This window comes from Paenibacillus sp. EB106-04-04-XG159, from assembly GCF_058791835.1.
In genome coordinates this window covers 381,811-438,732 of record NZ_JBYTDY010000002.1, presented here as the reverse complement: position 1 = coordinate 438,732, position 56,922 = coordinate 381,811, and the positions used below count along the sequence as shown (strand labels likewise).

At 48.6% G+C, this 56,922-nt stretch carries 62 protein-coding genes and 3 pseudogenes (2 of these 65 cut by a window edge); 8 read left to right on the top strand and 57 right to left on the bottom strand.

Annotated features, from left to right (window positions below; translation table 11 throughout):
* The 25 genes and pseudogenes from AC3WTP_RS04245 to AC3WTP_RS04125 all read right to left on the bottom strand — a co-directional run.
* A protein-coding gene (locus AC3WTP_RS04245; RefSeq protein WP_492393313.1) for a sensor histidine kinase crosses the window boundary here: on the bottom strand, window positions 1-818 show its 5' portion. The gene continues 214 nt to the left of window position 1, outside the view; 818 of the gene's 1,032 nt are visible here — the first part of the coding sequence; the start codon lies at window positions 816-818; the stop codon falls past the left edge of the window.
* Window positions 819-828: 10 nt separating this feature from the next.
* Window positions 829-1,515, bottom strand: coding sequence for a response regulator transcription factor (locus tag AC3WTP_RS04240; protein WP_492393312.1), 687 nt, complete (start codon window positions 1,513-1,515; stop codon window positions 829-831).
* A gap of 169 nt (window positions 1,516-1,684) precedes the next feature.
* The gene (locus AC3WTP_RS04235) at window positions 1,685-2,299 is read right to left on the bottom strand and encodes a YitT family protein (RefSeq protein ID WP_492393345.1); all 615 of its coding nucleotides are present in this window, start codon (window positions 2,297-2,299) and stop codon (window positions 1,685-1,687) included.
* Between the two features lie 469 nt (window positions 2,300-2,768).
* Window positions 2,769-3,158, bottom strand: a pseudogene (locus AC3WTP_RS04230) (manganese catalase family protein); the annotation flags it as partial.
* Window positions 3,159-3,174: 16 nt separating this feature from the next.
* Window positions 3,175-3,435 carry a hypothetical protein gene (locus tag AC3WTP_RS04225; RefSeq protein ID WP_492393311.1) on the bottom strand — a complete coding sequence of 87 codons (261 nt, stop codon included), beginning with the start codon at window positions 3,433-3,435 and terminating at the stop codon, window positions 3,175-3,177.
* A 431-nt stretch (window positions 3,436-3,866) separates the two neighbouring features.
* A complete protein-coding gene (locus AC3WTP_RS04220; RefSeq protein ID WP_492393310.1) occupies window positions 3,867-4,517 on the bottom strand; it encodes a glycoside hydrolase family 73 protein in 651 nt (216 codons plus the stop codon).
* Window positions 4,504-4,920: a phage holin family protein gene (locus AC3WTP_RS04215; protein WP_492393309.1), complete on the bottom strand. Its 417-nt coding sequence runs from the start codon at window positions 4,918-4,920 to the stop codon at window positions 4,504-4,506. Before AC3WTP_RS04215 ends, AC3WTP_RS04220 begins: the two co-directional genes overlap by 14 nt.
* Before the next feature lie 84 nt (window positions 4,921-5,004).
* Window positions 5,005-5,142, bottom strand: a complete 138-nt coding sequence (locus AC3WTP_RS04210) for an XkdX family protein (RefSeq protein WP_492393308.1) — start codon at window positions 5,140-5,142, stop codon at window positions 5,005-5,007.
* A complete protein-coding gene (locus tag AC3WTP_RS04205) occupies window positions 5,135-5,593 on the bottom strand; it encodes a hypothetical protein (RefSeq protein WP_492393307.1) in 459 nt (152 codons plus the stop codon). The genes AC3WTP_RS04210 and AC3WTP_RS04205 overlap by 8 nt, the downstream gene beginning before the upstream one ends.
* Before the next feature lie 14 nt (window positions 5,594-5,607).
* Window positions 5,608-7,677 carry a hypothetical protein gene (locus AC3WTP_RS04200; RefSeq protein WP_492393306.1) on the bottom strand — a complete coding sequence of 690 codons (2,070 nt, stop codon included), beginning with the start codon at window positions 7,675-7,677 and terminating at the stop codon, window positions 5,608-5,610.
* On the bottom strand, window positions 7,677-8,207 hold the full coding sequence (locus AC3WTP_RS04195; RefSeq protein ID WP_492393305.1) for a putative phage tail protein: 531 nt from the start codon (window positions 8,205-8,207) through the stop codon (window positions 7,677-7,679). The genes AC3WTP_RS04200 and AC3WTP_RS04195 overlap by 1 nt, the downstream gene beginning before the upstream one ends.
* Entirely contained in the window at window positions 8,197-9,270 is a 1,074-nt protein-coding gene (locus tag AC3WTP_RS04190; protein ID WP_492393304.1) for a baseplate J/gp47 family protein, read from the bottom strand. The genes AC3WTP_RS04195 and AC3WTP_RS04190 overlap by 11 nt, the downstream gene beginning before the upstream one ends.
* Window positions 9,271-9,699, bottom strand: coding sequence for a DUF2634 domain-containing protein (locus AC3WTP_RS04185; protein WP_492393303.1), 429 nt, complete (start codon window positions 9,697-9,699; stop codon window positions 9,271-9,273).
* Between the two features lie 2 nt (window positions 9,700-9,701).
* Window positions 9,702-9,941 (bottom strand): DUF2577 family protein, encoded by a 240-nt coding sequence (locus tag AC3WTP_RS04180; protein WP_492393302.1) that lies wholly within the window; start codon window positions 9,939-9,941, stop codon window positions 9,702-9,704.
* On the bottom strand, window positions 9,941-10,894 hold the full coding sequence (locus tag AC3WTP_RS04175; protein WP_492393301.1) for an XkdQ/YqbQ family protein: 954 nt from the start codon (window positions 10,892-10,894) through the stop codon (window positions 9,941-9,943). The genes AC3WTP_RS04180 and AC3WTP_RS04175 overlap by 1 nt, the downstream gene beginning before the upstream one ends.
* Window positions 10,891-11,562 carry a LysM peptidoglycan-binding domain-containing protein gene (locus AC3WTP_RS04170; RefSeq protein WP_492393300.1) on the bottom strand — a complete coding sequence of 224 codons (672 nt, stop codon included), beginning with the start codon at window positions 11,560-11,562 and terminating at the stop codon, window positions 10,891-10,893. The genes AC3WTP_RS04175 and AC3WTP_RS04170 overlap by 4 nt, the downstream gene beginning before the upstream one ends.
* Before the next feature lie 11 nt (window positions 11,563-11,573).
* Window positions 11,574-13,472, bottom strand: coding sequence for a tape measure protein (locus tag AC3WTP_RS04165; protein WP_492393299.1), 1,899 nt, complete (start codon window positions 13,470-13,472; stop codon window positions 11,574-11,576).
* Window positions 13,473-14,146: 674 nt separating this feature from the next.
* On the bottom strand, window positions 14,147-14,554 hold the full coding sequence (locus AC3WTP_RS04160; protein WP_492393298.1) for a phage tail assembly chaperone: 408 nt from the start codon (window positions 14,552-14,554) through the stop codon (window positions 14,147-14,149).
* An 18-nt stretch (window positions 14,555-14,572) separates the two neighbouring features.
* Entirely contained in the window at window positions 14,573-15,031 is a 459-nt protein-coding gene (locus AC3WTP_RS04155) for a phage tail tube protein (RefSeq protein ID WP_492393297.1), read from the bottom strand.
* Between the two features lie 15 nt (window positions 15,032-15,046).
* Complete coding sequence (locus AC3WTP_RS04150) at window positions 15,047-16,366, bottom strand: phage tail sheath family protein (RefSeq protein WP_492393296.1); 1,320 nt, start codon at window positions 16,364-16,366, stop codon at window positions 15,047-15,049.
* Between the two features lie 130 nt (window positions 16,367-16,496).
* Entirely contained in the window at window positions 16,497-16,919 is a 423-nt protein-coding gene (locus AC3WTP_RS04145; RefSeq protein ID WP_492393295.1) for a phage tail terminator family protein, read from the bottom strand.
* Complete coding sequence (locus AC3WTP_RS04140) at window positions 16,916-17,080, bottom strand: hypothetical protein (RefSeq protein WP_492393294.1); 165 nt, start codon at window positions 17,078-17,080, stop codon at window positions 16,916-16,918. Before AC3WTP_RS04140 ends, AC3WTP_RS04145 begins: the two co-directional genes overlap by 4 nt.
* Before the next feature lie 109 nt (window positions 17,081-17,189).
* Window positions 17,190-17,774: a sigma factor-like helix-turn-helix DNA-binding protein gene (locus AC3WTP_RS04135; RefSeq protein WP_492393293.1), complete on the bottom strand. Its 585-nt coding sequence runs from the start codon at window positions 17,772-17,774 to the stop codon at window positions 17,190-17,192.
* A gap of 120 nt (window positions 17,775-17,894) precedes the next feature.
* On the bottom strand, window positions 17,895-18,089 hold the full coding sequence (locus tag AC3WTP_RS04130; RefSeq protein ID WP_492393292.1) for a hypothetical protein: 195 nt from the start codon (window positions 18,087-18,089) through the stop codon (window positions 17,895-17,897).
* Between the two features lie 197 nt (window positions 18,090-18,286).
* Window positions 18,287-18,463 (bottom strand): hypothetical protein, encoded by a 177-nt coding sequence (locus tag AC3WTP_RS04125; protein ID WP_492393291.1) that lies wholly within the window; start codon window positions 18,461-18,463, stop codon window positions 18,287-18,289.
* Between the two features lie 385 nt (window positions 18,464-18,848).
* On the opposite strand from AC3WTP_RS04125, the gene AC3WTP_RS04120 reads away from it, so the two are divergent.
* Window positions 18,849-19,484 carry a LexA family protein gene (locus AC3WTP_RS04120; RefSeq protein ID WP_492393290.1) on the top strand — a complete coding sequence of 212 codons (636 nt, stop codon included), beginning with the start codon at window positions 18,849-18,851 and terminating at the stop codon, window positions 19,482-19,484.
* Between the two features lie 21 nt (window positions 19,485-19,505).
* Window positions 19,506-21,116, top strand: coding sequence for a recombinase family protein (locus AC3WTP_RS04115; RefSeq protein ID WP_492393289.1), 1,611 nt, complete (start codon window positions 19,506-19,508; stop codon window positions 21,114-21,116).
* 11 nt (window positions 21,117-21,127) lie between these two features.
* On the opposite strand, the pseudogene AC3WTP_RS04110 reads toward AC3WTP_RS04115, so the two are convergent.
* The 6 genes and pseudogenes from AC3WTP_RS04110 to AC3WTP_RS04085 all read right to left on the bottom strand — a co-directional run.
* A pseudogene (locus tag AC3WTP_RS04110) lies at window positions 21,128-21,325 on the bottom strand (manganese catalase family protein); the annotation flags it as partial.
* A 29-nt stretch (window positions 21,326-21,354) separates the two neighbouring features.
* Complete coding sequence (locus AC3WTP_RS04105) at window positions 21,355-21,624, bottom strand: spore coat protein CotJB (RefSeq protein ID WP_492393288.1); 270 nt, start codon at window positions 21,622-21,624, stop codon at window positions 21,355-21,357.
* Window positions 21,617-21,877, bottom strand: coding sequence for a spore coat associated protein CotJA (locus tag AC3WTP_RS04100; protein ID WP_492393344.1), 261 nt, complete (start codon window positions 21,875-21,877; stop codon window positions 21,617-21,619). Before AC3WTP_RS04100 ends, AC3WTP_RS04105 begins: the two co-directional genes overlap by 8 nt.
* Window positions 21,878-22,076: 199 nt before the next feature.
* The gene (locus tag AC3WTP_RS04095) at window positions 22,077-22,388 is read right to left on the bottom strand and encodes a hypothetical protein (RefSeq protein WP_492393287.1); all 312 of its coding nucleotides are present in this window, start codon (window positions 22,386-22,388) and stop codon (window positions 22,077-22,079) included.
* Window positions 22,389-22,414: 26 nt separating this feature from the next.
* Window positions 22,415-23,059, bottom strand: coding sequence for a nucleotidyltransferase family protein (locus AC3WTP_RS04090; protein ID WP_492393286.1), 645 nt, complete (start codon window positions 23,057-23,059; stop codon window positions 22,415-22,417).
* An 86-nt stretch (window positions 23,060-23,145) separates the two neighbouring features.
* Window positions 23,146-23,397 (bottom strand): DUF2164 domain-containing protein, encoded by a 252-nt coding sequence (locus tag AC3WTP_RS04085; RefSeq protein ID WP_492393285.1) that lies wholly within the window; start codon window positions 23,395-23,397, stop codon window positions 23,146-23,148.
* A 220-nt stretch (window positions 23,398-23,617) separates the two neighbouring features.
* On the opposite strand from AC3WTP_RS04085, the gene AC3WTP_RS04080 reads away from it, so the two are divergent.
* From AC3WTP_RS04080 to AC3WTP_RS04065, 4 genes are all read left to right on the top strand, one after another.
* Window positions 23,618-24,043 (top strand): YhjD family protein, encoded by a 426-nt coding sequence (locus AC3WTP_RS04080; RefSeq protein ID WP_492393284.1) that lies wholly within the window; start codon window positions 23,618-23,620, stop codon window positions 24,041-24,043.
* Window positions 24,044-24,131: 88 nt separating this feature from the next.
* Entirely contained in the window at window positions 24,132-24,500 is a 369-nt protein-coding gene (locus AC3WTP_RS04075) for a YhjD family protein (RefSeq protein WP_492393283.1), read from the top strand.
* A gap of 14 nt (window positions 24,501-24,514) precedes the next feature.
* Entirely contained in the window at window positions 24,515-25,774 is a 1,260-nt protein-coding gene (locus AC3WTP_RS04070) for a DNA polymerase IV (protein WP_492393282.1), read from the top strand.
* Window positions 25,771-26,091, top strand: coding sequence for a YolD-like family protein (locus AC3WTP_RS04065; RefSeq protein ID WP_492393281.1), 321 nt, complete (start codon window positions 25,771-25,773; stop codon window positions 26,089-26,091). Before AC3WTP_RS04070 ends, AC3WTP_RS04065 begins: the two co-directional genes overlap by 4 nt.
* Before the next feature lie 87 nt (window positions 26,092-26,178).
* On the opposite strand, the gene AC3WTP_RS04060 is transcribed toward AC3WTP_RS04065, so the two are convergent.
* Window positions 26,179-27,645 (bottom strand): CAP domain-containing protein, encoded by a 1,467-nt coding sequence (locus AC3WTP_RS04060; protein WP_492393280.1) that lies wholly within the window; start codon window positions 27,643-27,645, stop codon window positions 26,179-26,181.
* A 171-nt stretch (window positions 27,646-27,816) separates the two neighbouring features.
* Here AC3WTP_RS04060 and AC3WTP_RS04055 point away from each other — a divergent pair, with 171 nt between their 5' ends.
* The gene (locus AC3WTP_RS04055) at window positions 27,817-28,509 is read left to right on the top strand and encodes an SOS response-associated peptidase (RefSeq protein WP_492393279.1); all 693 of its coding nucleotides are present in this window, start codon (window positions 27,817-27,819) and stop codon (window positions 28,507-28,509) included.
* Between the two features lie 969 nt (window positions 28,510-29,478).
* Here the strand turns inward: AC3WTP_RS04055 and AC3WTP_RS04050 are convergent.
* The 5 genes from AC3WTP_RS04050 to AC3WTP_RS04030 all read right to left on the bottom strand — a co-directional run bounded on the left by AC3WTP_RS04050 (window position 29,479) and on the right by AC3WTP_RS04030 (window position 35,079).
* Entirely contained in the window at window positions 29,479-29,766 is a 288-nt protein-coding gene (locus AC3WTP_RS04050) for a stage VI sporulation protein F (protein ID WP_492393278.1), read from the bottom strand.
* Window positions 29,767-29,953: 187 nt separating this feature from the next.
* Window positions 29,954-32,002, bottom strand: coding sequence for an ATP-dependent DNA helicase RecG (recG, locus tag AC3WTP_RS04045; RefSeq protein ID WP_492393277.1), 2,049 nt, complete (start codon window positions 32,000-32,002; stop codon window positions 29,954-29,956).
* A 4-nt stretch (window positions 32,003-32,006) separates the two neighbouring features.
* On the bottom strand, window positions 32,007-32,894 hold the full coding sequence (locus AC3WTP_RS04040; RefSeq protein ID WP_492393276.1) for a DegV family protein: 888 nt from the start codon (window positions 32,892-32,894) through the stop codon (window positions 32,007-32,009).
* 37 nt (window positions 32,895-32,931) lie between these two features.
* Window positions 32,932-34,665: a DAK2 domain-containing protein gene (locus AC3WTP_RS04035; protein WP_492393343.1), complete on the bottom strand. Its 1,734-nt coding sequence runs from the start codon at window positions 34,663-34,665 to the stop codon at window positions 32,932-32,934.
* Between the two features lie 54 nt (window positions 34,666-34,719).
* Window positions 34,720-35,079: an Asp23/Gls24 family envelope stress response protein gene (locus AC3WTP_RS04030; RefSeq protein ID WP_492393275.1), complete on the bottom strand. Its 360-nt coding sequence runs from the start codon at window positions 35,077-35,079 to the stop codon at window positions 34,720-34,722.
* 191 nt (window positions 35,080-35,270) lie between these two features.
* On the opposite strand from AC3WTP_RS04030, the gene rpmB reads away from it, so the two are divergent.
* Window positions 35,271-35,459, top strand: coding sequence for a 50S ribosomal protein L28 (gene rpmB / locus AC3WTP_RS04025; protein WP_492393274.1), 189 nt, complete (start codon window positions 35,271-35,273; stop codon window positions 35,457-35,459).
* A gap of 144 nt (window positions 35,460-35,603) precedes the next feature.
* Here rpmB and tdc read toward each other — a convergent pair whose 3' ends face one another.
* The 20 genes and pseudogenes from tdc to AC3WTP_RS03925 form a co-directional block, all read right to left on the bottom strand.
* Window positions 35,604-37,496, bottom strand: a complete 1,893-nt coding sequence (tdc, locus tag AC3WTP_RS04020) for a tyrosine decarboxylase (protein WP_492393273.1) — start codon at window positions 37,494-37,496, stop codon at window positions 35,604-35,606.
* Between the two features lie 29 nt (window positions 37,497-37,525).
* Window positions 37,526-38,935: a tyrosine-tyramine antiporter gene (tyrP, locus tag AC3WTP_RS04015; protein WP_492393272.1), complete on the bottom strand. Its 1,410-nt coding sequence runs from the start codon at window positions 38,933-38,935 to the stop codon at window positions 37,526-37,528.
* A gap of 148 nt (window positions 38,936-39,083) precedes the next feature.
* A pseudogene (gene tyrS / locus AC3WTP_RS04010) lies at window positions 39,084-40,343 on the bottom strand (tyrosine--tRNA ligase).
* A 233-nt stretch (window positions 40,344-40,576) separates the two neighbouring features.
* Window positions 40,577-40,657, bottom strand: coding sequence for a stage V sporulation protein SpoVM (spoVM, locus tag AC3WTP_RS04005; protein WP_085492771.1), 81 nt, complete (start codon window positions 40,655-40,657; stop codon window positions 40,577-40,579).
* A gap of 271 nt (window positions 40,658-40,928) precedes the next feature.
* The gene (locus AC3WTP_RS04000) at window positions 40,929-41,189 is read right to left on the bottom strand and encodes a hypothetical protein (RefSeq protein WP_492393271.1); all 261 of its coding nucleotides are present in this window, start codon (window positions 41,187-41,189) and stop codon (window positions 40,929-40,931) included.
* 55 nt (window positions 41,190-41,244) lie between these two features.
* Window positions 41,245-41,907 (bottom strand): ribulose-phosphate 3-epimerase, encoded by a 663-nt coding sequence (gene rpe / locus AC3WTP_RS03995; RefSeq protein ID WP_492393270.1) that lies wholly within the window; start codon window positions 41,905-41,907, stop codon window positions 41,245-41,247.
* Window position 41,908: 1 nt separating this feature from the next.
* The gene (gene rsgA / locus AC3WTP_RS03990) at window positions 41,909-42,826 is read right to left on the bottom strand and encodes a ribosome small subunit-dependent GTPase A (protein ID WP_492393269.1); all 918 of its coding nucleotides are present in this window, start codon (window positions 42,824-42,826) and stop codon (window positions 41,909-41,911) included.
* A gap of 37 nt (window positions 42,827-42,863) precedes the next feature.
* The gene (pknB, locus tag AC3WTP_RS03985; protein ID WP_492393268.1) at window positions 42,864-45,041 is read right to left on the bottom strand and encodes a Stk1 family PASTA domain-containing Ser/Thr kinase; all 2,178 of its coding nucleotides are present in this window, start codon (window positions 45,039-45,041) and stop codon (window positions 42,864-42,866) included.
* Window positions 45,038-45,805: a Stp1/IreP family PP2C-type Ser/Thr phosphatase gene (locus AC3WTP_RS03980; RefSeq protein ID WP_492393267.1), complete on the bottom strand. Its 768-nt coding sequence runs from the start codon at window positions 45,803-45,805 to the stop codon at window positions 45,038-45,040. Before AC3WTP_RS03980 ends, pknB begins: the two co-directional genes overlap by 4 nt.
* Before the next feature lie 10 nt (window positions 45,806-45,815).
* Entirely contained in the window at window positions 45,816-46,862 is a 1,047-nt protein-coding gene (rlmN, locus tag AC3WTP_RS03975) for a dual-specificity RNA methyltransferase RlmN (protein ID WP_492393266.1), read from the bottom strand.
* Between the two features lie 249 nt (window positions 46,863-47,111).
* Entirely contained in the window at window positions 47,112-48,491 is a 1,380-nt protein-coding gene (gene rsmB, locus AC3WTP_RS03970) for a 16S rRNA (cytosine(967)-C(5))-methyltransferase RsmB (protein WP_492393342.1), read from the bottom strand.
* A 5-nt stretch (window positions 48,492-48,496) separates the two neighbouring features.
* Window positions 48,497-49,435 carry a methionyl-tRNA formyltransferase gene (gene fmt, locus AC3WTP_RS03965; protein ID WP_492393265.1) on the bottom strand — a complete coding sequence of 313 codons (939 nt, stop codon included), beginning with the start codon at window positions 49,433-49,435 and terminating at the stop codon, window positions 48,497-48,499.
* A gap of 4 nt (window positions 49,436-49,439) precedes the next feature.
* On the bottom strand, window positions 49,440-49,916 hold the full coding sequence (gene def, locus AC3WTP_RS03960) for a peptide deformylase (RefSeq protein WP_492393264.1): 477 nt from the start codon (window positions 49,914-49,916) through the stop codon (window positions 49,440-49,442).
* A gap of 106 nt (window positions 49,917-50,022) precedes the next feature.
* The gene (priA, locus tag AC3WTP_RS03955) at window positions 50,023-52,593 is read right to left on the bottom strand and encodes a primosomal protein N' (protein WP_492393341.1); all 2,571 of its coding nucleotides are present in this window, start codon (window positions 52,591-52,593) and stop codon (window positions 50,023-50,025) included.
* 37 nt (window positions 52,594-52,630) lie between these two features.
* Window positions 52,631-53,944 carry a bifunctional phosphopantothenoylcysteine decarboxylase/phosphopantothenate--cysteine ligase CoaBC gene (coaBC, locus tag AC3WTP_RS03950; RefSeq protein ID WP_492393263.1) on the bottom strand — a complete coding sequence of 438 codons (1,314 nt, stop codon included), beginning with the start codon at window positions 53,942-53,944 and terminating at the stop codon, window positions 52,631-52,633.
* A gap of 279 nt (window positions 53,945-54,223) precedes the next feature.
* Complete coding sequence (gene rpoZ / locus AC3WTP_RS03945) at window positions 54,224-54,448, bottom strand: DNA-directed RNA polymerase subunit omega (protein ID WP_492393262.1); 225 nt, start codon at window positions 54,446-54,448, stop codon at window positions 54,224-54,226.
* Window positions 54,449-54,551: 103 nt separating this feature from the next.
* On the bottom strand, window positions 54,552-55,118 hold the full coding sequence (gene gmk / locus AC3WTP_RS03940) for a guanylate kinase (RefSeq protein WP_492393261.1): 567 nt from the start codon (window positions 55,116-55,118) through the stop codon (window positions 54,552-54,554).
* A gap of 13 nt (window positions 55,119-55,131) precedes the next feature.
* A complete protein-coding gene (gene remA, locus AC3WTP_RS03935) occupies window positions 55,132-55,392 on the bottom strand; it encodes an extracellular matrix/biofilm regulator RemA (protein ID WP_005548256.1) in 261 nt (86 codons plus the stop codon).
* A 34-nt stretch (window positions 55,393-55,426) separates the two neighbouring features.
* On the bottom strand, window positions 55,427-56,311 hold the full coding sequence (locus tag AC3WTP_RS03930; protein WP_492393260.1) for a YicC/YloC family endoribonuclease: 885 nt from the start codon (window positions 56,309-56,311) through the stop codon (window positions 55,427-55,429).
* Window positions 56,312-56,343: 32 nt separating this feature from the next.
* Window positions 56,344-56,922, bottom strand: partial view of a bifunctional homocysteine S-methyltransferase/methylenetetrahydrofolate reductase gene (locus AC3WTP_RS03925; RefSeq protein ID WP_492393259.1) — the 3' end only. 1,344 nt of this gene lie beyond the right edge of the window; the window shows 579 of its 1,923 coding nt (coding positions 1,345-1,923); the start codon falls outside the window, past its right edge; its stop codon occupies window positions 56,344-56,346.

The following is a 56,922-nucleotide window of genomic DNA, read 5'->3' as shown; positions in this document are numbered from 1 at the left end:
CGGGTAAACAGCTCATACTGCTCAACAGTTACCTCAACATTTCCGCCATTCGGCGTATACTTCACCGCATTATGGACGATATTCCCGATCGCTTCCGCCGTCCACTTCGGATCCAGCTGTGCGATGATATCTCGATCACAGTCGAACCGAAGCGCCAACTGCTTGCTCTCTGCTTCACTCGCATACGTCGCGACGGCCTGCGCGATCACATCATACAGAGCCGTCCGCTTCACCTGCGCATTCACGATCCCTGTTTCCAGGCGCGACATATGCACCAGCGCTTGAATCAAGAAGCTGAGCTTGTCCGATTGTGCCGCAATTTCATCAACGAGCTGCGCAGCGGACTCATCCAAGCAGTCATGCTCCTGCAGCAGCTGTGCGTACAGCACGATGTTCGCGATCGGAGTCTTCGTCTGGTGCGAGATGTCGGAGATCAGACTCTTGATGCTGTTCTTTTCTTCCTCGATAGCGCTTGATGACGCCCTTGAGATCTCAAGCACGCGGCACAGCTTATTCTCAAGCGCAGATAGGCTGGTCTCATCGTAGGATACATCAACTTGCTTGTACCGCAATGCGTGCTCCATCATATCGTCAAGCTGATCGACCACGCGGGCAAGCTTCATTTTCAACACCAAGATTAACGCTATGACAAGCACAGCTACCGCTGTGATATACAACCATACAGGCATCATCGTGACATCGCCCTGCCGCTGGATCATGAGCCACATGTAGAGTGCAAACAGAGCAGACACTGTGCCTAGTAAACAGCCGAATACAATATAAGTTGCTGTAAATAAGGAATGAGTCGTCTTGTTCATATGTGCAGCCTCATTCATACGCCCATGTATAGCCAAGCCCATACACGGTCTGAATATATCGCGGCTTCGCCGGATAGTCCTCTAGCTTATTGCGCAATCTGCTGATCGTCACCGTCAATGCATTTTCATCGACGTATTCCGCGCCATCTGTCCAGATCTTATCTACGAGCAGCGAACGAGACATCACATGGCCCCGATTGCTCACGAGCGCCTTCAACAGCTTCTGTTCCGTCTTGCTGAGTAACAGCGTCTGCTTCCGCTTGCTGAAATCCATCGCGTCAAAGTCAAATACAAACTCGTCTATGACAATCTTCCTGGACACCGTCTCTATCGACTGGCCGCCCCGCCGCAGCATCGCCATCACTCTCGCTCGCAGTACCATAAGGCTAAAAGGCTTCGTTATGTAATCATCGCCACCAAGCTCCAAGCCGGTCACGATGTCAATCTCCATATCATTGGCCGTTGAGAATATGATCGGCACAGCCGAACGCTTGCGAATGTCCTGACACAGCTCAAAGCCGCTACCGTCCGGCAAATTCACATCCAGCAGAATCAGATCCATTTCCTGCTTAGTCAGCAGTTCCTTCGCCTGTTCCATCGTATAGGCTTGATGCAGTGTCATATCCTGTTGGCGCAAGGCAAAGCAAATTCCGTTATTCAATGCTGGATCGTCTTCAACGATTAATAGATTATGCATCTAGGATATCTCCTCTTGCTCTTTTGTCGCATCGCACTGTCTCTATCATACTTCACATTTTCCATCTATTCCTAGAGGTCACTTGTCAAACATATGTCAATCGCCGTAAACCAAAAGGAACCGTTCGGTCTCTCTCCTTCGGAAAGAAATCGAACGGTTCCTCAATTCATTATCCATGTTGATGCTGTGCCTTAGGCGCAGGCTTAACGGCAATGACAGGACGGCGATGTACGCCAAACTGTACAGTCCACGTAATAACCTGACCAGCAATACTTACGGATAGAATCGTATACAATGTATCCATAAGCGGCAGAAATGCTAGTGATACTAACAATACCGCAACGTCAAACAGAATGAATACGGTGCCGACACTTAGCTTCGTCACCTTGCTGACATACAGCGCCAATATATCGTCGCCGCCTGTAGCGCCGCCGTGTCGCAGTACAATACCAGCTCCGAAGCCAGTTAGAACTCCAGCGAGTATTGCTGCAAGCAGCATGCTTGAACTCAAGTCAATGACTAGCGTTGAATACCTTTCACATAACTCATAGGTCAGTGAGAATACGCCGGTTGCCAAGGCTGTGTTCATAATAAACTTATGGCCCTTCAAGAACCAAGCCACGATAAATACGGGAATATCCAAACATAATACCGTAATCGCAGGCGACCAATCGAACGTATACTTTCCGATCAGCGCCAATCCTACAAAGCCGCCTTCAGCTAAATTGTTCTGAAAATTAATGTGATAATAACTGAAAGCCAATAACATTGATCCTAACATCATCCAACAAAAATTGCGTAATGCTTCGTTTTTCCTCATCTTCGTAACCTCTCGTTTGCAGTTTGAAACCAACTGTGAGAGTACGAAGCGAGGACATTGTCCTTCGAACGTTCCTTCGATTCATTTGTCCCACTCATCCTTCTCCGCAGTTAGTCGTACCATCAAGTGACAGTTTGCTTGCTGCGAGAGGAGCTAAGTGTAGGAAAGATCATAACGTTTCCAGATTGTCCTTTGGGGCATCATCCTTCGGGGACGCATTGGTATCCTGATCCTTTCGATTTAGTTTTGAGGTTTCCCTCGGTTATTGTTATTATACCATAATGTATATGGGGTCAACACAGGACATATCCCTTATTTATCGCTGCCGTTCGGATTTTTCCGTTTTAAATCGCTTGGAGCTCAATTCAATACCAGCTAAGATTGCTATCCTCCTGCATTTCCTCAATTATGCTACGCAATCCTCCTTCGCCGCCTAGAAGTATCGCCGCACTCCCCGCTCCTCCTTAATGATCTCGACCGCTTCCCGAAAACGAAGCGAGTGAACAATCTCCCGCTGGCGCAAATACTTCAAACTGTCCTGCAGATCCACGTCATCCGTCATATCGATCAGCCACTGATAAGTGGCGCGCGCCTTCTCCTCAGCCGCGATATCTTCATAAAGATCCGCGAGTGGATCGCCCTTGGCTTGGATGTATGACGCTGTCCATGGTACTCCTCCTGCATTCTCGTAGTACAGCGCGTTATCATGAGCAGCGTAGTGTGCGCCTAACCCCGCTGCTTCCATTTGCTGAGGAGTGGCATCTTTCGTTAATTTGTAGACCATAGTCGCTATCATTTCTAGATGTGCGAATTCCTCTGTTCCACAAGGTTATCAGTTATTATTCTTGTCTGTTGTTCCTATAACCATCTATAAAGCCTTTCTTGTATGCTTCCCCAACCAGATCATACCTTGCAGAGTACATCTCCTCTAAGATCAGCACTTCCTTCACAACTATTGGTGCTTGGCGGAGTACCTTTTCAAATAATCTTGTATGGGAAATATAGAACATTGCATCGTTTTCACATGCCTCATTAGTTACTTCCTCGGCTCTCTTCTCAACAAGCGGTTGTATCCAATCCGGCAACTTGTCATTGCTCATGCCCCTATCTCCTTTAGCAGGTTGTTAACCATATGATGCATCTAATATATCGTACAAGTATGGATTACTTTCGAATCATTACGCTGTTATTACAATATATACGAATGTATGTTCTTATTCAATATTGAAAATTTGTCTTCATAGTATTATAATATGAACATATGTTCTGATTTATTGGCTTTTCTGGTTTCTTTTTAAAATGAGGTCATATGCTTAGAATTGTTACTGTGGTAATTGCAGAAGGTTTTAATGGGTATTGCACAGAAGATGAAGAGGTGTCCTAGAGGAAGATACGTCATGCACTTTTAAAAGAATGGCTTACAATTGGATTGACAGGATTCAGAGACGAGACAATGCACGGATAATTATTCGTATTTATATATACGCTGTGGGCTATATCTCTTTACTGCTCTGCTTCCTATCAAGCTATTTTAATTCATACTGCGGAACAAGATGATCGTATTCAACCACGTCAACTCCGAAATGGTGAGCGTTCCCTTCTTGGCCTTTTCGACCCACGTTGCGTCTGTTATGATTCCTTTGCGGTTAAATTCGGTCAGCGTCTCCACCAGCATATCACGTTGATTATCAGTTAACTTCAATGCGTCGTTCTCCTTCCCAATATCAAACTCATATAACTTGTATTGCTCGATTAAGCCGATCAGTAATTTCGGATATTCCGGATCGGTCGCATACCCGCCTGCATGGATCGCATACGCAGCCGTCTTGTAGTCGGCTCCCAGCACACCGTGATACCGGTTGGGCTTGTCCCTCGTGCCGTTTAGTATCAGCTTGCTGTGATCCGTGATGCTCTCGCCCCAGTTATGGTAGTGACGGAACTGTGCCATGATGTAATACTTGTCGCCACTCGGCTTATACTCTGCTGTTCTATATTCTCCGCTCCCAGCAGTGCCAACACCTTTAATGCCGAACAGGTTGTTCCCCTGCTTCGTCAGCTGCGATTCTCCCCATGCGCTTTCCAGTATCGCCTGCGCGATCGTCAGCGATGCGGGGATGCTCGAACGTCGCATATCCGCCACCGCATAGGCAGCGATCTTGGAGATGAAATCATTTGGCTTCATGTTGTTCACCATCTCCTTTCTCTTGAAGTTGTGCGAGCACTTTCTTGAGAAACGCTGGCAGCGGCACCTTTAATACCCCTAGATTCTCGACAATGCTCAATCCCTCGCGGCCAATGTAAAAATACAATGCTAGTGTGCGGAATATCGGTGTCTCATTGCCTATCATTTCATCCAGCATCACTGCCAACGCTATGACCACGAATACGATAGCTTTGCGGACACCGCCCCAAAACATAATCTCGCTATTGAGCGACTTATTATGTATGGCGCCTAGAATCCCTGTCAGGTAATCAGCAACCATGCAAAACACGAGTATTTTGAGCGCGATATCCCACCCGCCAAGGAACACGCTTACGATCGTGCCGATCGAAGCCACCACAGCGCTGAACGTATTTTCTTTCATATTCTTCCCACCTTATAAGGAATGTAAATAGCCCCCGACCAGTGATCGAGGGCATAAAAATAGCGCCTACCGTTTTGGCCGCGCTTAGTAATGCTTATTGGTGATCTCCGTATATTGCTCGGCTGTTATCACGCCAAATGCAACATATTGCCGAAGCTGCGGCTCCTTTGCCCATCCTTTGTTATAGTAGTACTGTAAACGTTCAAAATCACTATTAAACATCTGACTTCGCCTCCAGTTCTAATAGTCTTAGCTCCATACCTACGATTTGACCGCCAAGTGCATCGTACTGCTGCTTTAGATCCAATGTGATTAGCTCCTGTTGTACCAACTGCTCGCCTAATAACTCTAATTCTCTTGGCATTTCTGATACTGGTTCTGGAGCTTGTCCACCACTCCAAAATACCGATGGGTTGAATCCTTTTATGGATTTATCAGTCGCCTTATATTCCTCCAAATCAAATGTGATTGGCTCATAGAGTCCATGCGGCATCGGTACAGCAATAATGTAGCCACTCAAAACTGGTTGCGGTGGATCGCTTATCTGGTTGCCTTGTTCGTCGTACGCCCGCGGCGGTGTGGTATATTGCGGGTATACTCCATTGGCAGAGTCTGCAACTAATGTTGGCTCACCAAAGCTACCATTTAAGTCTGTTATAAACGCTTCTTTCAAATTAATCACCTCTACTATTTAGCCAAGAATGATACTCCTGATAAAGTTATTTTTACTGGTGTGCCGCTATTGTCGATATACACGCTACCATCAACATCTATTGATATGACACAAGGACTCCAAGTACTGCCTGTGTAAGATGCAGCAGGTGTTTGAGTTATCCTATCAGGGCGATACCCATCAGGTAGTTTAAATGCTATACTACCATTTGTTCCGTTTTTGATGTTACCTGCAAACCTGACTATTCCAGAAGAATCTTTGTAGTACCCTACAGTAATATCTACTACCCATCCGTTAAGCAATGTCGGCCATATCCACTGCGGCGCATCTTTATCCGATTTCTGATTGCTCAACACGCTCATTTGCTTCTGTAGATCAGCCACATTTTGCACCGTGTCCGTAAGCGTACCACGCAAGTTAGTAGATAGCTTACTAACCAAAGGCCTTGAGAGTGTTGGATCTAACATAAAATATGTGAAGTTGTACACAGCGGACGTGTCAAAGTTGGGAGTTAAACATTCCCCATTCCGTATTCCATAGTCGGTGTACACATTGGAATTATAATAGTTCCAGTTATGGTCTTCTTTATTATTCCGATACGTTTGAAGAATGTTCTTTACAAGGTGTTTTGGTTGACTGTAGTGTACTCGTGAGTGCAGATAGTACTTATTGTCTCCGCCCTGTTTTGGTATGACATGCTCTCTAAGCACAATACCACTACCTACCTTAACTTGGTTTGATCCTGCACAGAGAGTTGCTCCAAACTCATAGTTGGCTACAGGTTCTGTAATTGGTATTGCTTTTAAGTATTGTAGTTGATACTTTTTCCACTTATCATGCGTTGCTGTCGGTAGTGTTCTAATACCCGTGTTCGGTATAGGTTCGCCCGTTGCTGAGTCTATCTTGTGCCATTCTCTTATACCAGTACCATTGAACAACGAATTGTATCCGTTATCAAACGTGTTAATTCTCCAACCAAGAATAAATGCTGCTACCTCCTCAGGTGAAGGGTTATAGGACTCTCCAAAACCTGTCTCCGAATTTCTCACTGTAATGCGTAAATCTGAGTTATTAACAAAGAATTGATCTGGTGCTGTAAAATTCGCAGATGCGGCAACATCAAGATGTGTAAGAGGTAAACCAGTGTACTTCGTCATATGACGTGTGCTTTTGTTGAATAACAAGCTTAAATCCTTAAGACGTAATGGAAGAACCTTAAACCCTGTCTGTACAAATCCGATACCCTCAGCTTGTATTATGTCGGTATCTATAGATACCTTGTCCCAAAGTTTACGCACATAAGGTTGGCCATCGTCACCTACATATAGCATATCTGCTTTTGTTCCGTCGATAGGATTAGACATGAGCTCACATCCTACTGCAAACATGCTTCTCTGTTGAGGTCTAAACTCTTTTGGGACTTCACTCTGTACCATTATGAAGTTACTGAATCGATATTCACCAGTAGCGAAGACTTCATTTTCTTGCTCATTAGATATATAGATGCGGACACACCCGCAATTCGGCGGCATAGCAACATAGTTGTGTTCATTTGCTTTATGATATGTCCGAGGTTTAAGGAAGTTCTCTATCCTTCCCGCACTCGCCATATCTTTATAGTACTCGAATCTCACAGTTCCTATTGGGTTGGAACACTCTGTTCGTACATAGTATGTTTTATTAGGCTCGACTTCCAAGTCATAGAAAAGTCCTATATTATCCGTAGCAAGCTTGGCTAAAAACTCGAAAGTATACTCGCCTGTTATAGTTGCTCTGTTAACGTTATTAACAAAGTCGTAAGTGATTGGTAGTAAGTTTCCTCCTGTAACTATTGCGTATGGATTTTTAACGTTGACGATACCGACTCCATCCCGCAACTCCGTTCGTCCCGTAATTGACTCGAGTATGAATGGTGTGTCATGTTCGACGGTAACCGTAGATGTACCTGGAGCCAGTGTAAGTGGATCAGACTTATTGCCAAACATGTCATCTATCTTCTCAAAGTTACCATTCAAGACTCTGATATCATAGAAATCACTATCTTCTGGTAGTTTCAACCCCAGATTAGTAGTTGAAGTTGGCATTAAAGCACCTCATTTCTTATTTCACAATGTGTTTTTGCGGCTAATTGATCATGGCTGAACTTATTCAACGTTGCATGCGAATTATACATTATCTGCACCCGTGCTAAGATATTAGCTGGTATAGACCGGTGGATAAGTGAGGTTACATCCTGGAAAGCTGACTTTGAGATCAAGTTTACTTTAATCAGCATTGTGTAGTCCGAACCGTTAATCTCTAACGTAAATCCATCTTTCCCGCACAACGTCTCTAACTGCGTATATAACGAGCGCTTCGTGATTGGCAACTGCTCGAGTATGCGGCTGATAATACGAAACCGTCGAGAGTCTATGTCATCAGCAATCTTACCAGCAATGCTGAGTATCCCCTCCCAGCGAATGATACCTCGTTCTCTTAAAGTAAAGACTGAAAAATCTTGTGCTATTTTATTAATCGCATCAGTTACAACATTAATCTCCTGCTGTTCAACTTCTGTAATTACGCTTAGTTCTTGAATCTCATGTAAGTAACTGGGCAAATAATCACGAAGCATTGTTGCTCACCGTCCCTAGAAGCGGTATCTGCGTAGCTTGCAGCACTAAGTTTTGGGCTGACCCATTGAGTGAAGTGCTGACAATATCTAATACACCTGTCACGGCTAGTATCTTAGCGTCAAGCTGGCTAATGCGCAGCACGATAGCTTCTTCATTAGCCCAACCGCTAATCGTTTCACTAAGATATGACTGTATAGCAGTGGTTACTTTGCTTTTAACGCCATCCCAACTGTAGCCCGGTTCAATTGTCAGCTGAAATGCAACATTAATGGTCAATCCTGTCACACCTTCAACCGTGACCGTATGACCAATCGGTGCCCATCCCTTGCCTTGTCCTTCGAAGCCTGGTGGATCAATCTCATTTTGCACAGTCGCTATCAGTTCAGCAGACGGTACACCGCCTGCGCTGTCAGTGATGACAAGCTTGACAGTCCCGCCGCCATTCCAGACTGGGAATACCTTGCATGCGCCCACTCCCTGCATCTTCTCCAGCTTCTCCCGATAGTCCGCAACATTACCGCCAAATGCCTCTGTGTTGAGTGAATCATAATATCTTGCTCTTAATGATTCGTCAGATTCTTCATCCTCGCCATATATGAGCACATCGGTGAGAGCGGCACTAGTCAGCCCATTAATGTAATCGATCGGTAATAAGATGCCGGTATACACGTTACCGATATCTCCTAGCTCCTCTGCGGTCAACTGATACTCTCCGTCAGCGATCTTAGCAGTAACCTCATAATTCACATCTCCGCCCGAAAAGCGTGACCCGATCGGTATTTCAGCCCCAGCAAATACACCTTTCCGTACTGCGGCTGTTGTTGGCAAACGAAATACACTGCGCTCCTTAGCCTTGTTGGTTAGATCCAAGCCGGTCGCGGTATCAGGGAATGCCCGATCCATCTCGGTAGACAAGATCGAGTACAGCATAGTTAACTCGGCAGCTGCTGGAGCAATGGCCGTGTAAATAACTGAACCCTCTCGCTTGTCCAAATTATCAGGTACGCGACTGAGACATCTCTCAAGGATCGCATCGTAAGTCATTGCTGAGTAATCAAACATTTATATCGTCACCTCCTCGCTGATCGGGACAGCACCGAAAATAGAAACAGCGGTAAACTCTACCGCTGCCGTGCATTTGTCCAGTATTCTAATCCTAAAGTCAGTAACATCCGTAATCCTAGCATCAGATGTTAGCGCTTCGCTTATAACACTCTTAAGCTCACTCTGCAGGACAGCCTCACTTTTACCGATCACCCTATCGATCTCTATTCCGTAATCCCAGCTATAGATCGTATGAGCAAATCGCTTGGTATGCAAGATCATATAGATCGCTTGTCTTACTGCATCGATGCCATCCATATTGCCGTGAATCCTTCCATTATCGAAGTCAATCTTGTATGTTAGAGACGGCTGCTCCGCAGATGATCTGATCTCTACAGTGTCGCCTATCATAATCATCTGCTCTGCATTGCCCGGTATTAATGCCATCGTCACAGCCTCCCTATGATTAGAAACTGTTGACCGCCTGCATTGCGCAGCAGGATGACTTTATCAGCCACGTCAAGTGTGGTATTTCTAGGTATGATCAACATGTCCTTATCGATTAGAAAACGGCTGTCAACCCATATAGCCAGGGGCGATACAGTCCTCACTTCTCCAAACATGATCGCTGCAGGTACGGCTGTTTCTCCAGCTTGATACGCTAGCCGTTTAATTTTTTCACTTAACATTACATCACCACCAACTTCAGGCTCATCGTTTCATTTAACAAATCGTGAGTGCATTCATCTACGATATACCACCCTGACACCCCGATATCCCCGATTCTAATAAAGAGAGCCCGTCCCGCTCTCACCGACAGATCCCCAATCGCTTTCATACTTAATGACAGTGATGGACGATTCTTCAGAGAAAGCAGCATACTGGCTCGATCCTCAACCTGCGCTTTATTCAAGTTCTCGTCGACTTTGTCAGAGTGCAGCAGAATTCCCCAACGTTTCATGGAGTTGCTGTCTTGGACTATATACACATCGCGTTTACCTGAATCCTTATTGTCTCGTACTAACTTGATCTTATTGGCTGTATCGCTGTCAATGTCGCTTGAGTATTCATAGCCTGTTGCGAGGCTCTCATCTCCTACCACCAGATCGATATGACTCTCCTTTACATCAGAGATACGAAGAGAGCCGTAATCATCCCACAGAACGTACATTTGATTCTTGTTCACCAGTGTCATATCCAACGCTTTAAGGATAATATCCAGCAGCGTTTTGCTGTCCTCAACCATCGATGGAATCACATAATGGGTGTTTGCAAGCTTACCCGTCATGATATTGTAATCAGCGGCAATCTTAGCTACAATCTGATCCGCTCTCATTCCTTTGAATACATAGGTGTCTTTGTTCTTGAGATAGCGAATCTGATCATAGGCAGTAGCTTTTATGCTGCCTGTTTCGTCCTGAGAGAATTTGAATACATAGCCATAGAAGAATCCAGTATTCTCACTCTTCAATACCACGATGCCGCCATGATCGATTACAACTTCTGAATCTTGGAGGATCGTGAGCTCCATGGAGCCGGGAGAGCCTCTCCGAACCGTTTTCCATGATGCATCCGTCACAAGCGACGTTATATCGTGCGCCTTGCCCGTATTGATGTTCTGATACAATATCTGCATGCTCATAGCTTCAATACCTGCCCAGGATAAATTGTATATTTCGGCAATCCCGTGCCCTTGTTTCGCTTATCGATCAGTTCCTTATTTTTAGCATATAGCTGTGGGTACTTGCTGCCATCGCCATATCGCTTCTTGCAGATAGCCCACATGCTCTCCCCTTTGACTACAGTATGGGTCTTGGCGGCTGCGGGGCTGCCTGGTCTCTTAGGGGGACTTATCGTAGCTGCGGCCGTTTTCTTCAAAGGGAACAACAGACGTTTAGCCGAGTATGCCTTCCATTCTTTCAGCTTAAGGCTGTAATATAGATCTCCAACTTCGCCTGCACGTTCTTCATAGGTTAGCTCTTCAATACCCACATTGATATTGATATCCAGATCCGTACCATAGATAAGTAATCGCGCTGGGCTGCCTGTATCCCGATGGGCTTGGATGGCTCTGATATACTCCATTGGTTCGCGCCATTTTCTGCCCGTTATATAGGGAGCTGAATGAGCAGGAAAAAGGGACTCAATCGTAACCTCCTTGAGTCCCTTGCCTTGTATCTTATTGATTTCTCCCAGCCCCAACACCGTCATCGATTCATTTCGCCCAGCAGAGCTCACTTCAAGCTTCTCCGGAAGAACAGGGAGTTCAATCTCATGACTCTTGAGTAACAAAAACATTCGATAACTCATCTGATCCCCTCCTAAGCAAATATGCCCTCTGCGCTCATCGCAATTTCATTTTCCAATCTGCGTTCCATCTCATCTAGTACACTGACGACATCTACTCTTTCACTGATCTGAGCTTCCATCGCAATCGTTGGGGTCAACGTAACGAAGTTCTGTACATAGCGCATCTCTGCCACGTCTTTAAGCAGCTGCAGATCCTCTTCACCGATGTTGACATCGTCCTTGATCTTGCCAACCTCACCAACTCTGCCGATGTCATTTATCTTCGAATTATTCCCCATCAGACCGGCGGCACCCTTATCGTCCGGTTTGAATTTATCGCCTAAAGAGTCCAATGCATTCCCTTCAAACATCGACGATACACTGCTAAACTTGTCTGATATGCCGCTCATAAGATTTGATCCTAGGTCACTTCCTGCCTTAATCGTTTGCCCTGTATCGCGTTTCTCCATTCTTTTTATCTTGATCGTAGATTCTCCATATGCAGAATCCACCATGTCTGCGAGGCCGCCTCGCCACCCCTTGATCGTTTCAGTAAGGTTGCTTCCAAATACTCCATCAATAGCATTAGCAATAGTCTCAAGAAGTCCCAATACGACGTCTGCAAGTCCATAAAATAACCTTCCAATCGCTTTGATTGGATTATCAAAAATGGTGGCAAAAAACTCCCCAAATACTGCAAGTAGGTTCCATATATCTGCAACAAGGTTGTAAAAAACTGCAATTATTCCTCCAAGTAGCCCACCGACAAATCCAAATATTTGATCGAAGGTCATACCCATTTGATTAAGCGCAATGATGATAAAGCCGATGGCTAACCCTATTGCAAAAGCAATCAAAATGACAGGAGACATAGATAATATGGCACTAATACCAGCTACTATCGCGGAGAACGCCCACATTGTAAATGCAGTTACCAACGCAACTCCTACAGCAATCGCGATCTGTGTAAATAACGGTTGAAGCGTAGACCAATTATCTTGAATAAATGTACCTATTCCAGATATAATGCCAAAGAGCCAAGTGACTGCATCCGCAATCATACTGATCGCCACCATAATCCCATTAACCATAGCAGCCCCTGTATCGCTATTCAGGAAGCCATTGATCGACTGCATAATTCCAGAAAACGACATGATTGCAAAGTCTTTGATTTGGGACCATGCGCTCTCGAATGTGCGCGGGGTATCTCCAAACTTCGACTCGATCTCATTCGCAAAGCTGAACATAGAAGCCTTCATAAGGTCTGCAGTAATATCTCCTTGTGCTGACATAGCTTCAAGTTCTGTCATACTCTTGCCAGTAAAACTTGCGATGGCTTGAGCAATTATCGAGGCGTTTTCCTGTAGAGATTGAAATCCACTGGCATCCAACTTACCTGCTGACATGGATCCAACAAACTGATTTATTCCGTTTTGCTGTTCACTTGCAGATTTACCTGACATGGCAAATGACTTCTGCATCAGCTCGGTGAAAGCAATCATCTCATCGTTCCCCTTAAATGTATCACCCGCCGTTAATCCAAGCTTAGTAACGGCACTAACCGTATCATAGTATGAAGTTCGTGAGCGCAGAGCAGCTTTATGAACTTTATCCTGCAGCTCAGCTTGCGTATTAAACTGGTCACTAATAAGCCCCAGTCGAGTGCTGCTATTCACGTAATCATCACTAGCTGCCGCCATCTGCTTGAACATAGATGCTGCTGACTGTATCGCTGACGTAATCCCTCCCCATACGTCTATACTCTGTTTGTCACCGCTTGCAGCCGCACTCTGACCCTTATTCAAGCTGCTTGCGCTTTGCTGAGGTGCTGCCTTCGGCTGCGAGGTAGACTTAGGCTGCACAGCACCTTTTATTTTGGCACTCGTTAACGCTTTGGACACCGATGCTCTTAATGCAGATGCTCTGGACATTAGTGTCGACCCCATATTCCGAACCATCTTTCCAACGGAATCCATAACATTCCTTACTCGACCTAATCCTTGCCCTGCTGCTTTGGGCTTTATGCTCCGTTTTTGTTGAGCACCCCCCTTAATTGGAGCACTCATGAGTTCTTTTGACATAGATCTATATAATCTTGATAGCTGATTAGATATTGAAGTTATGCTATTTTGCGCTCTATTAATGGCAGTATCCATCAACTGCTTTACACGGCCAAATCCTTGTCCCGCAATCTTGGGATTAGCAGTGAGTTTCTGCTGAGCAGATCCCTTAATTGGGGTGGTCATGAGCGCTTTCGACAATGATGCATGCAATTTGGATATGGCAGGCACGCTATTTCGCACTTTATTTCCCATAGCATCCATCGACTTCATTACACGATCGAATCCCTGCGAAATTCTTTGAAGTGATTTGGGACACTTTACATTATCCCCAGCACTTGCAGACGCTTCGGACATCACCTCACCCCCTTACCTTTTTCGTTTGGCTTTATCGGCCTGTTTCTTCTCATTCTCGATCTGTAGATCGATCGAAGCATAGATAAAAGCCCGGACATGCATGGGCTTAACCATGAGCTCGTCCGGGCTGATCTTTAACCGATGCAGGGCATAGTGCGCGTAGTTGGCTTCGCCGTCACCCTGCTTGATTAGTTTTTTGCTTCTTCTACCAAATCATTAATATCAAGGTCGAAGCCGTTCAGCTCCTGCACCTTCTGCACCAGTTCAGCGTACTGCCCTGGATTGAGCAGCTTATCAATCAAAGCTTCTGCTCCAACCACACCGAACTTGGCTTGCAGGTCTGCATCCTTAAAGTTCGGGTCCAGGCAGCAAGTGATTAAGAGACGGTTTGAATACAGATCAGAATCGGTTTCCACTTCCTTCTGATGTGTCTTCTTATTGAAATTGGTCTTTTGGCAGCTCTTGCGAATCTGCTTGTTCTCCGCCTCTGTAATCGAACGAATGATGAACGGAACAGGAAATGGCTTAATGTCCACTTCCATTTTCACTTCAGTCTGCACTTCATTGTGCATCAAAAATTCCTGCAGCTTACCCATATTTAGAACCCCTTTGCTTTAAATTTGGTTGAAGGATTGCATGATGACGAAATCTTCAAAGGTAAAGTCTGTTTCTTCATCGAGCGGATCGTCGCTGTCGCCATCCAACTTCGTTAGAATGGTCGAATCCAAGTTGACACCCATCAAGTAGATCGTCTGTTTGCCAGCTGCACTTGCAGGGTCATCGTTTTCCACCAGCATGTCAAAATAGACATCTTTGCCCTTATCCTTGAATTGTTGAATCATATTGCGGAACATCGGTGTTACATAGTAGATGGTCATGCTTCCTGTGCCGTTGAGTCCCGTTGTCTTGTGGCCGGTCATGCGCTTGCCGATAGACTTCACTTCCGCTTTCGCTTTTTCCAGCTTCGCCTCAATCGTCTTGGCAAAGAACAACTCCTCATTGTTCCCGTTGATCTTGACGTATGCTCGTCCTTCTTTACCATTAATCGTGTCTTGTGCGTTCATTGTTTTCATCTACGATCCCCCCCATTAGGCAACATTAACAATCATATAGAGTTTTTCCATGCTGTCATTCGGCTTGATAGCGCTGATAACCGATACGTCTCGTTTTCCGGCACCCTGCGCAATCTCAATATCCGCACTATCAAACTCGCTGATAGCGCCGATCGCTTGATACTGCAGAGCAAGAGAGATCAGATCCGCCCTGAACAGCTGTCGCCCTGTATCGTTGTTCGTCATATTTCCGATATAAGACTTACCGAATATGCGAGCTACATCGTTCGCCCAGTTATCCAGCACGCGCATCACACGGTTGCTCGTCCAGTCCGAAGATTTCCCGCCGTCAAATGTAATCAGACTGTTGATATCCGTCAGGACACGTGCCTTCTGATCCTCAGCATAGAATACAAATTCTCCCGCTTTGATCGCGGCCTCATACTGTGACTTCGTATATTTGATATCAACATCAATAGCGCCGTCATAGGCTTCGTTCGTCAGGCTTTGATTCACCTCAGCAGCCGCAGCAGCACCTGCTACCCACGCAACCGCCTTGTCGCCCGATAATGTCGTTCCATCCTCCAGCACGACACCGTTCTTGACATTGATGATGCCCTCATAATCCGCCGGCTGATTGTATAGCACGCTGACGACTTTTCGTCCATCTTCATCCCGCAAGCGCTTTGTGAACGCCACGAACAGCGATTTGATGCTCGCATCCGTGCCCGGATAGCCCAGCACATTGAAGCTTTCCACTTCCAATGCTGTCAAATAAGCGAAGTACGCCTCCGCATTCGCCGTACCATTAGTACCGCCTGAGAGCGCAGCAGCTGCAGCAGCGGATAAAATACCTGTGGTATCGAAAGTAACATAGTCGTTCCCTTTCAGTTCGGCCGCAGTCGTTACCGTCTGCTTGTCTGTGCTTGCCGTTCCCAGATAAGTGATAACGTCAAAGCCGCTGTCCGGGTTAGCCATAACGGCTACTCGAATGTCATTGCCTCTCGTCCCGCTGTGCTTAGCGGTTACCGTTACGCCGCCAACCGTTTGCGAGGCCTTCTCGCCTCCGCCATTGACACGGCATGCCAAGAGCGTCTTGGTGCGCTTGAAGCATTCGCGAATCAGCAGCAATTCTGGCGCTGTCGGCTCATAGCCAAACACCTCAAGTGACTTCTTGTTAAAATCTGACGCATCCATCTTGATGATCTTATCTTCCTCACCCCAGTTCAGCTTCAACGGCAAAGACGTAATACCTCGTGTACCCGCTGTGACACTGCTGCCTGTTGACACAAAGTTAATATAGGCTCCTGGGAGCACCTTGTTCTGCAATGTAAATGTACCGCCACCAATTGGCATATGATCATACCTTTCTATTTATATGTGGATTAACTAACCTATCAACTTCCGTCAAGCTGTATAACTGCCTTGTATAATTAAGAAGTCCCTGATAGAATGTCAGACATCTCGCTTGAAGCATGTCGCCTGTTCACGCCTTCAGCTTCTCCACCAGTTGTATGGAGTCCATCGCATCACCAGACTGTGATGGCATAAGACCCGTAATTCCCGCATTTACCGTAAAATGAAACACGTTCCCATTCTCGAGCTTAGCCTGTCCGTTATTCATATGGATTTGTTGATCCGAAACCTCCAATGTCTCCAACTCGAAGCACAGCGTCTCTGCCCAACTCGTAAAGGACATCCCGTCATTGTCCGCCTTATGATACAGAACCTCGAAGCTGTAGGAGTCTGTACGGCGGCGCCCCAACTGCTTGCTGCGCGCATAAGCGATACATCGGACAACATGATTACCGACAGCATCTGCTGGCAGCTCATCGACATATACAGGTCGATCAGGATATAGCAATCTCAGCTTTCTAGCAATTGCTTCGACTAATTCTTGTCCTGTCACACTGTATCCTCCCCTCTTGGGGTATTCTTCGACTCTACTGACCTGTCCATCACTGCCCTTAGGGCGGCTTCAGCGTTGGCCTTGCTCTCCATTGCTGCATCGCATGGATTGTCACACGTGAAGCCCGCATTGCCGTCTCTAACCAGATCAACTGCCTTCACCTCCTTTCACTGCCCTATGCCCCCTTCAACTGACTCTGCAGTTGAGAGGAAAATGTCCTTCTATCTATTAGGTGGCTTTCGTAAGGGAAGGCTCCTAATATCAATTACACTAGCTGCTTTGTTCGTTATAGATCCTTAGCTTCGTATCCGCCGACTTAATAAACCACTGCACCGAGCCTTTTGCGAGTCCTAGCGTTGCTGCCGCTTCTCCGTATGACAACCCATTTCCTCTGACCATGACATAGCACTCTCTTTCCCTTGGTGTCAGCTGCCCTAGCGCATATTCGATCCGTTCTCTTTCCCGTTCGGTTACACCTATAGCCTGTACAGCTCCTCCGCCGGATGTATTCGCCACATACGCCTGCAGCTTAAGCGGATCAACAGGTCGTACGCGCTGATACGCGGCGCGCCGTTCAATCCCCCGCTTGTTTCCAGGACGCTTGCCCGTCTCCAGCCACTCAATGACATATTCCACATCCGATCTCATCGCTGCGATAAGCTTCAAGTCCTTTTCCAACTGTACAATCTCCTGCTCTAGCAGGATCCGTTCATCTTCCCATGTCGTGATCAGCGTCAGCTTGGCCATTAGCGCTAATTGCTGCTCCTTCTTCGCATCTCGCAGCTCTTTAAGCGATTCATATGATCCTCTCAATTTACTGAAGGTCTTCTTGTACTCTATCGTTAAATTTTCCATATACTCACCCACTTCATCATTTTTGTATTCCATTCTCATGAACTAATTCCGTCAAAAAAAGAACGTATGTTCTGTTTTTAGAGTAAAAAAAATCACCTCTCTGCCATGCAGCTAGGTTGCTCACTTTCTTCGTTTCCAGGTTATGCAGCGGCTGCTCCATTTCCACTCCACATCGTAGTTATAAGGTTTAATCTTTCTCAATCGTTCACGCTCTTCTGAAGTCATTTGTCGAATCGTTACTTCACTCGCTCCTATTCCTAGTCTCTCACGCTTCATATCTCGATTAGGAATGGGTCGTCGTTGAAATAAATTCATGCTCCCAGCTCCTTTATCCAGTTAATTGCATCCTCTCCAACGTTCACACCAGCACATCGCCCCGAACTCTGCCGGTTGTCGGAAACAGCTTGTCCGATCGCTGGGCAGGCTCCTTCTATTGGTCTGCATCGGTTCATTTTCAAGCTCAATGTGTGTGTCATATCACTTCCCCTTCTATGCTGCATGAGTTGGTCCACTTAGAACTTGCCAGCAACATGACTTTTTACAATAGCCCAGCCTGCATCATGAAGTTTCTTAAGAATAAGGGCAATCTCCTGATCACCTTTAGCACAATAAGCATCGTTAACCTTGATCGTCGTGTTGCCTGATCTGTAGACCTCAACAATGTTACCTTTATCCTCATTGCTGTTCATGAGATCACCCCCATAAACATCTATATGAGGTACGGCTTGACTACCCATACAGGTACTTTAAACACTTAATATCAAATTAAATTTGAGTTCATGGCAAGATAAAACCGGAGCATAAATTTCAGTTGCTAAACAAACAATATTCGCATATAATTTGCTTCAAAGAGTTAATAATTGTATATGAAGCAAATTTAATTTGACTTCGTTTTAAAATATGGGATGAAAATTTACATTACGGAGACTGTGTCTCACGATCACCCACCTCTTAAGGGCATTATATAACTCAAATTTAATTTGAGCAACTACTTTTTTATAAACTATATGTTCATCTCATGATTCTATAATGTTTTTAGCTTGACTACATTTATTCTATGGAGTGATTATTGTGATGTCGTTGTCCACAACAGGAAAAAGAATTCGCCAGCTGCGTGAAAAACGGGGTCTTACTCAAAGCCAAATGGCAGAACAGCTTGGAATGAATCCCGCCAACTTCTCTAGCTACGAAAGGGATAAGAGCGTTTCTCCATCTGACACATTGGCTAAGATCGCAGATATACTAGGCACGACTACCGATTACTTGCTGTTGCGCAGCGATAACCCATTGTCAGACATGGCTATTTATTCTCACTCGTTCACTGAAATACCTCTAGTCGGCACCATATGCGCAGGCGATGGGATATTAGCCGCACAGAACATAGAAGATTATGTCGTATATCCTTTTCCCCGCCGAGCTTTGCCAGACTATGCGCTGCGCGTAATAGGAGATTCGATGATCGGAGCCGGAATTACAAACGACGACATTGTATTCCTCCGCAAAGCAAGCTGGGCAGAGTATAACGGGCAGATCGTCGCTGTTATCATCAACGGGGAGGACGGTACATTAAAAAGAATGAAATGGTCTGAAGGATCTCCCTATATCAAATTGATTCCAGAAAACCCGAAATACGAAACGAAGGAAGTTCTGCCAAATGAGGTTATGGTTTGCGGCGTATACTCCGGACATTTCAGATTAAACGTCGATTAATACGGATGAGAGGTATTCGTGATGACTAGTGTGGCAAGTGAATACTGTCTTTATTTGCGGAAATCACGAGCGGATCTAGAAGCTGAGTCCAAGGGTGAAGGTGAAACTTTCGCACGTCACGAAAAAAATTTACAAGAAGTCGCTCGTAGAATGAACATTACGATTACAGAATGCTATAAAGAGCAGGTGTCTGGAGAGACCATCATAGAGAGACCCATCATGCAGCACCTGCTTAGCGAAGTTGAGCAGGGATTATGGGCTGGAGTATTGGTCATGGAAGTCGAGCGGCTTGCGCGAGGCGACACGATTGATCAAGGTATCGTTGCTCAAACGTTTAAATATGCAGGTACGAAGATCATTACGCCTATGAAAATATTCGATCCCCATAATGAATTTGACGAAGAATATTTTGAATTCGGCCTCTTTATGTCTAGACGCGAATTCAAGACGATCAATAGACGGCTGCAAAGGGGCAGGATGGATTCCATACGTGAGGGGAAATTTGTAGGCAATATTCCCCCTTACGGGTATGATCGTATCAAATTGACGAACGAAAAAGGATACATCCTTGAACCTAATGATCAAGCTGTTGTTATCAAGATGATATATGACTGGTACTGTTACGGTGAAAAAGATGAGAGCGGCATCGTTAATGAACTGGGTACAGCGTTGATCGCCAGAAAGCTGAACACACTTCAAGTCCCAACTGCCAAGGGCGGTCCTTGGACAACTGCTACTATCAACTCTATCCTGAGAAATCCCGTATACTGCGGCAAAATAAAATGGGGGTCTCGTCCGCTTCAAAAAAGACGGATAAATGGGAAGTTGGTTAAAGAAAGACCCCGCGTCAGCCTTGAACATATTCAGATCTATCCAGGACGCCACAAGCCTTTAGTTACAGAAGATGTATGGAATCTTGCACAATCCTTCCTCGCTGCCAACCCATCAAAACCTATTTCTCATAAGCGCAAAATAATGAATCCACTTTCTGGCTTAGTCGTCTGCGCCAAGTGTGGTCGGAAGATGGTTAGAAGACCCCATAAGGCAGCAAGCTCTCCTGATACACTTATGTGCCAACTTCCATCTTGCGGCAACGTAAGCTCCTTCCTGCACATTGTCGAAGAACAAGTCATTATCGGATTGAGAACGTGGCTGGACCACTACAGAGCTCAATGGGAAAACTATATACCGGACCTTTCACCAACCAATCACAATACCTTGAACTTGAAGAAGAATGCCCTCATGAAGCTTGAAAAGGAAATATCGACATTAAGCAGTCAAGTAGACAATATACATGATCTACTTGAACAAGGGCTGTACACTTCCGAAACATTTAGCGAAAGATCGCAAAAAATTAACTTGAGAATGACCGAGGCTCGAACTCTGTATGCGCAATTAATAAAGGAAATCGAATCTGAGGCAAAGAGAGAGGAATCTAGCGCGGATATTATTCCTAGCATCGAAAACGTAATTGACGTCTATTATTCGACGAACGATCCCGAACAAAGGAATACGCTATTGAGGAGTGTTCTGAAGGAGGTCAAGTATCTAAAACAATGCGGAGCTAGATCGGGAGGTTCGCTGGATGGCTTCGAAATTACACTGTACCCTAAATTGCCGCGCCATCATTGATATCTTGGTGGCGCGAATTCCTCCGTTCCAATATCTGTCAGCAATCCAATGACCTTGTCTGGAATCGTATACCGCTGATTGAGATAGCGAAGCGCAGCCGCCAGCTCACCATCCGCTCCCCCATACTGCTCCAGTAGAAATTTGGCCATGCGCGGATCACATTTGCTAACCATGACCGGGTATTGGAGCTTCTTCTCATACACCCACACCACTCTTCACCTCTTCCCCTATTCCGGATTCATACTTGCCAAGGCCATGGCGTCACAGCCCACGTAAACGGAACTCCAGCATATGATTGACCAAAGTTGCTCAACGAACCGTATCTTTCCTCGTACATCTGCACCAGCTTGCGCCGCTCGCCGACATAGTGGTTGTACTGATGGATGGCCTGCGCATCGTCAGGATGAGTATCCAGATACAAATTAAGCTCTACAAGCACGAAGTCTACCTCCTGCAGCTGGAGCAGCATGTAACGATACTCCTCCGTCTGGAATGGATGCTTACTCATCCTGCTCTCCTCCTCCGTTTCTCCTTGGTCTATATGGGCTGTATAATGCTGGCCACAGCGTCCCGACGCGCAGCGCCTCGGATGGCTTATATTGCGGCCAGTTCGGCGGCTGGAATACGATGAACTGGTTCGGCGGAACGACATACGTCTTGAACGGAACGGGCGGACAAGGATCCAGCGGGCTGGAGAACGGCACATATACCCGCTCCTGCGACTGCCCTAGATTCCATTTTTCGGCAGCATTTTCTGCCATGCCTGTATACTCTCCCCCGACAAGCTCCTTGCCGCTTACGTTGCTTGGGCTCATCCTCTTTTCCCTCCTATTTGCATATGCTTCTTCCTTATCAGGCTATGACGAAGGCAGAATGTCTTATTACCTTGCACATAAGCGCATTTACAGCAAAAAGCAGCGATCGTCTTCTGCACGAATCGCTGCTTTTTGCTGTACGCGCTCAACTATTTACCGGCTGACCGCTGCTTTCTATATAAGTTCCATGCTCCAAATAGTGCTTGTATACACGGAAAAACACTTTCATTCCAAGCCAATATTGTCGATCTTCTAGAATCGGCGTCAGCCAATAGATCGCATGATCCATTGCTTCAGAATCCCCAGACGCCTCCAACTGCTGATAACGCTCCAGATCCACCTCGAACATGCCCTCAATTGCTTCAGCTTCGGCTTCCACTTCAGGCAGCAGTTCCCGAAATGTGTACGTCGCCCGACTATCGTCCATGCTTACAAGTTCAAATGCAACACTGTTCATCTTTCATCCCCCATTGTAACATGTTTCTAATCGATATCCTGCACAAAGGTGCGCGGCCATTGCTCCAGCCACCGTTTTTCAATCAAACGATGCTGAAAGGCCTCACGGTCTTCGAACTTCGGACTTCTGCGGATGCGCAGCGCCATCAGATCTTCGAGCGCCGCAGCTCCCCACGGGCTGACGATCGTAAGACGGTCATCCTGCTCCATTCTGACGCCTACAGCCGTCATCACTTCAGTCCAGTGCATCATGGCATCCGCCGTCGATTCATAAGGTTGAGTTCGCCCTCTCTTCTTATGCATCCGCGCTTGATTCTTGAATGACCATTTCCGAGCAGGGCATCGCTCCATCATGCAGCGTTCCCAGCTCTTCTCCCGCGCTTCATCCGTGCAGTTCGGATCGTAATAGATGACATCCACATCATTGAGCGGTGTCGGCGTTTCATAGCCATGGATCTTGTCCCAGACCAGATTGCGTACGTAACCTGCGCCAATGCACCAATCCGGCAAGCCAAGCTCACGCAGAATTCGAAGCTCTTCCATACGTTCCGCATCTTCTGCAATCCATGCCTCAATTTGCCGTTCGTACGATTCAAACCGTCCTGTGTGCGCCGCATCATTCGACGCCTTCGCGCACTCCTGTTCTAACCGATCCATTTCCGCCTCAATCATGATTATATCCTCCTTCCCCTACATTATCGCAAACCAATCCGCTTGAACATCATCCAAAATTTTGAAAATGAAGTTCTGTCGCGTTATTAAGAACGCCGTGACGGATGCCGTTCCATAGCGTAAAGTTCATCTTCTATTGCCATAAAGCGATCCGCCAGCATCGCCCTCGTATCCTTTAAAGCTTGATTATAGGCAATATCTCCAACTGTTTCCATCATAAAATTCATAAACTGCTCTGCCGCCAGCTCACCGATCACCTCATCTCGTTCCAATTCAAAATACTGCTTTACAGCTTGTACCATCTGTTCGCGTTGTTCCTTCGTTAATTGAATATGCATAGCTGCTGTCCCTCCACTTTCAATTCAGTTATGTACTACTTGTCCTATATTAGCTTGAATCTGTTTCGAGCGCGGCTCAACATTGGGCTTGGCATCTTCGCCTATTATAACATTTACCGCTTGATTATCGAATATATGTTCGCTATATTGGGTAATATAAGAACATAGGTTCGTAATATATATGATATTGCATGGATCAATCTTACAGGAGGAATGACCTATGGGCACCCTGAAACATAGCGGAGCAGCCAGCAAACCGCTCGCCCAACAGGCTGAAGATGCCTATCTTGTCAAGCAGCATGTGCTTCACACGCTCGTACTTGACGTACTGAAACGAGACAGCGAACGCTTAGCCCGCTCCCCGTTGAAGATGGCGCATGTGTATGCCGAGAGCTTACGTCAGGCTGAGCAGGAAGTCAAGACGGATCTGCAGCGCATCCGTCAGCAATTTCGCCGCCGCGGCATCAAAGTATTCGAGGAGGAGCGTCAGACGCACGGCGTGCGCGTGCAGTACCTGTGCCGCGGCTATAATCATTCGTTCTATATGCTCCGCGGAGTGCTGCGCGCGGAAGTAACCAGCTTGATGAAACGCTATCTTCACCTTTCATCCGACGCGCAGCAAGAAGACGCAGCTTCTAAGGAATAATTGCCTGTTGATTTAAGAACACTTGTTCGTTGTGTAATAAACAGCAGCTTGCAGATCAAGCTGTGAAACAGTCGGAGGAGGCGGAGCTATGGCTGGCTCTCCACTACAGACGGAGGAAGAACTGCTCTTGGTGAAGGAGTCGGTGATCCTCCCTATTATGTTTGAAGTATTAGAGAAGGATATGCAAACTATGAACAATTCTGGATTGAAGATGTCAGAGCTTTATATAGACAACTTAAGGACCATACAAACAGAAGTATTAACCAGACAATACGTGTTAAGGAAAGAACTGCGAGCTCGTCAGCTGAAGATTATCGAGGTGCACCGTGATGAATCCTTCTTGAAGGTATCTTATCAATGCAGAGGATATCGGCACAAGATGGATCTGCTCTGGGAGTTCGTCAAGGCAGACATTGAAATAAAGTTGACTGCAGATTTTCACATTAATCGAGAATAAAGGAAGAACGCTCTATGAGTAAGAAAAGAGTCGTGTTTCTTGCAGACTGCCAATCGTTTTACGCGTCAGTTGAGAAGGCTGCGCATCCAAGGTATGAACATAAACCTTTGGCTGTATCAGGCGATCCCGAGCGCCGCAGCGGCATCATCCTCGCTGCCTGCCCGCTGGCTAAGGCGCAGGGAGTAACGACGGCTGAATCCCTATGGGAGGCGCAGCAGAAGTGTCCGGAGCTCATCACGATCAAGCCGAGAATGAGAACCTACATTACGGTCTCTCTGCAGATCATGAGCATACTCGAATCCTATTCCAGCCTCGTCGAACCGTTCAGCATCGATGAGCAGTTTATCGATGTTACCGACAGCCTACACCACTTCGGCTGCTCGCCATACGAGCTCGCGCAGCATATTCGCATGAGAGTGCGCAACGAGACCGGCATCAATACACGCGTCGGCATCGGGCATAATAAGATTCTGGCTAAGATGTCCTGTGACAACTTCGCTAAGAAAAATGCCGACGGCGTATTCGAGCTGTCGAGAGATAATATCAGCGAGCTGTGGAAGCTGCCCGTGAACAAGATGTTCGGCGTCGGAACACGGACGATGCGCCAACTGTCTCGCATCGGCATTCAGACGATTGGTGAGCTTGCGCAAACGCCGCTGCCGCAGCTCAAGCAAAGAATGAAGCAGTATATGCGGAAAAACTGCGACATCTGGAGCGAGGTGCTGTGGCGAACAGCTAACGGGTACGACAACTCCCCTGTAACGCCGGACGCATTCGACCTCCAGAAAGGGATTGGCCGACAGACGACCCTGCCGATCGACTACGATAAGCAGGAGGATATCGATGTTATCTTAAACGAGCTGTCCCTGCTCATCTGCCATCGCGCTCGCGCTAAGGGCTATATGGGCAATGTCGTTCACGCCGGCGCTCAGGGCGCTGATTTCGATCAGCCCACGGGATTCTCGCGGCAGATGAAGCTGACGGAGCCTACTAACATCTCACGCGAGGTCTACACGGCTGCCAAGCAGCTGTTCGCCAAGCATTGGAACGGACAGCCTGTACGCAAGATCTTCGTATCCCTGGATCAACTGCAGAGTGATGCCGTGTACCAACTAACCCTGTTCGATGACCGTGAGAGACAGCGGCAGCTCGAGCATACGATAGATGAGATTCAAGAAGTTCACGGACCCGCCTCCATATTCCTCGGCTCCTCATTGAAGCGTTCCAGCCAGATGAAGTTTCTGAATGCGAAGATTGGAGGACATTACAAATGAAAAAATTATCAGGCAACGGCCTATGGGAGTCAAGTCGCATGATGTTGTTCGAGCATCGAGATGCTATTTTAGAGAAAAAGTCACAGAAATCATACAAGGCGCGCCCTTCATTCGACGAGCAATTTTGGGAATCGCTTATAGAAAAGCTTAGCGATGCTTATCAAGCTCAGCTTAGCGTTCAAGTGCGTATCTACGGCAAGCTGCAGGATGACACGCAGACAGGTATCATTTCACATATAGATCCAATTGCTCAACGCATCAAAATAAATGAAAAGTGGATACGAGTGACCGATATTGTTGAGGTGTCAGAGGAATAACGCGCGGTCCGCTCGCAGAACAGAAAGAGATATCTCTCATTCCGGCTGGGACATGAGATATCTCTTTGCATGTTCGTTCACTGCCACTCAGCGCGGAGTGAAGAAGTTCTGGGTATAATAAATATCGTAATCACTAGTTGAAATGCCGCGAGCGACACCTACCCCGAGCGTTGTCGCGCCGGAATGAAGCATGTTCTTGCGGTGACCTGGCGAGTTGAGCCAGCTGTAATGCGCGTCGATCGCATTGGACTGCCCTGCTGCGATATTTTCTCCCCATAAGCGATATGGACCTGCGCCGCTAGCCTTGAGCCGATCTATTGGAGTTTTACCGTCTGGATTCGTATGATCAAAATAATTGCGTTTGCCCATATCGGCGCTGTGCAGCCGTGCAGCCTTAGCTGCGGTCTCATTCCAAGTGAACGGGGATAATCCATTGCGCACGCGAAATGCATTCGTCAGATCGAAGACCTGCTGTTCATAAGCTTGAAGCAGTTCGGCAGAAGACTGACGGTGATCCACATAGTCGGTACGGTATTGGTCTTCCAACTCGACCAGCAGACCATCAGCACGGCCGCCGCCAATAGCGTCCAAGAATACACTGATATGGAGCTTGTCCACTTTAAATACCTTCATTTGATCTGTAGATGCGTATGGCTTGCCCCAGAGCTTATCCGCTTCAGTCTCTAAGCCGGTCAAACCCGTCTTGGTGCCAACTGACCAGCCGCTGCCGTTGGAGAACATCGATGCAACGACCCCATCCACAATTCCGATCTGGGTGTACTTCGAATAATCGCGATTGTATATGTACCAGACCATCTCATGCTCGGATATATCCTTACGCACCGGCTCACCTAACTTATTAACGACCTTCTCAACCGAATCGCCGATCTTAATGCCATGCAGACTAATGCTAGTCTTATTGTCTTCGCTCGGAATAACATCCGGCAATGAGCTGGACAGCGTAGGCAGAACCTGTTTCATTCGATAAATAAAGGTTTGAGCCTCAGCCCGAGACAGCTTGTCATTAGGAGCAAAGCTATCCACTCCGCCTGAATCCTTGCCTTGCGCGATACCAAGATCCATTATGTATTTAATTGCTTCCTCTTTAGGAAGCCGCTTGCCAGCTACAGCAGCCAATGACTCTGCTACGTACCCGCGAGTGATCTGAAGATCCGCTCGTCCATCATACGGTAAGCCCATGTAGGTTGCCTGCGCATAATAAGCCGTATACCAAGGCTCGCCTGGCTTGCTGTCTGGAACAACAATTTCCGGATACGCACGGTATACCATGGCCAACCATTCCGCTTCAGTCACAGGCTGTGCTGGACGGAACGTCCCGTCCTGATAGCCTCCTGAGATTCCATTGTCTTTAGACCACATGATGGTGCTGTAAGCCCAATGAGTTGGCGGCACATCTGTAAAGTCACCCTGCTTCGCTTCTACTGGCGAGTTAAACCCTAGCATAGCGACGCTCGCTAATAGCAGCAAACAGAGCGAACGTAACGATCGCAGAGTGAGCCATGAGGTTGAATGCTTCTGTATAATCGTAATCACCCTGACTTTCCTCATATTTCCGTGCAATTATAGTATATAAAGTGTATTTTAGAGAGACAAGATGAATAAAGATTCAATCGACATGATGCGACAACTAGACCTTTCGCCTTAGAAAGTTCTGCTTAGACACATATATCGACCTAACTTCGAACTAGAAAGGATGAATGCTGCATGTGCGGACGCTATACTCTGACCGTAACGTGGGAGGAATTGCTCATATACTTGGAGCTTGAAGAAGCAGGCATCCCTTTCCATCAGCCAAGATACAATGTCGCACCCGGACAAATGGTTCCCACGATGATCCACGACGGGGATAGACGGCGCCTCGGCCCACTCAAATGGGGACTCATTCCCTCCTGGGCAGAGGATGAGAAGATGGGCTGGCGCACGATCAATGCCCGGGCGGAGACGCTTGCGGACAAGCCCGCCTTCAAGCGTTCCTTTGCGCGCAAGCGCTGCCTCATACCGGCGGACAGCTTCTATGAGTGGAAGAAGCTGCCGAACGGCGGCAAGCAGCCGATGCGCATTATCCCTGCGCAGGCGAAGCTGTTCACCTTCGCTGGCTTGTATGACACGTGGACGAGCCCCGAGGGGGAGCGCGTCAGCACGTGCACGATCGTGACCACGACGCCGAATCGCGTCATGGAGCCGATCCATGACCGCATGCCGGTCATACTGGGCGAAGCGGAAACTGGGCTGTGGCTGGACCGCAGCGTCACAGACACCTCGCGGCTCCAGCCGCTGCTCCGACCATGCCCGGCGGACTGGCTCGACCTGTACCCCGTCGGCGCACAGGTCGGCAACGTCAAGAACGACTCGCCCGCCTGCATCGAGGCGATCGCAGACCCGCCAACGCTCTTCTGAACGCCGTTGGTGAATCTGCACACCGCCCGTACCGCGCCATAAGCAGCACCTAACAGCGTTCGACCATTATCCCCTCGAATCAGGAAATAAGAGGCTCATCCCTGACGTAGAATGATCTACGTACGGAGGAAGCCTCCTTTTACTGAAAGGGTGACTCGAGTATGTGATTCGAACATGACAAGAAGAACTCCGGATGTGCTATAACTGGCTTTTTCCCCGCTACAGCCGACATTATCCCCTTGCTGCAGCACGATTACTGGTAAATTACCTGTTACGGATTCATCGGAGAGAGCAAGATGAACTCTGCTTGTACGATAACTGGCTTTTTCCCTTCTACAGCTGGTATAACCCCCTCATCGCCGCACGATTACTGGTAATTTGCCTGTTACGGGATTACTCGAGTGAACTCGATAGCCTGCCCCATCCTAGCAACAGCTTGCGCAATCCGCAGACGATGTCAACAACGAAGCACTAGGACCATGTACATACTTTGATGCGGATACATCACGAGAACTCGGTAATAACATGCGGCTCGAATCCGAAGTATATGGTTAACCCTTTCAACTTTCATTTCACCATTATCCCATTAACTCAGTGCCATGAGTTTCTGAGTTGACGGGATAATACCCAAATGACACTGAAAAGAGTCTTATATGTGACAGGACTACTGGCAATTCTTCTTCACGCTTAGATGCTCCCCGCTGACACCGTATCTCAAGCTCCTGAGCCTGAGGGATAGTACTCAAACGGATCTTTAGAGAGTCTTCTGTGTAGCAGGACTTTATGGATAATGTCTATGGGAAAAGGACGCGCGGTTATCTGAGGTAGAAGATGCTTTCTTAGCTTATTTTGGAGATGCCGCACTGGACTATAAATAATGAAAATTTAGTAAGACGCATGACTTGCGCGTTTGGTTGCATTTTGTTGGAAGGTGCTGTGAATCTGCATAGAAAAAAAGCATGCCCCGCCTCAGCGGAACATGCCCCATAATTTAATCAGGTGAAACGTATTGTTCGGATCTATCTTCTGTGCTATTACGAATTTCACGATCTGATCCTCTTGTGTTTCGGTGAGCGTCTCGTTCAAGGTTAGTGCAGCTTTGCGAACTAGTCGGCGCACGATCGCACGATCCTGCAGATCCTGCTTCGTCACACCTTCCAGCAGCTTCTTCACGCGATCCTTCATCAACGGGTTCTTCATCTTCGTCTTCACTCGTTCGACGAATTGTGAGCTGATCCCGTATTTGGTATAGCTCATGCTATGACACCTCCGGTACATCGTGCCGGAACGCAGGCTAATGCCCGGATACTCGGCTTAGATCGGCCTCCGTTATACACTTGAGCCGGTCGCTGTGAGCTAAACGCCCAACGACTTTACCATTGTATGCACCAGCGCTTGTCCGGTATCCAAAAGTTCTGGGTCATATCCCATGAAATGCTACAACTTAATCGAGCAACTCCCCTTGGAACAGCTTCTCCTTATCAATCGCGTCGCGCAGCAGCGCGTATTCCGGCGATGTCCAGAACGCCTCCGAGCGAATCAGTTCGGCAGCGTCATCGCGAGCCTGCTCCAGCACCGCAAAGTCGCTCGACATATCCGCGAGTTTGAAGTCCGGCATGCCGCTCTGCTTCGTGCCGAAGAAGTCGCCTGGACCGCGCAGCTCCAGATCGCGCTGCGACAGCTCGAAGCCGTCCTCCGTCTCGGTCATGATGCGCATGCGCTCCTGACCGACCTCTGACTTCGGATCGGCGATGAGCACGCAGTGCGACTGATGCTGGCCGCGTCCTACGCGGCCGCGCAGCTGATGAAGCTGCGACAAGCCGAAGCGCTCGGCATCCATAATGATCATCAGCGTCGCGTTCGGCACGTCTACTCCGACCTCGATAACGGTCGTTGACACGAGCACATGCGTCTCGCCAACATTAAAGCCCTGCATGACGCCGTCCTTCTCGGCAGCTGTCATTCGACCGTGCAGCAGTCCGATGCGCAGGCTCGGCATCGCCTGCTGCATCTGTACATGCACATCGATCGCATTCTGCACGTCAAGCTTGTCCGACTCTTCAATTAACGGACAGATCACATAGGCCTGGCGCCCTTCCCCCACCTCGCGTTGAATGAAATTCACGATGCGCGGGAGCATGTCGTGCTTCACCCAATACGTCTTGATCGGCTTGCGGCCTGCAGGACGCTCGCGCAGCGAGGACACATCCATATCGCCAAAGGCTGTAATCGCAAGCGTACGCGGGATCGGGGTAGCCGTCAGCAGCAGCACATCCGGATTCCAGCCCTTGCGGCGCAGCACGCTGCGCTGGTTCACGCCGAAGCGATGCTGCTCATCCGTAACGACCAAGCCCAACTGACGAAAGATGACGTCATCCTGAATCAGCGCATGCGTCCCTACCAGCACATGCAGCATGCCCATCTGCAGTGAGCCTAGAATGTCGCGACGCTTGCGCTCTGTCACGCTGCCGGTCAACAGCGCCACTTCGATGCCATGCGGCTCGAACAGCTTCGACAGCGAACGCATATGCTGCTCGGCCAGTATCTCGGTCGGCACCATCAGCGCGCCCTGGTAGCCGGCTCTAACCGCTGCATACAGCGCAATAGCCGCTACCACCGTTTTGCCGGAGCCGACATCGCCCTGAAGCAGCCGGTTCATGTTGAATGGTGAGCGCATGTCATGCAAAATATCCGTTACCGTCTGCTTCTGTCCATCCGTCAGCTCAAACGGCAGCGAGCGCACAAACTCGCGCACCGTCGCATTGCTGACTTGATGCACGATGCCGTCCGCCCGTTCCCTCGTTAAGGCTCTGAACGCCTGCAGTTTCATCTGGAACAGGAACAGCTCCTCGTACACCATACGCCTTCTAGCTTGCTTGCCCTCCTGCGTATCCGAGGGCTGATGAAGTACTCGGATCGCCTGCTTGCGCGGCATCAGGCGATAACGCTTTACGAGCTCTTGCGGCAGCAGTTCAGGGATCATCTCCCCGAACTGAACGAGCGCCTGCGCGATCGTCTTGCGCATCCACGCCTGCGTCATCTTGCCTCCGATCGAATAGACCGGCTGCAGCGTATCCTTGCGCAGCGCACCGCGATCCGGGAACTCAGATGACGCCACCGTAATCTGCAGGCGCCGCTGATCCCATTTGCCTGTCAATACGATATCGCGATTATTCGTCAATTGCTCTTTTATATACGGTCGATTGAACCAGCTAGCCGTCACCAGCCAGCTCTCAATCATAACTCGGCAGGATACTTTTGATTTTTTACCAAAACGCTGCAGCACCGGCTCGCTTACGATCTTGCCTTCAACCGTAATCTTCTCGCCGTCCTTCACCTCGCTGAGCGCTCGAACATGATAATCTTCATAACGATACGGGAAATAAAGCAGCAGATCTTCAACAGTAGAAATGCCAAAGGCGTGAAGCTCTTGCTGTTTCACAGCGCTCACGCCTTTAATCATAGTAACTGGTATCTGAAAATAATCTAACATAAGATCAACGCTGTCCGTTCTGACCTAGCTCTGAAGTCTCAATTGCCGGCCACATAAATGCGGCAGACACACCCAGACCGACATGAGTACCTATGACTGCTCCAACCTGGATATATTGGACCTCTCTGATATCAAAGGCCTGTTGAACCGCTGCTACTAGATCTTCTGTTGCTGCTTTATCATTCGTATATCCTACGGCGAAGTGAACCGGGTTGTCTCCGTGCTTCTGCTTCATCATCTCAACAATGCGCGCAATAGCCTTCTTAGTGCCGCGCACCTTGTCTAATGCATGAACTCCGCCTTCTGCATCAACAGACAGAATCGGCTTGATGTTCAATAAAGAGCCGAACACCGCGGCCGCTTTCCCGATACGGCCGCCCTTCTGCAAATATTCTAGCGAATCCACTAAGAAGAATAGCTGGCGACCGCTCGAGATTCGATCGATCATTTCCATGATCTGTTCCTTCGAGCAGCCTTCCTGCGCCATCTTTGCAGCTTGCACCACAACCATCCCGATGCCATAGGAAGCTGATCGAGAATCGATGACCGTGATATCGGCATCTTCTTCCATCATATTCTTCGCCAGTACAGCGGACTGATATGTTCCGCTTAATGCTGCTGATAGGTGTATCGAAATGACTGAACTGCCTTGTTCATCAATTAAGCGTCTATATACGTTAAGAAATTCAACTGGTGAAGGTTGAGACGTTGTCGGCAACTTTGAGGACTGGACTAATTTTTCAAAAAATTGATCCGGCTCAATCGTTACAGCATCTTGGTACATCTCATTACCGAAGTGAACTTTTAGAGGCACCATCTCGATACCTAATTGTTGACGCACTTCTAGAGGTATATCAGCTGTGCTGTCCGTTACGATTCGAACATTTGCCATAACGTGCCTCCCCATTAATATTACTTTCGTAAATAAATCATTCTACAGATAAGATATAGGAATAAATCGGCTGGCCGCCTTCATGAACCTCAACTTCAGCATCTGGATGATGCGCTGAGAGCCACTCGACGAGCAGTTCGGTTTCTTCCGGCTTCGCATCCTCACCCGTCAGAATCGTTATGATCTCGCCGCCGTCTTCCAGCATCTTGCCTAGAAGCTGCTCGCAAGTTTCAGTAAGATTCTCGGTCGTAGCCACAATCTTGCCCGCAAAGATTCCGATAAAGTTACCTGCTTTAATCTCTAGATCGTCAAATGTCGTATCACGAACCGCATAAGTAACTTGTCCTGACTTCACATGAGCGATGGCTTCCTGCATAGCGGAAATATTACTCTCTACAGACTCGTCATCCTGGAATGCGAACGCAGCAGCGATACCTTGTGGAATCGTCTTCGTCTCAAGCACAGTAACATTGCGCTCTACGATCTCTGCAGCTTGCTTCGCAGCCATAATGATATTCGAGTTGTTTGGCAGAATAAAGATGTGCTGCGCAGAAATGGACTCGATAGCTTGAACGAAATCTTGAGTGCTCGGGTTCATCGTCTGTCCGCCGGACAATACGACATCTACACCCAAGCTCTTATAGATATCCATAATACCTTGACCCATCGCAACCGCGATAAAGCCGAATGATGCGATCTCATCTGCTGGAACTGCTGCTACCGGCTCTGCAGCCGTACGGCTTGCTGGCATATCAGCGAATACATCAGGCATTGCGGATTCGCCCTGCTCGTCGTATTCACCATGCTCGCCATGAAGAAGCTCACGGTGCTGTTCACGCATGTTCAAGATATGAATCTTAATGAGCTCGCCGTATTGCATAGCGAGATCCATCACTTCACCTGGCTTGCGGGAATGGACATGCACTTTAATAATCTCGTCATCTGCAATTACGATGATGGAGTCGCCGTTCTGTGCAAGCGCTTTTCGGAACGTATCTTCATGGAAGGCACGAACTCCGCCCCGTGTACGATCAATGAAAAATTCCATATCATATAAAAATTCAATATCTTCTGTATTCAGCTTGGCTTGTGCGCTGTGCGACTCCTGACGAACAGGTGCAGGACGAGTCACTGCTGCAGACGCAGCGGACGTGCTCGGCACTACTACCTCAGCCTCAGCGCCTTCAATTGCGCCAGTGTCCATATAGTGCAGGAATCCTTCATAAATATATACCAACCCTTGACCGCCAGAGTCTACAACCCCTACCTGTTTCAGTACGGGAAGCAGATCAGGGGTCTTGGAAAGCGCGAATTTGGCTTTCGTCAGTACCTCCAGCATAAGCTCACGGACATCTGGAGTGCGGCGTGCGATATGTACCGCATGCTTAGCAGCTTCCTTCGCAACAGTCAAGATCGTACCTTCAACAGGCTTAACTACTGCTTTATAAGCGGTGTCCACGCCCGTCTGCAGAGCATGCGCAAACTGAGTGGAGCTCACCTCATCAAGACCAGCTACACCGCGGCTAAATCCACGGAATAATTGGGATAGAATAACGCCGGAGTTACCCCGCGCCCCCATTAGAAGTCCTTTAGACAATACCTCTGCTGTCTTGGAAATGGATGACGATGGCTTGGATTTCATCTCCGCTACACCAGCCGTCATCGTTAAATTCATGTTCGTGCCGGTGTCACCATCTGGTACTGGAAACACGTTCAAGGAGTTGACGAGTTCAGCATGACGATTCAGTGTGTCAGCTCCGCTCAACACCATATTGGCAAACTGTGTTCCATTGAGAGAACGAATGTTCAACGAATATTCTCCTTCCTAGCTTAATACACGCACGTCTTGGACAAAAATGTTCACTTGATCCACATTCAATCCAACCACTTCATTCAACACGTATTTTACTTTTACTTGAATGTTGTGTGCTACTTCTGAAATTTTGGTACCGTAGCTTACGACAATGTAGAGATCTATATGCAGCGCATCTTGCTCACGGCGCACTACAACTCCGCGCGACAAATTCTCTTGTCCGAGCAGTTCAGCAATCCCGTCCTTTAATTGCTTGCGCGAAGCCATGCCAACAAGACCGTAAACATCCATCGCGGCCGAACCGGCAATAACTGCCACAACCCCTTCAGAGATGTTAACCTTACCCAATTCCAATCCAAGTTCGATGGCCATGGTTCGTTCACTCCTTTTTTTTGAGTATTATGGACTAATCACCATTGTACTATAAGAGAATTAAGAAATAAACAATGTAAATAAACAAAGTTGCTGTTTCAGTTGACGAGCCATTTTGGGCTATGGTATCATATTTAAGTATTTGATTGATTGTATGTAATTGTTGCTTTAAGGATAAGGAGGTGTTAGGCATGGCTCGCAAATGTTATATCACGGGGAAGAAACCTGGCTCTGGTAACTTTAGATCACACGCGAACAACAAAACTCGCCGCTCTTGGGGCGTAAACGTACAGAAAGTTCGCATCTTGGTCGATGGCAAACCGAAACGCGTATACGTGAGCACGCGCGCATTGAAAGCAGGTAAATTGACTCGCGTCTAACCTCATGCACAATATACAAAGAAAGGCTGTCCCTATGTAGATTTTCTACTTGAAGGGTAAGCCTTTTTTTATGCTTACACATATCAAAAAAACACAGCAGCTGAAGCGAAACGCTATAGCTGCTGTGTTTTTTATGCATGTTTTTTATTCCTGTTTGCCCATTTCGTTTTCGTATATAGCTTCAAGCTTCTCCTGAATCGCCTCTTCGATCTTGGCTGCGTACTCCTGAAATACCTCTTTGTCGTGAGCATATGGAGTTAAAGCGCAAGCCCGTAGAACAGTAACTTTGGTTTCCTTATCCCACTCTTCACGGCTGAATCCCAGGCTTTGAACGAATGGAAACGGGCTGTTGCCGTAGTCAGGGACAGCAAAGTCAGTATGCGATGTAATAAATTTGTTGCTGTATAGTCCTCCCTTTACATAAGAGGCATAATTGAAGAACTCATGGTTTAATTTATTCATTTTAGCCAGATCGGTATTGCCTTCCTCATTGAAGACATAGTCAACCATATTGAAATCCGGCTTAGTGAGCGGGTACATCTTAATGGTTTTGTCCTTAACCTTAAACTCTTTATTCTCCAGGAAATGGTAGAATCGATATGCAGCCTCAATGCTCGCTCCGATTAATTTGCCATAACCCTTAATGTTTAAAGGCAGCACTTTATGAGCCGTCCATACAGCCGCTGCGGTTGCACCCGCTTTTGAGCCTTCGAGAATATACGCACCCAACAAGGCAGGAATATTGGCCCCTTTTTCAAATACATAAGTTGCAAAGTACGAAATAGAATCGCGCATTCTAGTATCTTTAATAATAATCGCGCCCGCCGAGTAAGGAATATATCCCATTTTATGCGGATCGATTGTAATGGACTCAACTTGACTCATCGCTTTAAAGGCGAGGTAAACATCTTCGGTAAGCCAATCATTTTTCTCCGTAAATATGTTATGCTTCTCGAATGCTTCAGGAATCTTATTATAATCGATGAATTGATCGTTCTCGTCCAAGAAGATGGCGCGTGCATAACCGCCGTAAGCAGCATCCACATGAATGTAGAAGTAAATTCCTTCTGCTTTCAGCTTTTCGCGAAGCTCGACAATTCTGTCAATGTAGTCGATCTGGCCTTCCTCTGTTGTTCCAACTACGCCAACCACACCCAGCACCGGAATTTGTTCCGCAGCCAACGAGCGAATCTTCGCTTCCAAGCTGCCAATATCCATTCGATAATGCTCATCTACATCAATAGGCTCCACGCAATCCAGTCCGGTCCCGATAATATCAGCGGCCTTCAACCAAGAATAATGCTTCGTCTGCGGAATAATCCACTTGCCAAGCTTCTCCAAATGTTTGCCGCTGCGCGCAGAATGAGCCTTTATCTCATCCAGTTGATCAGGAATTTGATCCATGATATCCAGAATCTCTTCTACTGACATATTCAGCAATTGCCATTCCGATTTACCTTCGACGTGCTGAGGAGCTACCTCTTTAATCGCAAGTGGAAGTGACTTCATATTTCTTGCATACCATAGACCTTCTAGATTTGCGATAGAACCGTCCGCACAAATATGCCCCCAAGACAGATCCTTTCTATAGCTCATAAGACGCGCCAATTCATGACCGACTTCCTCTTCCATTTTTGAAGTTGCCGGTGAGGATTCATAAGCGACATTATTGCCGTTCCATAGCATAGCAGCGGTGTAAGCAATAATGGCAGGCATCAGCGTTTCCGAGTTCATATGTCCCCAGAAACGGCCTGCTGTATGCCAAGGGAGGGATTCCGTCCGCAGCTTGGAAGACAATTCATTGAATACACTGCGAATATGATCCGCTGTTTCATTAAAGCTATCGGAGCTTTTATCTTGCGGTGTGATGACAGGCAAGTCTTGCGGCTGGTAATTTTGACGCCAACCCACATGCTCGTCCACTACTTTAAGCAGCAGTTCTTTGAATAAATCAACGTTTTCACCTTTATCTCCGAGGAATAATGCCTTTAGATTAATATCAGGCACTTTATAACTTGTTTCTTTTTCATTTTCCATCTTCTATTTTCCTCCCATACTGATGTCGATTACTCGCCTTTTTTCCACTCCGGCTTTTTAAATCGGTTGATAATTAGAGCGATACCAATCATAATCACCGTAGCCCCTACTTGGAATGCAATGTACAATGTGTACTGGCTAGGCTGCAGAATGGATGGTGGAATCAAACTAACTACAATCGTGATAAGAACACTTATCATCGTTAGTATCGAGACAAACCACATCAAGCCATTTCCTTTGCTGCCTAATCTAAACGGTCTTTCGATTTCTGGCATCTTATAGCGCAGAGCAATTGCCGAGATCGCAATCAAAGCATATACGATACAGTAAAGAATCGTTGTCGTGATGGTAATGATCAAAAATGCGCTGTTTACGTCCGGTACAACTATGTACAAGAACGAAACTAAAGAGATAACAATAGCTTGTACATAAACAAAAGTGATTGGAATATTTTTATCGTTTCTCTTTTGAAAAAATTTAGGCAGGCTCCCTTCTTCGGCTACCTTAATCATCGACTTACTCGGTCCAAGCACCCAAGCAGATAACTGCACGAGTACTCCGATGAGAATCATGGCCGAAATGATATTTACAATGATTAAGGGAAGACCCAAATCCTGACAAAATATTAAGAAGGGTTGTGTAATATTAGAGAGCTGGAGTTCTCCCACCTTAACACCGTTCGCAACCGTTAAACCCGCAACAAGATTGAATATAACCAGCAATATAACCGACGCAATTACGGCAATTGGATAATTACGTTTTGGGTCTTCAATATTATTGGCGTGAACCGACGAAATCTCTACTCCTGCAAATATGAAGATAATACCTGATAAGTAGGTTAAACTACCCAAATCGGTAAAATCCGGCAGCAGTTTAGAGGGTGTATAATTTCCAAGATAGCTGTCTGGTTGAATGCCATGTTTAAAGAAGTAAACCAGACCAAGCACGACAAGAAGCGCAAATGGAATATATACTCCAATGACGGATCCCCAATTGCCCGCGATCTTAACCATATCGAACTTTAAGTTAAGTATGGTTACGCCCCAATATGAAATCAGGATGAGCGCAAAGATGAAATAATTGTTCGAGGATAGTTCTGGCTTGTTAATAACATATCCCAGCAGTACGCCTACAGTGGAAGATACCATAACCATCCCAAAGAACATTTGCACCCACAGCAGCCATGAAGTTACAAACCCCCATTTCTCGCCGAGAGCATTCTTCACCCATACCTGCGGTCCGCCTTCTTCTGGAAATCCGGTTGAGAGTTCAGCAGACATTAGTGCGATCGGCAGAGCAAATAATATTGCAGCTACAAGCATATAGAATATTTGCGTCCAACCTGTTATAGAGAGAGTCGGAACACTGCGGACAGTACCGAAGAACGCCATTGTAATTCCGATTAAGCCGAAAAGTGTCAATTTTTTTGTAGTGGTCATCGCGCTTTCTCCTATTCGAGTGAAAATGTAACATACCTAATGTGCCTCATGTTGGGGGTAATTATTCGAAACACTTGGGATCAAAAAAATCCGCATCGCCTCCATGAAGGAAGTGAGCGGACAATTCACATGCATATTCCGTATACAATTAATCTATTTTTACTAAGCTGTAGTTCTTCTTCCCCTTGCGAACAATAATAAATCTTCCATCAAATGCATGTTCCATCGTGATTTCTGCGTCTACATCGTTTAACAATTCACCATTTATAGATATGGCTCCGTTTGCAATGTCTTCTCGCGCTTGCCGCTTGGAAAGCTCAATACCTACGTCAACCAGCCATTCCACAACATTTTTGGGTTCTTTTGAGGTATGGAAGGTCGGCATCTCTTTAAATCCCTGTTCGATTTCGTCCGCAGTCAATGATTTGATATCGCCGCTAAATAGAGCAGCTGTTATTCGTTTCGCCTGTTCCAGTGATTCATCATCATGCACGAACCTAGTCATTTCTTCTGCCAGAACTTTTTGCGCCTCGCGTTTATGGGGCTCTGTCTGCACTTTAACTTCCAAGTTGTCAATCTCATCTTTGCTTAAAAATGTGAAAAACTTCAAAAATCGGATGACATCGCGATCATCTGTATTCGTCCAGAACTGATAAAATTCATATGGCGTCGTTTTGTTTGGATCTAACCAGATGGCTCCGCCTGCTGTTTTGCCGAATTTCGTGCCATCTGCTTTCAGCATTAATGGAATCGTCAAACCATATACGTTCGCATTCGGCCCTTCCTTCTTGCGAATCAAGTCCAGACCGCTCGTAATATTCCCCCATTGATCCGCACCGCCAATTTGCAATTGAACAGCTTCTTCTTTATATAAATAATGAAAATCCAAGGATTGAAGAATCTAATACGAAAATTCTGTAAACGAGATACCGCTGTCCAGCCGGCTCGAAACTATGTCTTTGCCCAGCATGGTGTTCACACTAAAGTGTTTGCCATAGTCGCGCAAAAAATCGAGAACCGTCATGTCATGCGTCCAATCATAGTTGTTCACCATTTTGATTTCATTGCCGCCGCCTGAGACAAACAATTTCTTGATTTGATTGGTTAGCGCATCCACATTCGCTTGCACCTGTTCCAAGGTTTGCAATTGCCGTTCAGTAGTGCGACCGCTTGGATCCCCTATCGTTCCGGTCGCGCCACCGATTAAGATAACGGGACGATGGCCGAACATGTGGAACCGCTTCATCATCATAAATGGAATCAAGTGTCCAATATGCATGCTGTCGCCTGTTGGATCAACACCACAGTATAAGGATATTTTCTTCTCACTAACTAATCGGCGTAATCCTTCCGCATCGGTCTGTTGGTTTATGGCATCGCGCCATTCCAGTTCATCAATGATGTTCATGCTTCTGCAACTCCATTCGACAGATACTTAAATATTGGAATAGTATGACCGATGCTCAAGTGAATTATAAGGAGAAAGAAACTCTGAGGGGGCGCAGACAGTTATAGTCATGCCAAAGCCCTTGTACAGACCATGCACAAGGACTTTTAGAACCACATATATGCCACGCAGGCGGAAGGAACCGTGTCGGATGGGTAAAATACGGATTTAGCTTGTGGTTGGCGTGTCAGGCGTCAATTCTTATTAAAGGTGTTCAAGATCGCCTTCACGAATCCTCCCAGAAATTTCGGCAGCTTAAACGTATAAAATTTCATCTTCCACCCTCCTCGTCGTTCTCGTCTATACCAGAGCTATTCGCGACGTGCTCGCTCCTCACAAAGAGTCCCCTCCTCACAGGAATCCTCCTAGCGTGACGACCTTCACACAAAAAATGGCCACATGAGACCGCGCTCATGTAACCATCTTATGCCGCCGTTTAAGGCGGTATGCGTGTTTAACTGTGAAAATGGGCGCCGTCTCGCCCGACTATAAGCCGAGGATCGCAACCGCAACCCATCGCCAGCAATCATCGTACCTTGGTAAAGGCTAGCTTGGCTGAGGCATGTTCGACATATAGATAACAGCTGTTGCCAAGAAGACAAACAGCAGCGCGTAAATGAAAGACAGCACGACAAACGCAATGCGAATCCCCTTCGTATCGTACTTTTTAAAGAAGTAGAAAGCTACTCCCAGAGCCCCTAGAGAAAAAATAAACTTGACGGGCCCTTCCAGCAAGGTATATATGCCGAGCAGCGTCCCCGCGAAGAAGCTCATGAACCCCGTGAATAAGGCTTTTTGCCATGTCACCTTGCATTCTCTCCTCCCAAAGAAGTCTCTAATCTATGTTGTATGGCCGATCATACTACTTGCCCGACGCCGCTTCCCTGATCGCCGATATCGCCTTAGAGCGGTCCTGAGCGCCAAATACAGCGCTGCCAGCAACAAGAACATTAGCTCCTGCCGCTGCAATCGCAGGGGCAGTCTGAGACGTTATACCGCCATCCACCTCGATGAAGAGGTCATGGCATCCGCGTGCATCCGCGAGCTCGCGCAGTCGGCGAACCTTATCGACCGAATTCGCGATAAAGCTCTGTCCACCGAAGCCAGGGTTGACGGTCATAATAAGCACAAGATCCAGATCAGGCAGCACTTCTTCAATGATTGACAGAGGCGTATGCGGGTTTAGCGCTACCCCTGCCTTCGCGCCGCTTTCCTTGATCTGACAGATAACACGATGCAGATGAGGACACGCCTCAGCGTGAACTGTTATAATGTCGGCACCCGCTCTTGCGAAATCCTCAATATAGCGCTCCGGCTCAACGATCATCAAGTGCACATCCAGCGTCAGCTTCGTATGTGGACGCACAGCCGAGACAGCGAGAGGTCCAAACGTCAGGTTCGGTACAAATCGGCCGTCCATTGCGTCAATATGGATCCAGTCGGCACCTCCGTGTTCCACATCTGCAACTTCTTCGCCAAGACGCGCAAAATCAGCCGACAATATCGATGGTGCAATACGTATCATGTCAGTACCTCCGCTTCTTGTCTTTCATCTCTTCCATGAAGAGCGTGTAATGACGGTAGCGCGATTCCGCTATGCTCCCAGACTCCAGCGCTTCCTTCACTCGACAGCCCGGCTCATGAATATGCGCGCAGCCTCTAAACTTACATTGTCCTGACAGCTCGCGAAATTCGCGGAAGCAGTCACTCAGCTGCTCGACGCCAAGCTCAAGAAAGTCCAGCTGGCTGAAGCCCGGTGTATCCGCGATATAGCCGCCGTTCGGGAGCGCAAGCAGCTCGACATGCCGGGTCGTATGCTTGCCTCGCCCTAGACGATGACTAATGGCATTCGTCTCGAGCCCTGATCCGGGAAGCATCGCGTTAAGCAATGAAGACTTGCCTACACCGGATTGACCGGCAAACACGCTGATATCATGCGAGAGTCTATCCTGCAGTCGTTCATAGCCTGTGCCCGCTTTCGCGCTTGTTACAATGACCTCATAACCGATACCGCGATACAGCTCGATCTGCCGTTCAAGCTCAGCAATCAGCTTATCAGCCTGCTCGCCATGCTGACGCTCTGCGATGTCCCATTTTGTTAAGACGATAACAGCGTCCAGCCCCGCGTGCTCGATATGTACGAGGAACTTGTCCAGCAATTGAATATTGAAGTCCGGCTCCAGCACGGAAAATGCCAGCAGTGCCAGACCCACGTTCGCAATCGGCGGTCGAATGAGCTCTGATGATCGCGGAGCAATCTCCTCAACCGTTCCTTCGCCGTTATCCGTCATGGAATACACGACGCGGTCCCCGACCAGCGGGGACACGCCTTTCTTCTTGAATATACCGCGAGCACGGCATTGAACCGCATCCTCTATCCTCTGCCCATCCGGCTGCACATAATAATAGCCGCTCAATGCTTTAACAATTATCCCATGCGGCATGCATTTACCTCCAAGGACTGATGTCTACTAATCAAGTTCATCCTTCTCCCCCTCCTTGGGTTCCTTCCCCTTCACCTTCTGACGGAGTGCCTGGATCTGTTCCTTCGCCATCTTGATTGCCTGGCTCCGGTTCTGTTACAGGTTCAGTATCGACAGGATTGACTTGAGGTATAGGAACTGTCCCTTGCTTCGCATCACTGTACCTAATCGGGTACGCGTCGAAGAATTCTCCGTTACGGTATACCGATACCACAGCATCCTTATCTGGAGCCAAAACCAGATTTACCCCGAATACACTAGACGTCGTAATCTTCTGCTTGCCGCCATCCTGCTTCTCGCCGCGCGCATCGGAAATCTCGATGCGGATCTCCGTTTCTTTGCCTTCTTCTATCGGAGCGACAGGCAGCGTAAACGTGTATTTCAACGCTTCAGGAGGGTAACCGGAGCTTACATATATCATCACTTCCGAGCCCTTCATCACTGGATCATTCGGCTCATACGGCTTCTGGTCTATAACTACGCCCTCAGGGCGGTAGCTCGGTTCTCGAATAATGCCGTCCTTCGCCAGCTTCAATCCGTTCTTCTCAAGTGCTGCGAGCGCTTCAGCTTCTGTTTTATCGACTAGACTCGGCATGCTGAAAGGTTCAGGACCTTTGCTGACCATCAGCTTGACCGTATCCGTCTTAGGGTCAAACTTCGCACCGGCAGCAGGCATTGTGTCGACGACCATATCTGGCGCTGCCTCGTCATCGAATACGGGCTCAGAGTTGATTCGTGTACGCTCCACGCCGAGCTCTTCCAGCTTAGCAACCGCATCATCGTAAGACAAACCTTTAAGTTCGAGCATGGCCTTCTTTGGTTCGCCTTCACTCACGTACAGCTTAATGCTGGAACCTTCCTTAACCATGGAATCCGGAGCTTTACCTTGTTCGAAGACAACACCTTTTTCAAAGCCTTCTTTAGGCTCACGGATGATCGGCAATTCAACTTCCAGCTTCCACTTCGCGAGCTCCTCTTTCGCCTGCTGCTCGGTCATGTGTACGAGGTTAGGAACCTTGACCTCTTTCACATCCAGCAAGGCTTTCACATAAAAGACAACACCGATCATAATTCCTAATAGTACGAGCGTCGCTGTTATCCAGATTGTAGGCTTGACCCACTTCTTCTGAGGATCCTCCGACTTATGCGGAGGCTGAGCACCTCCACCGCCAGTTGATCGTTCACGAGGGCTGTGCATTGACGCGCCGCCAGCCGCATAAGCAGTGCCAGCAACGCCAGATCTTCCGACTGGTATGCGTGGCTCCTCCTGTTCCCTGATCGCAGGCATGACGCGCGTTTCCTGATCGTCGTCGAAGGAAGCTGCGTGCGCAAACGATATCTTCGGTTCATAAAGCCGATCCTGCTGCAGACAAGTTTCCAGGTCGTCCAGCATTTCTTTAGCCGACTGATAACGTTCAGACGGATTCTTGCGCATCGACTTGAGAATGACATTCTCCACACTTTGCGGAATGAGCGGATTCACCAGTCGAGGCTCCTCAAACGGCTCCTGCAAATGCTTTAAAGCCACGCTGATCGGGCTTTCTCCCAAGAACGGTAGCTTTCCCGTCACCATCTGGTACAGCACGATGCCAAGCGAGTATAAGTCTGACTTCTCGCCAGTAGAAACGCCCTTCGCGTGCTCAGGTGAAAAATAGTGCACAGAACCGAGTACAGAGCCTGTCTGCGTAATAGTTGAGGACGTGACAGCGCGCGCGATACCGAAGTCGGTTACCTTCACACGTCCGTTGTTGCCTATCAATATGTTGTGGGGCTTAATGTCCCGATGAATGATATTATTGTGATGAGCGTGATCGAGCGCGTCACAGATCTGAATCGCAATGCGCACCGATTCATCAGCTTGCAGCGGCGCTCGCTCCTTAATGATCTCGTTCAGGTTGCGTCCTTCGATATATTCCATAACGATAAAATGAATATCATCTTCCCGCCCGACATCATAAATGCTAACTACATTCGGATGCGACAAGGATGCAGCCGACTGCGCTTCGCGACCAAAACGCCGAATGAATTCTTCATCATGCACGAATTGCTGACGCAGCACCTTCACCGCTACGTATCGATTCAGAAGTCGATCGAGCGCCTTATAGACTAAGGCCATGCCGCCTCCGCCTACGCGCTCCAATATTTCATATCTGCCCACTAAGATAGTCCCAATCAAGAGTCACACCCCTCTTTCTCAAGGTCTGATTCATGGGGCTGGACAAGAATGACCGAGATGTTGTCATCTCCGCCTGCATCAATCGCTTGACCGATCAGACGATCCGCTATCACTTCGAGCGGCAGCGAAGGATCAATCACAGTGGACCACATCGTATCGGTATTGATCATATTCGTCAGGCCATCACTGCATAACAGCAATATATCGCCTGCTTCAAGATGCGCCTCATTCATATCAACCTTCACTTCTTTATCCGTTCCTAACGCGCGAATCAGCACATTGCGGCGCGGATGGCGCTCTGCTTCTGCCGGAGTTATCTGCCCAGACTTCAGAAGCTCGTGCACAAGTGAATGATCCTCAGTCAATTGACGAATGCCTCCGCGATTAATCAAGTAGGCTCGGCTGTCGCCGATATGACCAAGCGCTACTTCCCGATCTGATAACAGCGCGGTAACAATAGTTGTTCCCATCTGATTGTACTTCTCATCTTGGGATGCGATATGGTAGATCGTATCATTGGCTCGCAGTATAGCTTGCTTCACTGCTTGCGCCCGCTCTTCGCGCGCCAAGTCCTCCGGCAGTACAGCCAGCTCCTGGATGACGGTTTCTACCGCCAATCGGCTGGCAATATCCCCGGCTTGATGTCCACCCATGCCGTCAGCCACAATAGCTAACGTGTAACCATTCGGCAGCTTGGCCGAATAGGCGCGGTCCTCATTGACAGCGCGTACTCGTCCAACGTCGGAACGATGCACTGCTTTCATACGACTCACCTCATTTGGATTCCATATGCTTAGCTCGCAATTGTCCGCACGCAGCGGCAATATCATGGCCTTGCTCGCGACGGATTGTTGAGTTAATGCCTTTGTCGACTAGCGTGCGGTGAAACTTAAATATCTCATTGCGCGGTGTGCGGACGTAATTGCGTTCTGGAACGTAATTGACCGGAATCAGATTGACGTGAGCGATCATTTCCATTCGTTTCAGCACATCCGCCAGTTCTTCCGCATGCTCCACCTGATCGTTCACACCGCCTATTAATGCGTACTCGAACGTGATGCGGCGGCCTGTCTTCTCTTGATAATGCTTCAGGGCAAGCATAACATCCTCGAACGGAAAGCGGCGATTGACCGGCATCAGCTTCGAGCGCAGCTTATCGTTCGGCGCATGAATCGAGATCGCCAGATTAATCTGTGTGTTCTCTTCAGCGAACTTATAGATGCTAGGTACGATGCCGCTGGTCGATACCGTTATATGACGTTGTCCGATGTTCAAACCCTTCTCATGAATCATAACGCGCAGGAAGGCCATCGTCGCGTCATAATTCTCAAACGGCTCGCCTGTTCCCATAATGACGATACTGCTCACACGCTCATTTGTTTCATCCAATATTTTCTGGGCAGCTACGACTTGCGCTACGATCTCGCCTGCTGTCAGATTGCGTTTCAACCCCCCGAGCGTAGACGCGCAGAAGGTACAGCCGACTCGGCAGCCTACCTGCGTCGTGACACACACGCTGTTGCCGTAATCATGCCTCATGACAACCGTCTCAATGGCATGGTCATCGTGAAGACCGAACAAGAACTTAATCGTTCCATCGGAGGATTTCATATGTGTAATTTCCTTGAGTGTTACGAATTGAAAATGCTCCTTCAGCTTATCACGCAGCTGCTTCGACAGGTTCGACATCTGGTCGAAGTCTGTAACTCGCTTCACGTAGATCCAATCAAAGATCTGTCCCGCGCGAAATACGGGTTCTCCCTGCTCCTTGATCCAAGTCTGGAGCTGATCATACGTTAGGTCATATATAAATGGTTTCATCTGTTCATTCACGCGCCTATCTTTCAGAATATACTTCATTATGGACAATAAGAATTGTGCATTTGATCTATTTTACCACAATTGGCTGTCATGCATAAAGTTTGTACTTTATCCATCATGATCAGGAATTCATTAATAGTTAGCTTGCCAGTTCCAACACACAAATAACCCGCGTCTTACAGCCGGATCTACACGCTCGACTGCAGAGGACGCGGGTTATATTCACGTGGCTATATAGGATTGAATCCGCTAGGCTCTCGTTAAGCAAGCGATAAAGAAGCCGTCCGAATCTCCGTCATGCGGCAGCACCTGCAGCATGCCAGGCTTGCTTCGCGCCAGTGCAGCCGACAGCTTGTCCTGCGGCAGCGCGTTCTTCCAGCTCTCATCCAGCTTCCAATCGGGATGCTGCTTAACGAATCGCTCGACGACGTCTTCATTCTCTTCCCGTTCTACTGTACAAGTAGAGTAGACGAGCCTGCCGTCCGGCTTGACCAGCTTCGCCGCTTCTTCAATCAGCTCAGCTTGAAGCGCGGCGATGGAAGACACATCCTCCGGACGCTTGCGCCACTTCAGATCCGGCTTGCGGCGAATGACGCCGAAGCCTGTGCATGGCGCATCCAGCAGCACGACGTCGAATGAAGCAGGCTCCAGCCGATCGGTCAGATTCAGCGCATCCTCATTCATCGTTCGGATGCAGGATAAGCCTAAGCGGTCGGCTTGATCCTGAATAAGCTTGACCTTGTGCGCATGCACGTCATTCGCGATGACCTCGCCCTCGCAGCCCATTCGCTCGGCGATGTGCATTGTCTTGCCGCCGGGCGCAGCGCAGCAGTCCAGCACGCGCATGCCTGCCGCAGGGCGAACCGCCTCGACAACGAGCATGGAGCTCTCGTCCTGCACGGACAGCTTGCCCGTGCGGTACCAATCAGTCAGCGCCAGGTTGCCTGCTCCGCCCGCAACGACGCCGTCTGCGCTGAGAGCAGAGGGCTGAACATAGAGCCCTGCCGCTCTCATCTCGGCGAGCAGCTCGTCGCGAACAGCACGCGTGCGATTCACGCGCGCGCTCGCATGCGGCGCTTCATTATTCGCCGCACACATCTCCTCTGTGTCCGCTTCGCCGTATGTCTTCAGCCAGCGGGCAACGAGCCACTCCGGATGCGACTCTTCCCAAGCGATTCTCGCGGTGGGAGAAGCATCCGCAGGCACATTCCACACCTCCGGCTCACGCATCACACCGCGCAGGACGCCGTTAACGAAGCCGCCCATCGACTGCTGGCCGCGGCGCTTGGCGATCGCTACCGCTTCATTTACCGCCGCATGATCTGGAATGCGGTCCAGATAATGCAGCTGGTACAAGCTCATGCGCAGCAGATTACGCATCCAGGGCTTCAACTTGGCGATCCCCTTTGCAACTTTGCGTTCCAGTACGCCATCTATCGTATACATCCGCTGAATTGTGCCATACACCAGTTCTGTCGCTAATGCGGCATCCACACGCTCCAGATTGGATGACTTGAGCGCCTCATTCAGCTGCAGATTGCTGTAAGAGCCTTCCTTATCTACCTGCACCAGCACCTCTAGCGCAACTTCGCGAGCGGTTTTACGCCGTGTTCGTTGTTGCGGTTCCATGCGGCTCACAGTAGCACCGTCCCGGCTTCCAGCTTGCCGCCGCGCATAAATTCTTGAACAGGCATCGCCTTCTTGCCAGCCGGCTGTACTTCGGTCAACAGCAGCGAGCTGTCACCCGTCTTCACTTCAATTCCCTGCTCGCTTACGGACAGCACAGTTCCCGGCTGTTGATCGCTTTGCGCTGGAGCAGCAGGCAGCTTCGTCGCCCATACTTTTAACACTTCATCGTTCCACGTCGTGAAGGCTCCGGAATACGGCACTAGGCCGCGGACTTGATTGAACAGCTCGCGTGAGGTGCGGCTCCAATCGAGACGTTCATCCTCACGCTTCAGGTTGGGCGCGTAAGTTGCCGCCTCGTGATCCTGCTGCTCAGCTGTAATGCTGCCCGCAAGCAGCTCCGGCAGCGTGCGTCGCAGCAGCTCGGAGCCTTCGAAGCTCAGCTTCTCAAACATCGTGCCTGCGTTATCGGCATCCGTGATCGGAACCTCGACCCGGCTAATCATATCGCCTGTATCCATGCCTTCAGCCATATACATAATGGTCACGCCCGTCTTCGGCTCGCCATTGATGATCGAACGTTGAATCGGCGCTCCTCCGCGGTATGCGGGCAGAAGCGAGCCGTGAACATTAATGCAGCCGTAGCGCGGCACATCGAGCACCGCCTTCGGCAGAATCTGGCCGTACGCCGCCGTCACGATCAGGTCCGGCGACAATGCCTGAATATCCTGCACGGTTTCGGACGTACGCAGCTTCTCCGGCTGCCATACCGTTAATCCATGCTCAAGAGCCAACGCCTTCACAGGCGTTGGGGTAAGGACACGCTTGCGTCCAACTGGACGATCCGGCTGCGTGACGACCGCGGCTACTTCATAGCCTTCATCAAGCAGCATCTGCAGAACAGGCACCGCGAACTGCGGTGTACCCATAAATACTATTTTTGTCATTCGATTACTCCTTGTCTTGCATATCTATTTCATATACGCTGTCTGCAATCGACGTGAACAGCACACCGTTCAAATGGTCAATCTCATGCTGGAACGCACGCGCGAGGAAATCCTCGGCAACCATCTCAAACGTCTTGCCGTAGCGATCCATACCGCGTACTTTAATCTTCTTGTGGCGGCGCACATCGCCGTTAATTCCAGGAATGCTCAAGCAGCCTTCAGGTCCGAGCTGCTCTCCTTCATGCTCGATCATGACCGGGTTCACCATCTCGATCAAGCCGTTGTCATCCCCAACATCAACCACAATGACTCGCTTCAATATGCCGATCTGTGGAGCTGCGAGGCCTACTCCTTCGGCGAAGTACATCGTATCCGCCATGTCATCCAGGAGCTTATGCAGATTCGCATTGAATTTCGTAACTTCCTTCGCCACCTCATGCAGGACCGGGTCCGGCTCAATTACAATTACTCGTATCGCCATTATGGGCACCATCCTCTAACTATGATTGTTTAATATACGATTGCCTGTGAACAGACATTATTCTTCTATAACGCTGTTTTATAATAAATACACCGTTTGTGCCATCCTACATCATCATCTGCGGATCCATATCTACGCTGAACAGCACCTTCTGCTCGCGCGACATCGGCTCCAGCGTCTCCATCGCTTCCGCCATCAAAGCCGACAGGTCGATGTCGCCGCGGCATTTCACCACGCATTGGAATCGATACTTGTTCTTAATGCGTGGAATTGGCGATGCGACCGGGCCGAACACATCGACCGCGTGCGCTGAGCTCTGCAGCGGCCGCAGCCACCCCTTGCGGTCCGCGAGCTCCTTGATGCGCAGCACCGCATTCTCGGCCGCGCGCACAAGCAGCGGAAGCTGCTCATGCGTCATCGTGATGAGCGCCAGCCGGCAGAACGGCGGTACCATCTGAACGCGGCGGTGGCGCAGCTCCTCGGACGCAAAGGTCGTATAATCGTGCTGCGATGCATGCATGATGGAATAGTGCTCCGGCGCATAGGTCTGCACGATGACCTCGCCTGGCAGATGATGCCTGCCGGCGCGTCCCGCCACCTGGGTCAGGAGCTGGAACGTTTTCTCCGCCGCGCGGAAATCCGGCATATGCAGCGCAGAATCGGCAGCGATCACGCCAACGAGCGTCACGTATGGGAAATCGAGCCCCTTCGCCACCATCTGGGTGCCGAGCAGCACATCCGCGCGCCGCTGTCGGAATTGATCGAGCATCCGCTCATGCGAGCCTTTCTCCGTCGTCGTATCCACATCCATTCGAATCACGCGAATGCCTTGGAATCGGCGCGCCAGCTGCTCTTCAACCCGCTGCGTCCCTGTGCCGAAGAAGCGGATATGCTCGCTCTCACAGGAAGGGCAGACGGACGGCGCACGCTCCGTATAGCCGCAATAATGACAGCGCAGATGCTCTTTCTTCATATGATACGTGAGTGAGATATCACACTCGGGACATTGCGCCACAAAGCCGCAAGTTCTGCACATCACGAACGTCGAGTAGCCGCGGCGGTTAAGCAGGAGCACCGTTTGCTCGCCGCGTTCCAGCCGCTGCTCCAGCGCGGCTTCGAGCTCCATGCTGAACATCGAACGGTTGCCCGCCTTCAGCTGTTCGCGCATATCGACGATCGTAACCGGCGGCAGCTCTCTAGCGCCTACTCGGCTCGGCATCATGAGCGGCGCAAGACTCCAGCTCGGAGCCTCAAGCCCCTGTGCTGCGCCTTGATAGTCGTACATCTTCGCCGCGTAGTACGTCTCCATCGACGGCGTCGCCGACCCCAGCACGACGACAGCATCATGCTGGCGCGCGCGTTCAATCGCGACGTCACGGGCATGATATTTCGGTGTTTCTTCCTGCTTATAGGACGTTTCATGCTCTTCATCTATAATAATCAGACCGATTCGACGAAACGGTGCAAACACCGCAGACCGCGCGCCGATCGCCACCTGCACGCGTCCTTCGCGAATCTTGCGCCATTCATCATAGCGCTCGCCTTGCGATAGTCGGCTGTGAAGCACAGCAACCTTGGAGCCGAACCTTCCCTTGAAGCGCTCAACCATCTGCGGAGTCAGCGATATTTCTGGAACGAGCACGATCGCCTCACGATCCATTTTCAAGCAGCGGTCAATCGATTGCATATAAACTTCGGTCTTGCCGCTACCCGTCACACCTCTCAGCAGGAAAGACTTCGGCACTCCCGCATCCAGCGCTTCTACCAGTTGGCTAAACACCTGGTGCTGCTCCTCCGTCAATTCGAGCGGTTCGGTCGGTTTAAACCGCTTATCCGCATACGGATCGCGAAGCACCTCGAAGTCATCGATCGTCACAACGCCCTTGTCCGCTAGCGCCTTTACGGCGGTCGCATTCAAGTCCTTAAGCGGCATCTCGCCCCCGAAGGCGAGCAGCATCTCGATGACTTCCTGCTGTCGCTTCGCCTTTAAGCCCGCTGAGTAACGCTCCGCTTCCTTAGGCTCCATATTCAGCGTAACCCGCTTCAGCTTCTTAACGCCGATACGATCCTTAATATGCTCAGTCTCAAGCAGCCAGCCTGCCTGCAGCGCAGTCTTCAACGTGTGCACCGCATGCGGAAATGCTTGCAGCAGCTTATCTGCTGGTACCGGTTGGTTCTCTTGAACATAATGCAGCAACCGTCTCACTGCCGGCTCTTCAAGCTTATGCTGCTGCAGCCAGCCGATCAGATCCACTTCACCGCTCAGCGCCTGATCCCCAAGAATGATCGCCTTCTCGCTCTTGCCCTTGAGCGCGCTCGGGATCATAGATTGCAGCGCTGCTGTATGCGTGCATATATAGCGCGCGCTCATCCACTCCGCCAACATAACAAGATCCGGCGGCAGCGGAGGAACAAGATCAAGCAGCTGTTGTATCGGCTTCAGCTTCTTCAGCGGAATGTCCGTCTCGGTTACGAAGCCGATAACGAACCCTTGTACCGTCCGTGGTCCAAAGGGGACACCTACCCGGCTGCCGATCTCGATCCATGCCTGCATATCTTCAGGCACCACATAATCAAACGGTCGATTCGTCTGCTTGCTCGGCACATCTACGATAACACGCGCCAATAACGGCGCATCCCCCCAGTTATGAGCTTTAGGTCTGACATCAAGCTGAATCGAAGGTGAATCGTCCCAATCTGCGAACCAATCCGAATTAGGATTCAATCGGATGCACCTCACTGCTCATCCTGGCGACCGCGAGCTTCAAGATACGCTTCCCTATCGTCTGCTTGCTCGTTAAGGATATCCCTTCAACCAAGCCGTTCGCATCGAATATGAGCACTTCATTCGTATCTGTGCCAAAGCCCGCATCCTCGCGTGAAACATCGTTGGCGACGATAAGATCGCATTTCTTCCGCTTAAGCTTATCCATCGCGTACTGCTCAACATGATCCGTCTCAGCTGCGAAGCCGATCAGAAATTGATGCTGCTTCTTCTCGCCTAGAGCAGACAGAATATCGGGATTGCGCTCAAGCTCAATAACAAGCTTCGCGTCGTTCTTCTTAATCTTCTTATCGGCACGCACTGTTGGCCGGTAATCAGCTACTGCTGCTGCCATAACAACTAGATCAGACGATCCGTAGCGTTCCATCACCGCTTGATGCATATCTTGTGCAGACTCAATGCGGATAACTTGTACGCCTTCCGGCGGCGTCACCTGAGTCTGACCTGCGATCAGCGTAACATCAGCGCCCATATCGCGCGCTGCTGCAGCTATGGCGAAGCCCATCTTCCCGGAAGAATCATTCGTTATATATCGAACAGGATCAATTCGCTCAATCGTTCCGCCAGCCGTAACGATTACAGACCTTCCAGCAAGCGCACGGCTAGTCTCTTCTCCAGCTTGAGCCGCTATATTTGTTTCCTGCTTCACCTCGGCACATGTACATCCCGAGAGTAGACTTTCTCGGTATTTCGCTTCGCCCAAGTCAAAGAAACGCTCGACCTCAGCCACAATATGCTCTGGCTCTGCGAGACGCCCCTTACCTGTATAGCCGCACGCCAGCAGACCTTCGCCAGGCTCAATCATCATGACTCCGCGCTCACCAAGCAGCTGCATATTGTGCTGCACAGCAGGATGAGCATACATGTGAACATTCATGGCCGGCGCAACCATAATTGGCGCTGTCGTAGCGAGAAGCGTCGTAGACAGCATGTCATCAGCTAAGCCATAGGTCATCTTAGCGATCATATTTGCTGTAGCTGGCGCAATGATAAACAGATCCGCGCTGTCAGCCAGATCGATATGCGAGACGACGGAAGCGTCACGTTCATCAAATGTGTCCGTATACACCGGATTGCGCGATAGCGTCTGCAACGTCAATTCCGAGATAAACTGCGTTGCGCTCCTCGTCATAATGACATGTACGTGAGCACCCGCCTGCTTTAATTTACTGCATAGCGCCGCAGCCTTATATGCCGCGATCCCTCCGGTTATGCCAAGCACGATCGTTTTCCCGTGTAACATATGCTCCCGCCTTTCACATCTATATGTAATCCTTCACGTATCTTAGCAAGTACTGCAGTAACATCTATATAATTGTTGAACTACACATAATCGCAATCGAAAAAAAGAACAACCTCACGGTTGTTAGTTACTAACCCGAAATCTCACCGTCACGAGCAGGTCTTACCCTATGCGCGCTGTTAAGCGGACATAAACTCAATCACATAACGATTAAATTACTGTAATATGAGAGCATCGCCTATCGAATCCGTTGGATTCAATACGCGATGCCTGACGTTGCTATTGCTGTTCTGCTTCTTCTTGCAGCTCAGGCTGCTGTTCGATAAGGATAAGCTCATCGTAGATTTCTTCTAATGCCATGCCTACATACTTATGTGACTTGGGATGATGGAGTTCTGTGCGATCTCCTTCACGCAGCTGACGCGCGCGACGGGAAGCCGCCACGACGAGTGAGTACTTGCTGTCAGTCTTCTTCACCAATTCATCAATAGATGGATATAACATACATTCGCATCCCTTCACATATAGTCTACCGCTAATCATACAGCTACACGACGTTCAGAAGGCACACTTATTCAGTGCGCCTCATAAACCGGTTGCCAACACCCTAAATTTTACAATGTTCGGCAATTATGATACTTTCTATACTTCGACAAGCATGATCGATTTCATCGTTAACGACTGCATAATCGTAACGCTCCATCATCGCGATCTCTTCGACAGCAGCGTTCATGCGATGATCGATCACCGTGTCATTCTCAGTACCTCGGCCTTGAATCCGATCCTTCAGCTCGTCCAGAGAAGGAGGAAGCAGGAAGATAAAGACCCCTTCCGGAAACTTCTCTTTCACCTTAAGCGCGCCTTGTACTTCGATCTCTAGAATAATATCTTGGCCCTTGGCCAGCGTCTCCTCAACGAATCCGCGCGGCGTTCCATAATAATTGCCGACATACTCCGCATACTCCAGCATCTGGTCGTCTTCAATCATCTGCATAAACTGCTCGCGAGTCTTAAAGAAGTAATTGACGCCATCGATTTCACCGAGACGCGGCTGACGTGTCGTAGCCGATACGGAATAAATCAAATTCGATGTTTTCTTCATAAGTGCTTTGCATACCGTTCCCTTGCCCACGCCGGAAGGTCCTGAAAGCACAATTAATAACCCCTTCTTCATCTGCATCTCCATGTTATTCGTCGTTGTCGTCATCCTTCGTCGATAGACGATGCGCTACCGTCTCCGGCTGAACCGCTGATAGAATGACATGATCACTATCTGTAATGATGACGGCGCGCGTGCGGCGTCCATATGTTGCGTCTATCAGCATATGACGGTCACGTGCTTCTTGAATAATTCGTTTGATCGGCGCCGATTCCGGACTTACGATCGAGATGATACGGTTGGCGGATACGATGTTGCCGAAACCGATGTTAATCAGTTTAATCGCCATTACTGGCCCTCCTCTTGTTTCGAGCGCTCCATTGTTACTCCATGTTCGCGACTTGCTCGCGTATTTTCTCTAACTCGGCCTTCATGTCCACGACCCGGTTCACAAGCTCGAGATGATTTGCCTTAGAGCCGATTGTATTAGTCTCACGGTTCATCTCTTGAATTAGGAAGTCCAGCTTGCGACCAATCGGTTCCTGACTGGAAAGCAGTTGGTTGAACTGCTGGATATGACTCTTCAGCCGCGTTAATTCCTCATCGATGTTGGAGCGTTCCGCAAAGAGTGCAACCTCCATGCCGAACTTCGTGTCATCGAAAGTAAGATGCTGCTCTGACAGTTGTTCCAAGCGTTGCTTAAGTTTCACCCGATATTCTGCAACAACTTCGGGTGCCCACTTCACCAGTTCCGCAAGGATATCCTCAACTCTGAGCAAACGTTTCTCCGTATCCTGCTTCAAATGACTTCCTTCTTGAGCACGCATACGACACAAACCGTCCAAAGCTTCTGTCAACCCTTCAACTAAACAAGCTTCCAGTTGTTCCTCTGACCAGTTTGCTTCTTCTCGCACGGTCATTACATCCGGCAGGCTGAGCAGTTGATTAATTTCAACCGTCCCGGTCATGCCGTATTTCTGACGCAGCTGGTCAGCAGCTTGCATGTAAGCTTCCACTACCTGCAAGTTCACTTCAACAACACTTGTCGATTCCGCTTCACGCTCTTTGTTAATAAACACATCGACACGACCGCGCTTGAGCTGATTCTGCACGATACGGCGTAAGCGATCCTCGAAACACGCCCACTCACGGGGCATACGGAATACGATCTCGCTGTATCGATGGTTTACGGATTTCATTTCAATGCTAATCTTATATCCGCCTATCTCTTTAGCGGATTGACCATATCCGGTCATACTGTAAACCATGGGAACCACATCCATTGTTCTATTTTAATTGATTATGTTTGATGAAACAAGGGGTCTGCTGGGCGTTCCGCTTTTTGCCAAACATATGATGTGAGATCCGCTGTCATCTCATAGAACATAAATGGAGTCATCAGATAAATGCCGTTAAAATGTTTCATCACCGCATCGATCAGCTCTTTTGCGATCTTAACGCCTTCCGCGCGGCCTTGTTCACCTTCAAGTCCCTTCATCCGAGCCCGCACTTCATCGGACAATTGGATCCCTGGAACCTCATTGTGCAAGTACTCCGCGTTGCGCCCGCTCGCCAGCGGCATAATGCCTACAAATATAGGAATCGAGACTTCCTTCGTCATCTCAGCCAATCGTTCGATCAATTCGATATCATATATCGGCTGGGTCATAACATAATCAGCACCTGCTTCCACCTTGCGGTGCAAGCGGCCGATTGCTTTCTCCAGATATTTAACATTCGGATTAAAAGCCGCGCCTACCATGAAACGAGCATTCTGCTTTAAGGGCTTGCCAGAGAACGCTACGCCGCTGTTCAACTGCTTGATCATCCGAATCATTTCAAATGAGGTCAAATCGTATACAGAGCTGGAATCAGGCAG

Excerpts from the sequence above, each read along its gene's own strand:
- rsmB (WP_492393342.1), bottom strand. The coding sequence starts at position 48,491 with ATGGAACCGCAACAACGAACACGGCGTAAAACCGCTCGCGAAGTTGCG.
- fmt (WP_492393265.1), bottom strand. The coding sequence starts at position 49,435 with ATGACAAAAATAGTATTTATGGGTACACCGCAGTTCGCGGTGCCTGTT.
- AC3WTP_RS04030 (WP_492393275.1), bottom strand. The coding sequence starts at position 35,079 with ATGGCCATCGAACTTGGATTGGAATTGGGTAAGGTTAACATCTCTGAA.
- AC3WTP_RS04125 (WP_492393291.1), bottom strand. The coding sequence starts at position 18,463 with ATGAACAGCAATGAGGATAAAGGTAACATTGTTGAGGTCTACAGATCA.
- AC3WTP_RS04115 (WP_492393289.1), top strand. The coding sequence starts at position 19,506 with ATGACTAGTGTGGCAAGTGAATACTGTCTTTATTTGCGGAAATCACGA.
- AC3WTP_RS04040 (WP_492393276.1), bottom strand. The coding sequence starts at position 32,894 with ATGGCAAATGTTCGAATCGTAACGGACAGCACAGCTGATATACCTCTA.
- AC3WTP_RS04090 (WP_492393286.1), bottom strand. The coding sequence starts at position 23,059 with ATGATTGAGGCGGAAATGGATCGGTTAGAACAGGAGTGCGCGAAGGCG.
- AC3WTP_RS04190 (WP_492393304.1), bottom strand. The coding sequence starts at position 9,270 with ATGTTTGATTACTCAGCAATGACTTACGATGCGATCCTTGAGAGATGT.
- AC3WTP_RS04185 (WP_492393303.1), bottom strand. The coding sequence starts at position 9,699 with ATGGCATTAATACCGGGCAATGCAGAGCAGATGATTATGATAGGCGAC.
- AC3WTP_RS04175 (WP_492393301.1), bottom strand. The coding sequence starts at position 10,894 with ATGAGCATGCAGATATTGTATCAGAACATCAATACGGGCAAGGCGCAC.
- AC3WTP_RS04080 (WP_492393284.1), top strand. The coding sequence starts at position 23,618 with ATGGGCACCCTGAAACATAGCGGAGCAGCCAGCAAACCGCTCGCCCAA.
- AC3WTP_RS04130 (WP_492393292.1), bottom strand. The coding sequence starts at position 18,089 with ATGAATTTATTTCAACGACGACCCATTCCTAATCGAGATATGAAGCGT.
- AC3WTP_RS04055 (WP_492393279.1), top strand. The coding sequence starts at position 27,817 with ATGTGCGGACGCTATACTCTGACCGTAACGTGGGAGGAATTGCTCATA.
- rsgA (WP_492393269.1), bottom strand. The coding sequence starts at position 42,826 with ATGCCGCATGGGATAATTGTTAAAGCATTGAGCGGCTATTATTATGTG.
- AC3WTP_RS04210 (WP_492393308.1), bottom strand. The coding sequence starts at position 5,142 with ATGTTTAATAGTGATTTTGAACGTTTACAGTACTACTATAACAAAGGA.
- AC3WTP_RS04065 (WP_492393281.1), top strand. The coding sequence starts at position 25,771 with ATGAAAAAATTATCAGGCAACGGCCTATGGGAGTCAAGTCGCATGATG.
- AC3WTP_RS04215 (WP_492393309.1), bottom strand. The coding sequence starts at position 4,920 with ATGAAAGAAAATACGTTCAGCGCTGTGGTGGCTTCGATCGGCACGATC.
- tdc (WP_492393273.1), bottom strand. The coding sequence starts at position 37,496 with ATGGAAAATGAAAAAGAAACAAGTTATAAAGTGCCTGATATTAATCTA.
- coaBC (WP_492393263.1), bottom strand. The coding sequence starts at position 53,944 with ATGTTACACGGGAAAACGATCGTGCTTGGCATAACCGGAGGGATCGCG.
- AC3WTP_RS04225 (WP_492393311.1), bottom strand. The coding sequence starts at position 3,435 with ATGAGCAATGACAAGTTGCCGGATTGGATACAACCGCTTGTTGAGAAG.
- AC3WTP_RS04155 (WP_492393297.1), bottom strand. The coding sequence starts at position 15,031 with ATGAAAACAATGAACGCACAAGACACGATTAATGGTAAAGAAGGACGA.
- AC3WTP_RS04095 (WP_492393287.1), bottom strand. The coding sequence starts at position 22,388 with ATGAACAGTGTTGCATTTGAACTTGTAAGCATGGACGATAGTCGGGCG.
- rpe (WP_492393270.1), bottom strand. The coding sequence starts at position 41,907 with ATGATACGTATTGCACCATCGATATTGTCGGCTGATTTTGCGCGTCTT.
- remA (WP_005548256.1), bottom strand. The coding sequence starts at position 55,392 with ATGGCGATTAAACTGATTAACATCGGTTTCGGCAACATCGTATCCGCC.
- tyrP (WP_492393272.1), bottom strand. The coding sequence starts at position 38,935 with ATGACCACTACAAAAAAATTGACACTTTTCGGCTTAATCGGAATTACA.
- AC3WTP_RS04150 (WP_492393296.1), bottom strand. The coding sequence starts at position 16,366 with ATGCCAATTGGTGGCGGTACATTTACATTGCAGAACAAGGTGCTCCCA.
- AC3WTP_RS03930 (WP_492393260.1), bottom strand. The coding sequence starts at position 56,311 with ATGGTTTACAGTATGACCGGATATGGTCAATCCGCTAAAGAGATAGGC.
- AC3WTP_RS04220 (WP_492393310.1), bottom strand. The coding sequence starts at position 4,517 with ATGAAGCCAAATGATTTCATCTCCAAGATCGCTGCCTATGCGGTGGCG.
- spoVM (WP_085492771.1), bottom strand. The coding sequence starts at position 40,657 with ATGAAATTTTATACGTTTAAGCTGCCGAAATTTCTGGGAGGATTCGTG.
- AC3WTP_RS04160 (WP_492393298.1), bottom strand. The coding sequence starts at position 14,554 with ATGGGTAAGCTGCAGGAATTTTTGATGCACAATGAAGTGCAGACTGAA.
- recG (WP_492393277.1), bottom strand. The coding sequence starts at position 32,002 with ATGTTAGATTATTTTCAGATACCAGTTACTATGATTAAAGGCGTGAGC.
- AC3WTP_RS04050 (WP_492393278.1), bottom strand. The coding sequence starts at position 29,766 with ATGAGCTATACCAAATACGGGATCAGCTCACAATTCGTCGAACGAGTG.
- AC3WTP_RS04120 (WP_492393290.1), top strand. The coding sequence starts at position 18,849 with ATGTCGTTGTCCACAACAGGAAAAAGAATTCGCCAGCTGCGTGAAAAA.
- AC3WTP_RS04075 (WP_492393283.1), top strand. The coding sequence starts at position 24,132 with ATGGCTGGCTCTCCACTACAGACGGAGGAAGAACTGCTCTTGGTGAAG.
- AC3WTP_RS04235 (WP_492393345.1), bottom strand. The coding sequence starts at position 2,299 with ATGATGTTAGGATCAATGTTATTGGCTTTCAGTTATTATCACATTAAT.
- AC3WTP_RS04170 (WP_492393300.1), bottom strand. The coding sequence starts at position 11,562 with ATGAGTTATCGAATGTTTTTGTTACTCAAGAGTCATGAGATTGAACTC.
- rpmB (WP_492393274.1), top strand. The coding sequence starts at position 35,271 with ATGGCTCGCAAATGTTATATCACGGGGAAGAAACCTGGCTCTGGTAAC.
- gmk (WP_492393261.1), bottom strand. The coding sequence starts at position 55,118 with ATGAAGAAGGGGTTATTAATTGTGCTTTCAGGACCTTCCGGCGTGGGC.
- AC3WTP_RS04135 (WP_492393293.1), bottom strand. The coding sequence starts at position 17,774 with ATGGAAAATTTAACGATAGAGTACAAGAAGACCTTCAGTAAATTGAGA.
- AC3WTP_RS04240 (WP_492393312.1), bottom strand. The coding sequence starts at position 1,515 with ATGCATAATCTATTAATCGTTGAAGACGATCCAGCATTGAATAACGGA.
- AC3WTP_RS03980 (WP_492393267.1), bottom strand. The coding sequence starts at position 45,805 with ATGAAAGCAGTGCATCGTTCCGACGTTGGACGAGTACGCGCTGTCAAT.
- def (WP_492393264.1), bottom strand. The coding sequence starts at position 49,916 with ATGGCGATACGAGTAATTGTAATTGAGCCGGACCCGGTCCTGCATGAG.
- AC3WTP_RS04105 (WP_492393288.1), bottom strand. The coding sequence starts at position 21,624 with ATGAGTAAGCATCCATTCCAGACGGAGGAGTATCGTTACATGCTGCTC.
- AC3WTP_RS04200 (WP_492393306.1), bottom strand. The coding sequence starts at position 7,677 with ATGCCAACTTCAACTACTAATCTGGGGTTGAAACTACCAGAAGATAGT.
- AC3WTP_RS04165 (WP_492393299.1), bottom strand. The coding sequence starts at position 13,472 with ATGTCCAGAGCATCTGCATTAAGAGCATCGGTGTCCAAAGCGTTAACG.
- AC3WTP_RS04070 (WP_492393282.1), top strand. The coding sequence starts at position 24,515 with ATGAGTAAGAAAAGAGTCGTGTTTCTTGCAGACTGCCAATCGTTTTAC.
- rlmN (WP_492393266.1), bottom strand. The coding sequence starts at position 46,862 with ATGAAACCATTTATATATGACCTAACGTATGATCAGCTCCAGACTTGG.
- AC3WTP_RS04035 (WP_492393343.1), bottom strand. The coding sequence starts at position 34,665 with ATGGTGTTGAGCGGAGCTGACACACTGAATCGTCATGCTGAACTCGTC.
- rpoZ (WP_492393262.1), bottom strand. The coding sequence starts at position 54,448 with ATGTTATATCCATCTATTGATGAATTGGTGAAGAAGACTGACAGCAAG.
- AC3WTP_RS04195 (WP_492393305.1), bottom strand. The coding sequence starts at position 8,207 with ATGCTTCGTGATTATTTGCCCAGTTACTTACATGAGATTCAAGAACTA.
- AC3WTP_RS04180 (WP_492393302.1), bottom strand. The coding sequence starts at position 9,941 with ATGTTAAGTGAAAAAATTAAACGGCTAGCGTATCAAGCTGGAGAAACA.
- AC3WTP_RS04085 (WP_492393285.1), bottom strand. The coding sequence starts at position 23,397 with ATGCATATTCAATTAACGAAGGAACAACGCGAACAGATGGTACAAGCT.
- AC3WTP_RS04100 (WP_492393344.1), bottom strand. The coding sequence starts at position 21,877 with ATGGCAGAAAATGCTGCCGAAAAATGGAATCTAGGGCAGTCGCAGGAG.